The organism is Microcoleus sp. M2_D5 (assembly GCF_036701935.1).
In the GTDB taxonomy this organism is placed as follows: Bacteria; Cyanobacteriota; Cyanobacteriia; order Cyanobacteriales; family Microcoleaceae; genus Microcoleus.
Map to the genome: position 1 here is coordinate 1 of NZ_JAUBRP010000052.1, position 45,483 is coordinate 45,483.

The following is a 45,483-nucleotide window of genomic DNA, read 5'->3' on the forward strand; positions in this document are numbered from 1 at the left end:
CAACAAACTACATTGAAATTTAGTCGGATTTAACTGTAGCATATTTTGGGTTCCAGTTAAGATGCGTTTACCCTGCAGCGGTAACCACAATCCGAACAAACTTGGCTGGTTGGTTCCCATCTGCTGATGACAACAAACTCACGTCCAACTTTCTCCGACTTAGACTCACACATTGTTCTGAATTCCCGCCATCCAGCGGAGCAGATTGCTCTGGATAATTTGCGGTTCTTCAGGAGTCCGGAGACGTTTAAATCTTCTAGGGCGATAACTTGGTTCTCGTTTATCACCTTAGTCGATAGTTTATGCAGAAAGTCCTTGCGGATATCTCGCAGTTTTGCTTTGAGTTTCGCCACCTTCAATCGCATCCGTTCACGCCGCTTTGATGTTTTAGAGCGTCGTGATAACTTGCGTTGAGAGCGTCGAATTTTACGGTCTAACTTTGAGTAGCTGGGGCTTGCCACTCGCTCTCCCGTGCTGAGCGCCGCAAAAATTTTTATGCCCAAATCAATACCCACTGCTGGGTTAGAAGCTAGCTTGGTTTCGGGCTGCACCTCAACAACAAAACTAAGGAAGTAGCGCCCTGCGGTGTCTTTAATAACGGTGACTGAACTTGGTTCAGACGGCAGAGGTCGCGACCATTTAGTCTTAATACACCCAATTTTGGCTAAGAAAACCTTGGCAGCTTTGATGCTAAATCCCCCTTTTCGGAAACGGGCTGACTGTCTGTTTGTCCGCTGCTTAAATTTAGGGGGATTAACCTTTTTGCCTTTTCTTTTTCCCTTAATAGATGCGAAAAAGTTGTTCCAAGCTACACCTAAATCAGCAATAGATTGCTGTAATGGGATATTAGAAACCTCGCTCAACCACTCACGCTCTTGGGTCTTTTTGGCTTGAGTAATGCATATTTTTTGCAAATCTCCATTGCTAGGTAGTTTCTCCGATTTCTTACACAGTGCCAGAGCGTCGTTCCATACGACTCTCACACAACCAAAGAGCCTTGCCAGGTCTTTGCGTTGTTGCTCGGATGGATAAATTCGGTACTGGTAGCGTGATTTCATGCTAGTATTGTACACCATATATCCGTACAAACTCATGAAAAAACGATTAGATTTTAGGCTCGAAGACTTTGAATTAGAGATACTTGAAAAATATTGTGTGGCGGTTGGCAGAACTAAGTCTGATGTTCTTAGAGAGTTAATTAGGAATTTGAAAACCAAGAAAAAGCCGTCCTAGAAGGACGGGGCTTGAATCCCATTAATTTTGGTCAGACCGATCGCTCGCCGGAGTCCGGCAAAGGGCAGAATTTTATAGTGCGATCGAAAAAAACAGCAAAATTCTGGCATTCAAGCTTTTTCCTTCCTTCTACTTTCTAACGAATCCCTTCAGCAGAGCTGCCTTTCTTCAGTCTGTGCCGCCCTTTCCCTATATGATCGATTTAGAGAAACAACTCAATCAACCGCTAATCATGCCAAAAACAGTAGCCGATGTAATGAGCCGGGAGCCGATTTTGGCGCGACCCGAAATGCCCTTGAACGAAGCGATTAAAATTTTAGCCGATCGACGCATTAGCGGTCTTCCCGTCGTTGATGAGAATGGCTTGCTGGTAGGAGTCATCTCCGAAACCGACTTGATGTGGCGGGAAACCGGCGTAACTCCGCCCGCTTATATCATGGTGCTCGACAGCGTGATTTATTTGGAAAATCCATCTCGTTACGAGCGAGAACTCCACAAAGCTTTAGGACAAACAGTAGGAGAAGCGATGAGTACAGAGCCAGTTACCATCGGGCCCGACAAATCTCTCCAAGAAGCTGCCAAACTGATGCACGATCGCAGCATCCACCGATTGCCGGTGGTCGATTCGGCAGGCAAAGTAATCGGCATCCTCACTAGGGGAGATATTATCCGATCGATGGCTGCGGAGTCTTAAATTAGCTGTTGCAGTTCCAGGACTGTATCAGAAAATGAGTCGTGAAGCGAAGCTATCCCGTAGGGAATCGCTCCTTAAATCTCGCTCGCTTTTGGCAATTACCAATTACCAAATCTAAAATCTAAAATCTAAAATCTAAAATCGAATGAGCATTACCCCTGAGTCTGTCGAACAATTGCTGAATTCCGAGGATTTTGGCGAAAGACTGCGAGCCGTCAACCAACTGCGGCAACTAGAACCCGATATCGCCTATAAACTAATTCAAATTGCGATCGGCGACAAAAACGTCCGGGTTCGCTACGCAGCAGTCAGCCAGATATCAACCCTGGGCACGCAGAATCTGCCGAACGCTTTAGAGGTACTGCGAAACAGCCTGAACAACGACCCCGAACCCGACGTGCAAGCAGCCGCCGCCGATGCTTTGGGCGCATTGAAATTAACCGATGCTTTAGAAGATTTGCAGCAAGTTTATAGCAGTACCTCTGAATGGCTGGTGCAACTGAGCATCGTCGCAGCTTTGGGAGAAATGGGAGATCCAAAAGCCTTTCCGATGTTAGAAAATGCCCTGACTTCTGAAAACGAATTGATCCAAACCATTGCCATCAGCGCATTAGGTGAATTGGGAGATAAACGCGCGCTGCAGCTGCTGCTTCCCTACGCTTCCAATGCTGATTGGCAGATCCGTTACAGAGTAGCTCAAGCTTTGGGACGGTTGGGCGGTAAAGAAGCAGAGGCGGCTTTGGAAATTCTCGCCAAAGATGAGGTTGAGCAAGTTGCTCGGGAGGCTAAAGTCGGACAAGAAAATAGTGTGAAATCTTGAGATTGCTTTGGCGATCGCGAACAAGCCTGCCCGGTTGTGAATTTTGAATTAATTTAGAATTTTTTCTGATGATTCTACTAAAAACTCTGTTCGCGATCGCACACATATTTCAGAAACCCGGTTTCTTCTCACATCTTGCACCATTCTCAAGAACAGGCTTTCCGGCCTGTTCCACAAAGAGTGAATTTTTTTCTTGTGGAACAGGCATCTTGCGTGAATTTTTTTCTTGTGGAACAGGCCGGAAAGCCTGTTCCTAAACAAGTAATTGAGAATCGTGCAACATCTCGGTTTCTTCCTATATTTGTCGTTCCTCTCTGCAAAACTCGTAGAAACCGGGTTTCTAGCCGCCAGCCAGCAGGCTGGGTGCGCCGCATAAACCAGACTAATCAGGAAAAATCTAAAATCTAAAATCTAAAATCTAAAATTGTATTGATGTCACGGGCGATCGCGAATTTCCTGAAAACTCTCCTCAAAGTCGATCGCACTTTTCCCTGTCCCAACCAGAGCCCGTATCTTGACATCCGCACTTTGAGAACAGCTATAATCAAAATAGATAAAGCAGCGGCCGGAATTAATACAATTATTGAATTGTACCCAGCCAGCTAGCGATCGGGGAAAAAATCGTTAAGAGGGTAAGTCATCTACCAGCAAAAACAACTCTTAAAACTCTTGATCGTCCCCATGCTTGAACAACTACCCAATTCCGGTTATCAGTCCTCGGACATTTTAACAGGAGAGCGATCGGTCTCTCAAGTCGCACCAACCGCAACGAATCAAAACTTTATTAATAGAGTTTTAGAACTTACCAACATTGAACGCGGCAAATTGAGTTTGTCCCCGCTAACCTTAAATACTCAGTTACTAAATGCGGCGGAAAATCACAGCCAAAACATGGCACTGCAAGACTTCTTTTCGCATACCGGAAAAGATGGTTCGTCATTCACCAGTCGCATTACTGCAACGGGCTATAAGTTCTCAGCGGCTGCAGAAAATATTGCTGCGGGTTCTTCTACACCCGAACAAGTTGTATCCTCTTGGATGAACAGCAGCGGCCACCGGGCTAACATTCTCAACCCGAATCTCAAAGAAATTGGGATTGGTTACTATTTCTTAGCCGACGATACTGGCACAGAAAATTTCAATCACTATTGGACGCAAGTTTTTGCGACTTCTCTTGACGGTAGTGTCAATCCCGCACCGACTCCCACACCAACTCCCACACCAACTCCCACGCCTACTCCCACACCAACTCCCAACACATTGGTATCGATTACTTCGCCAATACCCAATGCTACAGGGGACGGTAGCCCGACACAATCACCCAAAAATACAGCCAGCGACGGCAATTATTTCCTATCAGATAGTGCCGACAGTCAAATACCGACAAATGCTGCGGGATTGCCAATTTTTGCCCTTTCCGGCAAAGATAATATCACGGGGGGAGAAGGTGCTGATAGCATTAATGGAATGCAAGGTGCGGATACACTTAATGGCGCAGGCGGCAATGACAGCTTATCCGGCGGCAAAGAATCCGATTCAATTGATGGCGGTGTTGGCAATGATTTTATCAGCGGCAATAACGAGAACGATCGACTAATCGGATCTGACGGTAACGATACTATTCGCGGCGGCAAAGAAGATGATGTCTTGATTGGCGGTAACGGATCTGATTTGTTGGCGGGCGATCGCGGGCAAGATATTCTGATCGGCGGCGCTGGAAATGATACGTTTATTCTGGCGGGAGGTTTGTCTGCTTCGGCTAGTTTAATTGGTGCTGATGTAATTGTCGATTTTGGGGCTGGGGATAAAATTGGTTTGACTGACGGTATCGGGTTTGCAAACTTGACTTTTGAAGCTGTGAGTTTGCAGTTGGATGGAGGCGCAAGTGTCGCTTCTTGGGCGATTAAGTCTGGCAGTAATTATTTGGGAATCGTGCAGGGTGTCAGTCAAAGTCAGCTTACATCTTCTGTTTTTGTCAACGCCTAAAAAACAGCATAAGCTGTTACGCATTTAAACGACTAACAAACCGGGTAAGGTGCGCCATTCGCGAACACGCTCCGCGCTTATGCGGGAAACGCTTGTACGCTCCGCACCCTACAATCGTCCTTTAAATGTCGAACAGCTTAGCCAGATTCCCGACTTATTGGAGAAGTCAGGAATCTAAAAACGAGAGCGCTTTACGTTTAACTTTGAGAGTACAATCCGGGCGGCTGTTTTGAGAGATTGGTTGTTATACAGTCCTGGACGGAAAAACACGGCGTTACGATCGCCCTCAAGTCAACCGCAGGCACGGGTACTGAGTTTTACGATCGCACTGCCAGTGAAAGCCAATGGTGCAGCTTAAAAGTGGGTGGCAAGAGCGATAGGTGCTGCATCAGACTGAAACGACTTGTTTAGCAGTGTGGCGATCGTGTCAGCGTTAGCAGGCCGACTGAAGTAAAACCCTTGACCTTCATGGCAGCCTCGCGCTTGCAGGTAGTCACGCTGCTCCTTGGTTTCAATGCCTTCTGCGGTGATCGTTAACCGCAGACTTTTTGCCAGAGCAATGATGGCATCAGTAATGGTGGCGCTGTCCGGGTTAGACAGTACATCGTTGACAAACGATCGATCGATCTTGAGCATATTAACCGGAAACCGTTGCAGGTAGTTGAGGGAAGAATAACCCGTGCCAAAGTCGTCTAGGGCGAGAGACACGCCAAGTTCTCGCAGTTGCATCAAGATTTTGACCGATCGCTCAATGTCAGTCATCAAGGCAGTTTCAGTCACTTCCAGTTCTAAATACGCAGCTTCGAGTTCCGTCTCGGCCAAAATTTGGCGAACCATATCAACCAGATTCGCCTGCTCAAATTGTCGAGCCGACAAATTCACCGAAATCCGCAGCGCTGGCAGCCCAGCCAGTTGCCAGCTACGGGTTTGAGCGCAAGCCGTTCGCAAGATCCATTCACCAATGGGCACGATCTCGCCATTGGCTTCGGCGATCGGAATAAATTTTGCCGGAGAGACCAAACCCTCTGTAGGATGCTGCCAGCGAACCAGCGCCTCCGTTGCTGTCACCTTTCCGCTGTCGAGGTCGATCAGCGGTTGATAGTAAACCAGTAGTTCGTTACGCTCCAGCGCGGAGCGCAGGCTATTTTCTAGGGCCAGTCGCTCCTGTAACTGAACGTTCATTTCGGGTGAATAAAACTGATAGTGACTGCGCCCTTGCTGGTTTTCCTGATGAAGTGCGAACTGAGCTTGCTGGAGAAGTTGCTCTGCTGAATTGGTATTTTCTAAATGCTTCAATGTAATGCCAAGACTGGCGGTGATGTGGATCTGGTTGCCCTCTACAGAGAAAGGTTTTGCCAGCGTACTCAGCAGCAGTTGGGATAGCTTGACCACACTCTCCAGCGAGGGGAGTTCGCGGAGAGCGATCGCAAACTCACCGTCGCCCAAACGCGCCAAGACATCTGACCGATCCATGCAGTTTACCACCCGTTGGGAAACGGCTCTAATTAGTAAGTCCCATATCCCAGGCTCCAACGCATGGCGCATCCCCGTGAAATCGTCGATACCCAATACCAACACTGCGACTAGGGGTGAGTGATCTTGAGATCGGGTTTGATTCAGGCGATCGCAGAATAAGTCACGATTGGGCAATCCAGTCACTTCATCGTAGTGGGTAATGTAATGAATCAATTCATCTAGTTTGTAAAGCGTTTGTGAGGAATTTGCCATCAGCGTACCGACTTCATCATCAAACTCTGTGGGTAAATTCGGCAATGTTCTTGTATCGAGGTAGTTTTGTAGAGCCTCCGAGGTTAAGATTACCGGAACCAGGAGGTAGCGTAGCGTAGAAAGCGTTGCTCCTGTTCCCGCTAATGTCGCCAGCAGAGCAATCAGCAGAACCCGGACTGATGTCTCTACAGAGTAAGCGTTTGAGGTAAGAAACCAGACCATTAAGGTTAGCAAAGGAACGTGCGTGCCTAAAAATGCAACCACCATAATTTTGGCAGTGTAGCTTTTTTTCAGCCAGGGGAGATGGCCCAGGAATGAGTATAGGTTAAGGTTAGGCTTTGGTTGCATAGGACTCGGTTTTAGAATTTAAACTGGGTCAAGTATCCAGCAGTCTGGTACTAGGTGCGTTGGCTTCAGAAACGGCTTTTTTAACTAAGGAGCGATCGCCTTAGATTTGACCGATATTTTACAAATCGATCGACAATACCGAGCCGAGGTCGCTTGTGTGATAAAATATCCAAGCGACCGCACAACAACAAATATATATACTGACCCTAATCGCCTTTTTCAAAAACGTCAGTGATCCGCGCCACAAATCACCAAATTTAATTTTTTGAAAGCTACAAATTAGATCCACCTTCAGCTTTTAGTCTGCTACTGATAACTAATGACTAATGACTAATAACTAAATTACTAAAAGGGTAACTATGAAAAAAGTAGCCGTGTTTGGCAATACTGGAGGCGGTAAATCAACTCTCAGCAAGAGATTATCGGAAATCACTGGTTTGCCACTTTACATCTTGGATAAGATTCAATATCAATCAGGGGGTGCTGAGGTTCCCTATGAAGAATATAAGCGTACCCACGATCACATTTTAGCTACTGACCGATGGATTATTGACGGGTTTGGTTGCATGGAAACCCTCTGGCCGCGACTCAACGAGGCGGATAGTCTGGTTTTTGTCGATTTACCGCTATACGTGCATTTCTGGTGGGTGACTAAACGGCTGATTTCAGGTAGCTTTATACCCCCAGAAGGCTGGCCTGAAAACAGTCCGATATTGAAGAGTTCAATTAATAGTTACCGCGTTCTTTGGTTGTGTCACAAGTATATGACTCCCAGATATCGCGAGTATGTCGATCGCGCTCAAAATACCAAAAGTGTTTATCACATCAGATCCACTGAAGAGATTTCACAATTTTTTGAATCGATAGCGCAAATGACAGTTGACAACTGAATGGGGAATGGGGAATGGGAATGGGGAATGGGGAATGGGGCATCATCGCCGAAAGGCATTGTGCTAACAAATCACCACTGACTGATGACTAATGACTAATGACTAACCCTCTTGAGTCACTTTCGGTAGAGATTATTATCCTACTCCTATTCTAATTAAAGTAGGGTGCGTCGCCGCCAGAATTCTGATTATTTACGACTATCAATGAGCGACGCACCATACCGCTATACTCTCGCCCGAAGTGACAAAAGAGAGCTAATGACTAATGACTAATGACTAATGACTAATGACTAATGACTAATGACTAATTGATGCTACAGCCGATCGCAAATTTCCTTGAAACTCGCCCAAAATTCGATCGCACTCTTCCTTCTCCAAATTAGTCCAGTGCATCATCAAAGCTAATTTAACCGACTTCCCGCTTTTTTCCAGCAAAAAACCCGCCTCATCCCGGTTCAAATCAGTCAAATCCTGCAACATCCGCACAGCCCGATCGCGCAATTTCTTATTAGTAACCGCCACATCAACCATCCGATTGCCGTAAACCTTCCCCAGCTTCACCATTACCCCAGTTGAAAGGATATTCAAAGCCATTTTTGTGACTGTACCCGCTTTCAAGCGCGTCGAACCCGCCACTACCTCCGGGCCAACCAACAACCGAATATCAACATCAGCCTCAAAACTCACTTGTTCGACAGGTACGCAGGCCATAAACACAGTCTTCGCCCCCCGCTGCCGCGCCGCCTGCAAAGCCCCCGCCACAAACGGCGTCGTACCTCCAGCCGTAATCCCGACAACTACATCTAAGTAGGTAATTTGACGGTGGGCGATCGCCTCAGCCCCATCCTCAGCCCGATCCTCCAAATCCTCCGAACTCCGCACCAAAGCCCCCGCACCCCCGGCAATTATGCCCTGTACGAGTTCTGGCGGCGTGCAGAAGGTGGGGGGACACTCGGCGGCATCGAGCACCCCCAAACGCCCGGAAGTACCCGCACCGACGTAAAACAGGCGGCCTCCTAGACGCAGAGACTCGGCTGCAATGTCGATCGCCCGGGCTAAATCTTCGCGGGCGCGGGCGATCGCGCTTAATGTTTGGGCGTCTTCGCGGTTGAACAAGTCCACTAATTCGATCGAACTGAGTTGGTCTAAATTCTCGCTGTTGGTATTCACCTGTTCAGTCAGCAGATGGCCTCGTTCTTCCAAATTCTTCATGTTTGTTTATTAGTCATTAGTCATTGGTCATTAGTCATTGGTCATTAGTCAACAGTCAACAGTCATTAGGTGTACACAATAGGGTACGCATTGCCGGCCCTCTGGTTAGCTGGGTGAAGTCGTGACTCAAAAGCTCGAAATTTGCGCTTGCGGGCGATCGGCTAAATCTACTTCCTTTGAGAGAGGCAATTACCCATTATCCATTACCAACAACTGCTGACTAATGACTAATGGCTATTACAAAAGTCCTTCGAGTCGGCGGCGAATAGAATCCAGTTCGTTTTGGGAAACCTCAGAATCCGCAGCGGAATCGGGTTCGGACTCCGGCTGCCACTGAGTCTGTGTTACATTGTTTTCTGGCGGAATCTCCAGCGCCCCCGCCGGTATCAGTTCCCAATCATAATCAACACTGTTGCAGAACTCCTTAATTTCCTCATCGTCGATCGCCTCGACAGTGGGCTCGGGGAAATCCTGAGCTTCCAACATCACGCCAAAGCGGGTGGCGTCGTCTTCTGACTCAAACATCAGAACTTTATTGCGATCGCCGAGTTGAATGGTATGAATTCCCTCGTTCTCGGTGCGGGCATTGAAGAGTAAGACGAACACTCGCATAAGTTTTAAAGACCTTCTTAACCACCGTTTTTTTATCTTAGGAGCGATCGGGCGATTTTAGATTTTAGATTTTAGATTTTAGATTTTAGATTTTAGATTTGACCCCCGATCTTGCACGCGCGGGGATCGAGAGGATTTAGGGGAGTTGGAGGACTTGGTATTAGGTCTTGTTGCGTGTTTTGATTAAGTTTGGTAAAGGTTCTTGGACTCTGCCCCGCAGTGGGGGGCGTGAATCTTGAAATTCGATCCTGTGCGTTGGCGCAGCCCCCGTAGGGGCGGGCCACGCTAACGCCCGATCGGCACTTCCTACCTCACTTGTGAGTCTACCAAAGGCAGAAGCCACCCAGGCGGATCGCAGAAATTATACCTGTCTAAAATCGGCTGATTCCCTTAATTCCTGAATTCTCTGATTTCTGAGAAACACCCATGACTAACTCGGATGACGACAAAAATCAACTCGCACCCCGCCCCCACCGCCGCTGGTGGCGTCTGCTGCTGCTTAGCGGTACGGGATTGGGCATTATCGCCTTGGTTGGGGTGGCCGTAGCACAGGCGTGGGTGCGGGAAAAGTTAGCTCCTTTGGTGGAAACTGAAGTCAGTCAGTTGCTGGAGCGGCCTGTGCAACTCGGACGTTTGGAGAGATTTTCTCTAACAAGTTTGCGGTTTGGCCGATCGACTTTACCTGCAACTCCTACCGATCCCGATTACGCTTCTACAGAAGCAGTCGAAGTACAATTTTCAATCTTGCCGCTGCTGTTAGACCGCACTCTCAAATTAGATATTACTTTAGTTCAACCCAAGGCTTATATCGAACAGGATGCTCAGGGCCGCTGGGTTAATATTCCAACTAGGGAGAAGAAATCTCCGGGTTTATTTAAAACTGAAGTTGAGGCAATTCGAGCTGAAAATGTCGCTGCAGTTTTGCTACCGAGTCCCGCAGTCGGACAAAAAACTTCGGCTCCGATTTCTGTAAGCTTAAAAAATGGCAGCGCTCTATTTCGCGACCAAAATCAGCGCGTTCTATACGAACTAAACGGTCAGTTTACTAACAGCGATAATTTTATAGTAAAAGCTGATTCTCTCTTACCTGTGGCTCAAACTAACGTGCAGTTGCAAGGTCAAAACTTGCCTTTGCCAGACCTCGCTCGCTTGCTGAAAATTCCCGGAATTTATTTACAAAAAGGTCTGGGTAATGGCAATTTGACCGTGCAACTGCGAGACAATAAAGTATCGGAAATTACCGGAGCAGCTAGTTTTGGAGGAGTGCAAGCGAGTATTTCTCCGCTGAAACAGATAGTACAAAATAGCAGCGGTCAGTTGCGGTTCCAGGGAACTAATTTGATTGTCGATAGTCTGGCGGCTAATTACGGTTTAATTCCGCTGAAAATAGCAGGAACAGTTGCAACTGGAACTAATTTTAATCTCCAACAAGCTAGCTTCAATCTAACCACGAACGTGCAACCAGTCGCTGTTGCAAATGTTGTCAGTGCGGTGGAAACAGAGTTAGGGCAAAAAGTAGTATTACCCGTGGCTGTGGCGGGAGAAGTGAAGGCGGATGCCAAGCTGACTGGAACACTTGCAATGCCAGTGCTGACAGGTACGATCGCCTCGACAAAACCTGCTACAGTCGATCGACTGCAATTCAACAATATTAGCACTAATTTCAAATTGGAACGCGGGAGAATGGCTCAAACCCCAACTCCCAATTCTCAATCTTCTATTCCCCCGTTTTCCTCTTTAGCATTGACTTTGAGCGATATTTTGGTAGTGCCGGCGGCGGGCGGTAAAATTGGCGGGAAAGGTGAAGTCGATCTAGCTTTGGGAAGTGAGAATTCGCGATCTGGTTTGGTGTTTGACTTCCAAGTTGAAAACGTCCCTGCAGATAATCTCGCCCAAATTTACGCTCTCCCGATTCCTGCTACTGTTACACTTGGTACTGTCTCCGCCAACGCTCAAATTTTCGGCCCGTTAGACAACATTCAAGCGAGAGTTCAATGGCAAGCACCGCAAGCAACTTTCCCCGCTGCGGGCGAAATTCGAGCCGCAAGGAATTTGGCGGATTTGCAAAATACAGTTGTGAAGATTGGCGACGCTTCTGTTAACGTGGATGCTGCGCTAAAAGACCGTCAGTGGCAAGCTATCATCGAGGGCAATGGCGTTGCCCTCAACCGTTTGCAGCAAGTCCTGCCGGGGCTTAATTTGCCTCCTGAACGGGTTGGTTTCTTCAGCGGAACCGTTGAAGCTGCGGGAACTCTGGACGATTTGAGTTTAAATGCGATCGCAGCGGCGGGCAAAGGAACGCTGAATATTGCTGACAGTATTGTTGATGTTAATGGCGAACTAGAATCGGGGAACTGGCAAGTTTTTGGCAATACTGAAAAAGTAGCAATCAATCAATTGATTGATATTGGTTTGCCGTTTTTAGCACGGGAAACGACCGCAGATATAGACAATCTAAAATCCAAAATCCAAAATCTAAAATCGCTGGGCGGACAGCTAGCAGGTGAATTTCAAATCGCGGGAAATGTTGACAATTTGACTGCCGGCGGCATCAATATTAACGGCAACGGCAGGCTCAATTTTGCCGATAGCAATGTCAATTTAAATGGAGAAATAGTAGCGGGAAACTGGCAAGCAACAGCAGAAACAGATCGCACTTCCATCAGCCGCTTAGTAGATTTAGGATTGCCGCTGTTAGATGTGGCTTCAGCATTCAATCCCGAAAATCAGCAAGCGGCCAATCTAAAATCCAAAATCCAAAATCTAAAATCGATCGGCGGACTGCTATCGAGTCAATTTACAGCATCGGGAAGTCTTGACAATTTGACTGCTAGCAGCATCAATGCCAGCGGCAGCGGCAGACTCAATCTTGCCGACAGCAATGTTAATTTTAAAGGAGAATTGGCAGCGGGAAATTGGCAAGGAATTGCAGAAACCGATCGCACTTCCATCAGCCGTTTGGTAGATTTAGGATTGCCACTGTTAGATGTTGGCTTGGCTTTCACTGCCGACAATCCCCAAACAGTCGCCAATATCAACAATCTAAAATCCAAAATCCAAAATCTAAAATCGCTAGACGGACAAATATCGAATCAAATTCAAGCCAGCGGCAATCTTGATAATTCAACCGCCGCCGATATTTCTGTCAACAGCAGCGGCAAACTCAATATTGCTGACGGTGCTGTCGCTTTTAGAGGTAAATTAGAAGACAGACGCTGGCAAGCTTTCGCCGATGCCGATCGAGTTATTCTCAGCCGCTTAGAACAAACTGTTCGCAATCTCCAACTGTTTCCGCTGACAGCGACTTTGCCTAAAGGATTTGACGGCAGAGTTAACGGCGAATTCCAAGCAGCGGGCAGTTTGGATAACTTGACAGCCAAGGGAATTAGTGCTAGCGGAGAAGGACGGATTTTGGTCGATCGACTAGGGGCGATCGATACTACGGCAAAATTGGACAACGGCAACTTGCAAGCATTGCTAGAAACAAACGGAATTGCCGTCAGCAATTTAGAACAAACCCTCAAACAAACAGGTTTGCTGACAGCGGATTTACCGCCAGAAATTAACGGAACCCTCGACGGCAAAGTCCGCATTTTAGGAACAGTAGATAATCTAACCGCCAACGGCATCACCGCCAACGGCGACGGACAAATTCGACTCGCCAACGGCGGAGGAATTGTCAATGCTAAAGGCAGCGCCGCATCGGGGAATTGGCGCGCGTCTATCGAGGGCGAGCAAATTGCTCTAAGTCGCTTCCAGCAAGCCTTTGAAGCCCAGCGCCAAAGCTTGCAAGGCCAAGGTTTAGTCTCTGATGTCCCAAATCTCCCCCAGCTTCGAGGACTGTTTAACGGCAATATCAATTTATCCGGCCCGATTGCCGCTTCCCTACAAAATGTTCGCGCCGGCGGCAGTTTCCGCATCTCGGAATTGCCGTTTTTGAAACAACCTTTTGAGACAGTATTTAATTGGGACGGCAAGCGGGTAGAAATTGAGAACGCCACAACTCCGGGTTTGACGGCAAATGGCTTTGTTAACGTCGAAATCGAAGGTAAAGGATTGCCCTCAATTTCCAACTTAGATTTAGATATCAAACTCGCCAACTTTAATCTGGAAGCCTTACCTGCAGAACAACTAGCATTTTTGTCCACCGTGGCGGGCAAAAATTCCTCACAGCAAAACCCACCCCTGCGCGGCAATGTCGATTTTACCGGCAGCCTCACCGGAACCCTCGCCGCCCTCAGCTTGGTTGGCGACGTGGAAGTGCGGAATTTAGCAGTAAATCAAATCGCTTTTGACCCGGTACTGGCGGGGACTGTGAATGCGGATGCGGGGAAAAGTGTAGATTTGCGTTTGGCCGGCGCCAGCGACAAAATTGAAGTAGCTTTAAATCAATCTTTTCTGCCGACATCTTTCTTAATTCAACGCGGGGAATCTGTCGCTAGGGGGCAAACCGAAGGAGAAACTTTGCGAGTTAATTTAAGCGATTTTCCCCTCGCTGCTTTGAATCTATCACCGGGTAAAGATGCTGGTTTGGGGCCGATTACCGGTACGGTTTCGGGACAAGTCAACGTGCCCGGTTGGAAGCTGCCGTTAAATCCGGCGACTTTGCAAGCAACCGGACAAATTGCGATCGCCCAACCGGCGATCGGCTACATTAAAGGTGACAGTTTCCAAGCCGAATTCAGCTACGCTAACGGCAGCGCCACTCTCACCAACGGCATATTACGTCAAGGCAGCGGTCAATACTTAATTTCCGGCAATGTTCAAACAGGCGCTAACCCGAAATTTGCCGGGAAAGTTAACGTACAGCAGGGCAATTTGCAGCAGGTTTTAGCAGCTTTGCAATATTTCAATTTAGGCGACTTAGCTAGAGGCCTAAAACCTCCCGTTTACGGTGACAGCGGCGACGTGCAAACTGTGGCAGTCGGAGAACCAGAAGCCCCGCTAATCGAACAGTTGCGCCGTTTGGCAGAAATTGAAATACTTTTGCAGCAGCAACAAGCAGTGGAAGCATCAGAAACATTGCCTCCCTTATCTCAATTGCAAGGCACTTTTGGTGCGGAAATTGCTGTCGCCGGTTCTTTGCAGACGGGTGTACAAGCTCAATTTAACGTGAAAGGCGATAATTGGCAGTGGGGAGAATATGTCGCCGAAAAGTTCAGCATTGAAGGCAGTTTTCAGGACGGAATCTTAACTGTTTTGCCTCTGGAAATTCGATCTGGCAAAAGTGCGATCGGCTTTTCGGGACAACTCGGACAAAAAGCTCAATCCGGGCAGTTGCGGGTAGAAAATGTACCCGTCGAAGAGTTGGCAAAACTGGTGGAATTGCCTTTTGTGGATGTCACCGGAAATTTGAATTTGCGGGCGAACTTGGCCGGCAGTTTGGAAAACCCGCAAGCCACCGGGGAATTGAGTTTGCTTGACGGTACGCTAAACGGAGAACCGATTAAACAAGCCGACGGCAGTTTCAGTTACAGCAACGCCCGCCTGAATTTTGGCGGCAGCGCTTTGGTAACTCAAACCGAACCGATTGAGGTAGCCGGAAGTTTGCCTTTTGAGTTGCCGTTTGCCGCCGTGAAAGCCGACAGCAATCAAATTGATGTAAGGGCGAATTTGCAAAATGAAGGTTTGGCAATTATTAATGTATTGACTCCCCAAGTTGCCTGGGTCAGCGGTCAGGGACAGGTGCAAATTCGCGTGGGAGGAACGCTGGAAGACCCTGTAGCGCAAGGAATTGCGAATTTTGAAAATGCAACCGTCCGCGCGCAAGCCTTCCCAGAACCGCTGACAGGGCTAACTGGGACGGTGCGCTTTGAGGGCGATCGTATTCGGGTAGAAGGAATTCGGGGACAGTTGAGTCAGGGAGAAGTGGTCGCCGCTGGCGTGATTCCGCTGTCTGTGCCCTTAGCGGAGGGCGATGTCGATGCGGATAATCCTTTGGCTGTAAATTTAGACAAGTTGGCAGTGAATCTCAGAGGATTGTACAGCGGCGGCGTTGTCGGTCAGGTGCAAGCAAGGGGCACGGCTAGGCGCCCGCAGTTGAGCGGTAATATTGAACTGTACAACGGCGAAGTATTTCTGCGGAGTCCCGGCGGCGGCACAACTGAGTTAGCTTCTTCCTCTTCTGCTTCTGATTCTGCTTCTGATTCCACATCTTCTGCTTCCCCTGCGACTGAGGTTTCTGCTTCCCCTACAACTGAGGTTTCTGCTTCTCCTGCGACTCCGACTACCCCTTCCTTTGAAGTTGGATTGAACGATTTGCGGCTGAATTTGGGCCGGGGAATTCGGGTAACAAGTGCGCCGATATTGAGTTTTCAGGCGACTGGGGGTTTGACGGTGAATGGAACTTTAGATGACCTTCGCCCGGAGGGTACGATTCGGTTGACTTCTGGGTCGGTGAATTTGTTTACCACAGAGTTTAGACTCGATCGAGGATACCCCCAGACTGCTACCTTTATACCAACACAAGGACTAGATCCGACGCTGGATGTGAGATTAGCAACTTCGGTTCAGGAAGTAACGCGGTTCCGCACTCCCGGCACATCTGTAGCCTCTGAAATAGCAGACGAACCGACAACTTTCGGCAATGTGCGGAGTGTCAGAATTCAAGCGTTAGTGCAGGGAAGGGCTTCTCAATTGGCCGAAAGTCTGGAGTTGAGGAGTTCTCCGAGTCGATCGGAAATAGAGATTGTAGCGCTATTGGGCGGCAGTTTCGTGCAGACTTTGGGACAGGGAGACAGTACATTGGCGATCGCAAATTTAGCCGGCGCGGGTTTATTGAACAACATTCAATCTGCGATTACTAACGCCACAGGATTGAGCGAATTTCGCTTATTTCCCACTCGAATTAGAGGCAACGAAGCACAAAGTGCTAGTTCCAGTTCTGGTGCGGGTTCTCTCGGTTTAGGTTTAGAAGTTGGGTTTGACATCACGCGCAATATTTCAGCATCAATCATTCGAGTTTTGTCAGCAAATCAACCGACCGAATTTACTGTGCGCTATCGATTGAGCGATAAACTTTTACTCAGAAGTTCCAGTAATTTTCAAGGAGACAACCGCGTCACTGCGGAATATGAATTGAGGTTTTAGGCATCAGCCAACAGCCAACAGCCAGCAGTTACCAATTTCTAAATAATTTGCTATAATAGTAACAGCAGCAAATTGGTACTGCCAACCCCGCACACAAGGTTATAGGAGTTAAGTCAAATGGCAAACAAACTCCAAGTTAAAACAGAGTCGATCGGCTACAGCGACTTTTACTGGAACCGCTTTAGTCCGAGAGTTGCGACTATCAGCAGCGTCCGCAACGCCAATCACTGGGACGGCGGATTTATCACCTATATTGCATTTCCCACAAAAGTAGAAGCCACAGCAGCAATGAAACATTTGCTCTTGCATCAAAAAGCTGCTGATGTCGATATGCGGAAAGCCAAGCGAATGAAAGCAAAAGGCATTCGGTGGGAACTCAAAATTCGGGGTTTAGCTTTCAATGAAGTGCTGAAGCTAGCAACAATGGATATAACTGGAAAGCTAGTTATGTCACCTGCAACTACTACTGAAGCCACAGGCTGATAAAAGCATTCAGATAACAGGTTGGGTTGAGACAACAAAACCCAACCCTTCCAATATTAGCCAATATCCATCTTCCTCTCTTTTCTCCTCCTCTGTGTCCTCAGCGCCCTCTGCGGTTAATAAAAAAAACTCCTATAAAATATATGCGTTTCATTAGCCCCAAAACAGACTTTGCATTCAAAAAAATATTCGCTTCTTCCGAACATCCAGAAATTCTCATCAGCTTCCTAAATGCAATGCTGTATAACGGAGAACCAACCATCCAAGAAATAGAAATCATTGACCCTTATTCAGCCGGAAGCGTTACAGGATTGAAAGACTCTTACCTGGATGTCAAAGCAAAGATTACCGGCAACAAAACCGTGATTGTGGAAATGCAGGTACTCAACGTCGCTGCCTTTGAAAAACGGGTAGTGTACAATGCAGCCAAAACCTATTCTACTCAACTCAAAGCCGGAGAAGGTTATTTAAAGTTAAATCCGGTCATTGCTTTAACCATCACCGACTTTATCTTATTTGAAAACACCGAAAAACTAATTTCTAATTTTGAGTTCACAGAAACCGAAGAGAAATTCGTCTATCCCAACTGCGAGTTAAAGTTAGTGTTTGTCGAGTTGCCGAAATTCAAAAAAGAATTGAATGAACTAGAAAATCTGCCGGAAAAATGGATTTACTTTATGAAAAACGCGCCCTCTTTAGAAGCAGTACCAGATAAATTGGGGTCTGTTGAAGAGATTAATACCGCGCTGGAAATTGCCAACAGAGCAAATTTGACACTAGACGAATTGAATGATGTAGACAAGCGAGAAATGTTTATCCAAGACCAAATTGGGTCTGTGATGAAAGGGATAGAAATTGGTCTACAACAGGGGCTCGAACAGGGAATACAACAAGGAATCGAACAGGGAATTGAACAGGGAATCGAAAGGGGTAAAATTGAAGGGGAAATAGGATTAATTATGCGTCTACTGTTACGGCGGGTGGGTGAGGTAACACAGGAAGTTCAAACTCGCATCCAGGGGTTATCTGGGGAACAGTTAGATGATTTGGGAGAAGCTTTGTTGGATTTTAGGAGTCAAGAGGATTTGATTGGGTGGTTGGATTCGGCGGCGGGATGAATTCTCGTAGGGGCGAGTTTTACAAACAATCTGTGCCTTTGACCCATAATCTCATAAACCCGCTCCCACCCAACGGCAAATCTCGCTCTACCTCTATCAAACCTGCTTTAAATCACAGGAGAATTGCCTTAATTGCTGATGATCGCACTTACGGATATAATTACATCGGGAAACGCGATCGGGTTAACTGTTCCACCTGTTAGCGTAAATTTGGAAGCGTAATCTCCGTCTTGGGGGTCTCGAAATACGACCAACTGTCTGTTTTTGAGGTTAACTACCCAGTATTCGGGGATTCCGACTTCAGCATAGATTTTCGTTTTCGTCTCCAAGTCTTTGATGAGAGTGGAATCAGAGTATTCAATCAGCCAAAAAATATTTTCTGGATAGGGGTGATGTTCGAGGTATGTGCGGCCCAAGGGCTGTACGATCGCAATATCTGGTTCTGGTTCCGAGTTGTTGGGAAGGGTAATTGGTTTTGCCGGTCGGATTGTAGCGCGATCGCCTAACAGCCGGATCAGATATGCTCCTGCTTCGCTGCTAAAATAGGCGTGGGCTTCTCCTTCCGGCGACATTTCTACAATTTCTCCTTTTAGCAACTCTACGCGCCGATGTTCCAAGATGCCTGCAGATATCATTTGGTGGTATTGGGCGATCGTCCATTTGGCTGCAATTACGCTCATGGCGATGTTTTTTGATTGCTTTTTAATTTTTTATTGTAGCTGATTTTTGATTTTAGGCGATCGGCGATTGAAATTGTTTCTTGTCAAACGAAGTCCTAGCAGAGGGGGACTGAAGAATCAACCCGATATTAAAGCAGGATTTGCTGTGATATCGAATGTCGCTTAAATGCCTCCTCGATTTAGCTTGTCTGCGGAGGCAAACTTTGTTTGTGCGTGATCGACGATCGATTTCAACCGCCGGGTGCAATCTATGCAAATACGGCTGCTACGGCTTTCGGCAATGCGATCGGCACAAAATACGCTACTGGATACAAATAATCTTCGCCTGATTCATCAATAACTCGGATAAATTGATGTTCCGCAGCGCGATTATCTGGTATTATTTGGTAGATTTTTCGTACTTCTAAAGATGCTTGATAGTCTTGATTGTTAATGCAAACTACAAATTGTGTTTCTAAGTTAAACTTCAACATATTTGCATAAAGTAGTCAGTTCAGAAGCAGTTAACTCTGTCAACAAAATCGTCCCCTCAGTTGTCAATTCCCATCTGTCGCGAGGCGAATTAGTTTCTAAATATCGTTTAACCAAGCCATCAGCAGCGAGTTTTTTTAAGACAACCATCATGTCAGGTTCTCGCGGTACATCTCGACGGGAAAGTGCATTCGCAAGTTCGTACCAACTCCACTTTCCTTGACCTTTAGCTACTAATTCCAGCAGCACTAATTCAAGCTGGGTTAATTGAGTTAGGTTTTTCATTGGTTTTATCGTATAACTTATCCAACTCGAAAAGATTGCCCCATCGCTTGAAATTCTTGAGTCTCTTCTCGCTGCAATTGCTGTCTAATTTTGGCAAACTTCCTAACTGTTTCCACAGAGTACAACCGTTCTCCACAGCTTAGGCAAACTTCAGCGGATACTTTTAAGATAGCAGTATGCTTGCCGCCCCGTAAAAGTTTATCGACTTCTTTGATAACTATTTCACCGCCGCAAATTGGGCATTTTTCTACAGAGTTCATTCGGAATTTATCCTATGCAAATACTGCTTCTACGGCTTTCGGCAATGCGATCGGCACGAAATACGCGACTGGATACAAATAATCTTCGCCTGATTCATCAATAACTCGGATAAATTGATGTTCCGCAGCGCGATTATCGGGTATGATTCGATAGATTTTTCGCACTTCCAAGGATGCTTGATAGTCTTGATTGTTAATGCAAACTACAAATTGTGTTTCTAAGTTATGGGGATTCATGACTCCTCCTATAAAATGTATTTGATTTTGATTTCTTTTTTTCCAATGCCGTGTGCTTCGTACCAATGTAGCTCAGCTTCGCAGGCTGTACCATCAGTAAGGATAATTGTTGCAATTCCTTTGAGTTTTCTCCAACGTCCATTACCATAATTTTTCTGCAAACGTTCCACTTCCCGAATTGAGTTGCCAACTGCTATTGTTTCAATATTAGTAATGTTTCCGATAATTTGAAAGTTCATTCGATATCAAATATTAAACTTTACTAACTGTTTTCGACGCTAGAGAAGAGACACTCACTCCAACCAACAAAACCACCAACACAACTCACTACACCAGAAAAACCGCCAATACTCTATACTACTAAATATATTTCCGCCCAGAACAGACACAGGAAGATGTCCTGGCGCTGTATTCTTCTCTGAGAAAGTGAGGTCGTCGTAGTACAGCCATTTGCCGTTTTTTCGCCAGCCCACCGTATCGCCAAACGTCTCCCATATTGCCTCATCATGTTGAGTGGTTCCCCCTAGACTTTGATAAATGCGTTTCTGCACGCTAAAGCCGAAGTTACCGTTAGAATACTTTACCCAAAGTTGGTCAATGGTACTTAATTCATCGCAGGGAAATTTTTCAATACTTTTTGTGTCCAGCAATCCTTCTTCCTCCCTACCCGCCGCCTTCAAAATCAGTCTCAGCGTTTCCCTATCCGCTTCTTTCCACCTTCGGGCAGCGAGTAAATCGCGCAGATTTGTGTAGTCTAGTCCCCGCTCAGATTTGAGAGGAATATCAGCCTCAGTACGAGTAGTGTTTGCTACAGGTATAGATTTTGAAGACAATGGAGATTGCGCTCCCTTTTCAAGGCTGCCACTAACAGAATTATCTTGAGACGATACCTCATTTTCTCTCCTTAACACAACAATTCTTTTAATTCCCTTAATAGCATCTATATCGCCCGGAGATGCTGCTAATACGCGAATCCACCACTGTTCTGCCAGCTCAAAATTTTGGTTTACTTCCGCATAATAAGCATCAACTTTCATTTTAGCAACATCATATAAAGTTGCATATTGTGGGCAAATAATTAAGTGCGACTTCGCGATAGGCTCTGCAATAACGTAAGGTGTTTGTCGCACTTTTTGGCTTTTGTATTGCCGGATCAGTTCAGGAACTCGTGAGTTCAAATAATGATCCAATCGCTCAACAGTTGCACATTTACCTTGAACGCCCAACCCCTCAATCAGTGCTTTTGTGAAAATACCCTGCTGTAAATCTTCGATTTCATAGGACAATTCATTAGGACTGCAAGAAAAAAAGGTAATAACTCCCTTTTGTCGCGCAACTTCAGTGGCTTGATTGCCGATTCCTTCTCCCGATTTACTCCCTTGATCTCGACACGCATCCAGAATCAAAATAACATTATCAGCACCGCAGCGGCGCAGGCGTTCAGTCACAAAATTAATCGGAATTGCGGTATTCTCAATATCTCCCGGATCGCCATCGCACGGCATCAAATAATCAGAGCCGTTATGGGGCATTCCGTGACCGCTGAAGAAAAACCAAAAGTTATCTCCATCCCCCATAAAAGGTTTTTCAAACATCGTCCTCAAAAGTCGTTTCAGATTGATAAAAGAAGGACGAGTTGGTTTACCTTTAATATCAGGCGAGTCATCTGAGAATAAAAAAACTTTCTCAAACCCCCCCCGAACGCGAAAAAAATCACGCATTAACTCTGCATCCCGCTTGGCATATTTCAGCGGAGTTAGGAAATCATAGGCATTGATGCCAATTGATATGGCTAAATTTTTTCCCATCTCACCTTAAGACTTCCGTTTAAATCTCAACAATACAGTTCTGGTATCTGCAACTTTAGCTCCCAGGCCGACTAAACTGAAAGAACCCTCGGCGTTAATTGCAACGGATAACTCAATTTCAGATAACTCGATCGCTTTCATGTCAGCTTCCGCATCCGCACGGCTGAACATTTGATCTACCGTTTGCATGAAGTCAACCAATTCTTTTTCTAATTTCTTGATACTGACATTGTGAAGTCGCAAGCTATCAACCGCTTTTGCGGCCTGCTTTGGGGTCGTCTGATTTGGCTGCGCGTCCCAAGCATCACTCCAGTCCAAGCCTATATGTCCCCCATTCTTCGCACCCTCATCATCAGGTGCATCAGGCGACTCGTCCGAAGTATCGGCAGTCACAATCCAAATCGTTTCATCTGGCATAAGTGTTTAAGACTCCAAACTATTTAGATAATTTTGCTTGTCGGCGATCGCCCACAATAATTTTAAATTGTACCTAAAATTTCTCAACCGTTAAACAAGCCCCCGGATTCATCTGTGGAATGGGCATCTTGCCCGCCCGGAATGTTAAATTTTAAGACTAAAAAATCGATCGCGCGATCGCCCAAAACTACATAATGTGAGTTACAAGTTCGATCGTACTTCTATCCCAAATCCTAAATCCCAAAACCTCATTGTCCAAATAGACCCTTTCTATGGCAACCTGAAAAATAGGAAACAGAATTTTATAGAGCTTGGTAACAGAACACCAGCAATCACTTATGCAAACTCTACCAAATCCAACTAAAACCCCCACCACCGAACCGATTTTCGACACCACCATCAAACGCCGCAAAACTCGGCCCGTCAAAGTCGGTAGCGTGACGATCGGCGGCGGCAACCCCGTCGTCGTACAATCGATGATTAACGAAGACACCCTCGACATCGACGGTTCAGTCGCAGGAATACGGCGCTTGCACGAGATTGGCTGCGAAATCGTCCGCGTCACCGTGCCCAGCATGGCCCACGCCAAAGCATTAGCCGAAATCAAGCAAAAACTGCACGCCACCTACCAACCCGTGCCCCTCGTCGCCGATGTCCACCACAACGGCATGAAAATTGCCCTCGAAGTGGCGAAACACGTAGACAAAGTGAGAATCAATCCCGGACTGTACGTGTTCGAGAAGCCGAAAGCCGACAGAAGCGAATACACAGACGCCGAATTCGCCGAAATTGGCGAAAAAATCCGCGAAACCCTGGAACCTTTGGTGATTTCCCTGCGCGACCAAGGCAAAGCTTTGCGAATCGGCGTCAATCACGGTTCCCTCGCCGAACGGATGCTGTTTACCTACGGCGACACGCCCGAAGGCATGGTGGAATCGGCCCTGGAATTCATCAAAATTTGCGAATCCCTAGACTTCCGAAATATTGTAATTTCCCTGAAAGCCTCCCGCGCGCCCGTGATGGTGGCTGCTTACCGCTTGATGGTGCACCGGATGGACGAACTCGGCATGGATTACCCGCTGCATTTGGGCGTCACGGAAGCAGGAGACGGCGAATACGGCCGCATCAAATCCACCGCAGGCCTAGCACCTTTGTTAGCTGACGGCATCGGCGACACCATCCGCGTCTCGCTGACAGAGGCCCCAGAAAAGGAGATTCCCGTCTGCTACAGCATTCTGCAAGCCTTGGGACTGCGGAAAACGATGGTTGAGTATGTCGCTTGTCCTTCCTGCGGTCGCACTTTGTTTAATTTAGAGGAAGTGTTACACAAAGTGAGAGAGGCGACCAAGCATCTCACCGGTTTGGACATAGCAGTAATGGGCTGTATTGTCAATGGCCCGGGAGAAATGGCTGATGCTGATTACGGCTACGTCGGGAAGCAACCGGGTTATATTTCGCTGTACCGGGGCCGGGAAGAAATTAAGAAAGTGCCGGAAGACCGAGGCGTGGCAGAATTGATTGATTTGATTAAATCGGACGATCGCTGGGTCGATCCTTAATTGCTCTCGATCGCCCCTAATGCGTGTTTTTAAACCCGGAGATCCCCCCTAACCCCCCTTAGCAAGGGGGGGACAAGAGCGCTCAAAGTCCTTGTTAAGGGGGGACAATAACGCTCAAAGTCCCCCTTCTTAAGGGGGATTTAGGGGGATCGAGACTTTGATACAAACGAGAGAGATAGAGGGTTTCAGTCTTAAGTTGACACCGCAGAACTCGGCAAAGTGGAATAATATCTGTACGCCAAACGCGAGCCGGCCTTGCCTGTGTTAGATTGAGCGTAATTATTCTGAACTCTTTTCCTCCCGCGCGTCACACAAATGGTTATAACAAAACGAGGGCTTGTTCTAAGTGCAGCAGCGGTTGTACTCACGGCCGTAACTCTTGCGAACACTGGTTGCAGTTCTAAATCTCTGGCTTCTTTTAGGGGAAGCCCTAAAGAGTTAGTTGATGAAGTTTGGCAGATTATTGACAAAAGTTATGTAGATGGCACTTTTAACCAGGTTGACTGGAAAGCGGTGCGGAATGATTATTTGAACCGGACTTATACCAGCGACGACGAAGCTTACAAAGCAATTCGGGAAATGCTAAAGAAGCTGGATGATCCTTATACGCGGTTTATGGACCCTCAAGAGTTCAGAAATATGCAGGTTGAAACTTCTGGGGAACTGACAGGGGTTGGGATTCAGTTGACTCAAGATGAGGAAACTAAGAAGTTGGTGGTGATTTCGCCGATCGAAGATACCCCTGCTTTTAGTGCTGGTATTCTGGCAAAAGATATCATTACTAAGATTGACGGCAAGAGTACCGAAGGCATGGATACGAATCAAGCAGTAAGTTTGATTCGCGGTCAGGTGAATACTGAAGTGACGCTGACTATTTTGCGGGGAAGCAAGGAATTAGAATTTAAGCTGAAACGCGCTAAAATAGAAATTCATCCCGTGCGGAAGTCAGTGCAGAAAACTCCCATCGGAGAAGTCGGCTATATTCGCTTAAATCAGTTCAGTGCGAATGCTGCATCGGAAATGCGATCGGCAATTAAGGATTTGGAACAGAAAAAAGTGACGGGCTATATTTTAGACTTGCGTTCCAATCCCGGCGGGTTGCTGTACGGAAGTATTGAAATTGCTCGGATGTGGCTCAAAGAAGGTACGATCGTCTCGACGGTCGATCGAGTCGGTGAGGCCGATAAACAAACGGCAAATAAGGGAGCGATCACAGACAAACCGTTAGTTATACTGGTAGACGGCGGTTCAGCAAGTGCTAGCGAGATTCTATCCGGTGCTTTGCAAGACAACAAACGCGCGGTTTTGGTGGGAACAAAGACATTTGGTAAAGGTTTAGTTCAGTCAGTACGAGGCGTGGGAAATGGTGCCGGTTTGGCGGTGACAATTGCCAAGTATTTTACTCCCAACGGCACTGATATCAACAAAGCCGGGATTGAACCGGATTTTAAGGTAGAACTCACCGAGGCTCAAAAACAGGAATTGAGGCGCGATCGCGATAAAATTGCTACGACGGCAGATCCGCAATACGCGAAAGCTATGGAAGTTTTGACAAAGCAAGTTACTGGTAAAACAGGGAACAATAAGGCTGAGGCGAAACCCAATGCTGCGCCACCTAAGTCGGCTGCGGCGCAGGCAAAACCGAGTGCGGCACCGGCTAAATCCAAGTAGTTTTTAGTCACAAAAACTTCAGTAAAGAAGGACTAAAGTCCTCACTACGAACCAGGTTTGTAGTGAGGACTTTAGTCCTTCTTATCTTCAATCTAAAATCTAAAATCTAAAATCTAAAATTTGGTTGGTTGGCATTTGCCGGCGCGAATTAATCCGATGCGGCGGGCGATGGCATCTTCCGGCGAATCGTAAGGGCCCCACTTTTCAATAATACTGGGGTTTTGTTGTTCTAGTTGCGCCAACGGCAAAATTTCGCAATTACCGGCAGGACGTTTGACAATATAAAATTGTGGTGTTTCTGTCATAGCTAAATTCGTCAAATAAAAGCTGGATACTAACTAGGCAATTGGCTCATTATATCAAATATGGAAACGGCAATGCCGTGTCCCAAGCGTGTTTTAGCATTAAAGCCGCATTCCAGTAGTGGCTGAAAACCCCGCATGAATAAGGATTTAACCGCCTGGAACTAATAAGAATTAAAAAAAACTAACACTTTGGGAAGATGCCACCAAATTTATCTATGATAAAAATATAGACATTTGTCTCAACACTGCATTAAACACTTTCAGAACTACCCAAATATTCTAATCAATACCAAAAAAAACCATGCAATTTTTCCCCAAAACAATCCCTGAAATTCAACCAGAAATCCTACCAGTTAACGAATCACCGCCTGAACTTGTTACTTTCGATGTCGGCGGGATGAAATGTGCCGGCTGCGCTAAAGCGGTGGAACGCCAACTCATGCAGTATTCAGGCGTAATTTCCGCTTGCGTTAACTTGGCCGTAGAAGTCGCGACGGTTGAGTGTCAACCGGGGGCTGTCGATGCAGAAGCTTTAGCGAAAAAGTTGACTGATAATGGATTTCCCTCTCAGTTTCGTTTAGGTGAAAATCAGCGGGAAGCAGAAGCGGCAACAATTGAACGGCGACAGCAAGAAATTCGACAGCAAATCAAGCAATTGACGATCGCCCTAATCTTAATTATTCTATCCGGTTTAGGTCACGTACTCGGCACAAAAGCCCCAATTCTCACCAATATCTGGTTTCACTGGGGACTCGCCACCCTAGCTTTGCTGCTACCGGGCCGCCCGATTATCGTTGACGGGTGCCGCAGTTTGTGGCGAAATGCACCCAACATGAATACTTTGGTAGCTTTAGGCGCTGTGACAGCTTACACCGCTAGCAACGCGGCGCTGCTGTTTCCACGGATGGGATGGGAGTGCTTTTTTGACGAACCGGTGATGCTGCTGGGCTTTATTTTGTTGGGCAAAACTCTAGAACAGCAAGCCAGACGGCGCGCTGCATCAGCTTTGCAAGCTTTAATGGCATTGCAGCCGGCGAAAGCCCGCTTAGTAGATTTTAAACTTTCGAGTTTAGATTTGGACTCTCAAGAATTGCCTTTAAACTCGACATCAGAAGTCTACAATCCACAATACATTGAAATTCCAGCCGATCGCGTCCGAGTGGGAGAATGGCTGCAAGTTTTGCCGGGGGAAAAAATTCCGGTAGACGGTGAAGTCTGCCAAGGCAAAACAACCGTAGATGAGTCGATGCTGACTGGCGAATCGATGCCGGTTTTGAAGCAACCAGGAGATACTGTTGCGGCGGGAACTATCAATAAATCCGGGGCAGTTGTGATGCGCGCAACTCGCACCGGTAAGGAAACAACTGTAGCTCAAATGGTGGCTTTGGTGCAGGCAGCCCAAACTCGCAAAGCGCCGATTCAAAATTTAGCTGATACTGTGGCGGGATATTTTGTGTATGGGGTGATGGGGATATCGATTTTAACTTTCCTATTTTGGTATTTTGCCGGCACTCATATTTGGCCTTCTGTGCTTTTAGGACACGGGGCAATGGATATGGGACACGGAGTAATGAATATGGGAAATGAATTGCCTATTATCCATTATCAATCGCCTTTGCTGTTAAGTTTGAAATTGGCGATCGCAGTTTTAGTTATTGCTTGTCCTTGCGCTTTGGGATTGGCTACCCCAACTGCAATTTTAGTCGGTTCTGGCATCGGGGCGGAGCGCGGACTTTTAATTCGCGGTGGTGATGTTTTAGAACGGGTGCATCAATTAGATACGGTGGTTTTTGACAAGACTGGTACTCTGACAACCGGAAATCTCACACTCACAGATTATTTGCCGATTTTCCAGAATTCTGAGTGGGATTTGAAGTCAGATATTAATGTTGGAAACAGGCAAGATGCCTGTTCCACAATTGATGGGGTTTCTGGGAACAGGCAAGATGCCTGTTCCACAATTGATGGGGTTTCTGGCAACAGGCAAGATGCCTGTTCCACAATTGATGGGGTTTCTGGTAACAGGCAAGATGCCTGTTCCACAATTGATGGGGTTTCTGGGAACAGGCAAGATGTTTGTTCCACAATTGATGGGGTTTCTGGGAACAGGCAAGATGCCTGTTCCACAATTGATGGGGTTTCTGGTAACAGGCAAGATGCCTGTTCCACAATTGATGGGGTTTCTGGTAACAGGCAAGATGCCTGTTCCACAATTGACTCAAAACTGCTGCAAATTGCGGCGGCGGTGGAAAGGGGCGCTTGTCATCCCATCGCCGCAGCGATTTTGCTGGAAGCTCAACAGCAAGGTTTGCCGCTGCTAGCTGCTGAGGATTTCTGCACGGAACCGGGCTTCGGGGTTTCTGCTTTGGTGGAGGGCCGGCGGGTGTTCGCGGGGAATGTCGAGTGGATGAAGGAGCAGGGGGTCGCTGTGGCGGCGCAATTGTCGGGGTCTTTGCAAGGCAAAACGGCGGTTTACGTGGCTTCTGGGGGCGTTTTGCTGGGGGTAATCGGGCTAAAAGATAGTCTGAGGCCGGATGCTAAGGCGACGGTGGAACGTTTGCGGGGCATGGGATTGCGGGTGATGATGCTGACGGGGGATACGCCGTCGGCGGCGGCGGTGACGGCGCAGCAGCTAGGTTTGCCGGCGGCTGATGTTTTGGCCGGGGTGCGGCCGGAGGGGAAGGCTCGGGCGATCGCACTTTTGCAAGCCCGAGGCTGTAAAGTGGCTGTGGTGGGGGATGGTATCAATGATGCGCCGGCTTTGGCTCAAGCTGATGTCGGTATCGGTTTGCACTGCGGCACTGATGTGGCAGTTGAAACTGCTCAAATTGTGCTGATGCGAAATGCTTTGATGGATGTTGTTGAGTCGATAGAGCTGGGGCGCGCTACTTTCAACAAGATTCGCCAAAATTTATTTTGGGCTTTTGGTTACAATACTCTGGGAATTCCGGTAGCCGCGGGTATCTTGCTGCCTGCAACCGGAATTCTACTCAGTCCTGCGGCGGCTGGAGCATTTATGGCGTTTAGTTCTGTTAGCGTGGTGACAAATTCTTTGTTTTTGCGCCGGGGATTTCGAGCTTAAGTTTAGGGATTGCATATAAAAGTCGGAGGCCATCAGTCATTAGCTAGAAACTAATGACTGATGACCTCATCCCAAGAGGGTGACAAACCCCTCACACCAGGAGTCGAAAGCCAAGAAGTTTCGACGTTAGTTGGAAGCCCCTGATTCATCTGTAGAGTCAATCGAAAATCTCACACCTCAAATTGACTGACTGATGGCTAGAGTGCCATACTTTCCAAAAGTCGCCAGTTATTGTTGTTCATAATTGAACGACTCACTAGCTCGAACATTTGACGGCAGTGGTTGTTGGTTTGCAGGGGCAGTTCTTCGTTTTTAATCACGAAGTTCATGCGAACCTCTGAGTCGCTGGCCGTGTTTTTCTCAATTAGGACTTCTGCGGTGACAAGTTTGGCAATGGAAACTTGACCGGGAAGCTCGCGAGCCATGACGGAATCTCCTGTATTGTAGATAATATCAAGATTGCATGACTCTAAAATTTCAATCAGGGATTGACGGAGACGGTCGATCGGAACGGCAACGATAAAAAAACCAGTATAGCGAGCCATAGACAACTCCAGCCGTGAGGCATTTAGACTTTATTATCATACCGAACCTAGAACAGATGCACAGAACAATATGGATTTATTTTATTCAGGTGGAAAGTTAGGGCAATGAAAGGCAAACTTATCGTGTTTGAGGGGGTTGAAGGTGCGGGTAAAACTACGCAAATGCAGCGGTTGATACAGTTTCTGCAAGCAAGTTGCTTTCTGAGAGTCCCGTTGGTGGCTACTCGCGAACCGGGGGGTACTGAGCTGGGAAGGGGACTGCGACATTTGCTGCTGAAACAAGATGGGGGCGAATCTGTATCCGATCGAGCAGAATTGCTCATGTACGCGGCCGATCGCGCTCAACACGTTGAAACTTTTCTCAAACCCGAGTTATCTAAGGGAACTATTGTTTTATGCGATCGTTTTACTGATTCTACGATCGCTTATCAGGGCTACGGCCGCGGTCTTAATTTAAATTTAATTAAGCAGTTGAATGAGATTGCCACCTGCGGCTTGGAAAGCGATCTGACTTTGTGGCTGGATATTGATGTGGAGGAGGGTTTGGCGAGGGTAAGGGCTCGCGGAGGGTGCGATCGGATCGAGCAAGCTGATTTGAAGTTTCACCGCCTTGTACAGCAAGGTTTTGCGGAGTTAGCGGAGGCAAATAAATCTCGAATTGTTCGCATAAATGCCGATCGGCCTGAATATGAAGTCGCTCAGGAAATTCAAGCTATTGTAACTCGTCGTTTAGAAGGTTGGGGATATTTAAATAATACCAATTCTGAAAAGTAAGCTTACATAGATAGCCAGAAACCGGGTTTTTTACGAAATATTTGCTAAAAATCCTCAAGGTAGAGGAAAAACCCGGTTTCTTCGTTGTAACTGACATCTTGCAGCAATGTCAATTGGGGCTTTTGGGTGGGGTGGGGGCGGGTTTTTTAACCTGTCTGCTACTTTCCGAGGCTCAAGAGTGAACCCGCCCCTACAGCTTGTTGAGAATGGTGCAAGATTTCAGTTGTAACTAACTAACCATAGGGTAGCGGGGCAAAATTATTGAAGAGGTAGTCATTACATTCAGCGCCCCTGACGCACCCTACCATAACTTCCTTCTGTCAACTTCCTTCTGTCAACTTCCTTCTGTCAACTGTCAACTGTCAACTGTCACATGAATTATTTTACATCATTAATCGGACAAGAGCGAGCAGTAGAATTGCTAACTCAAGCAGTCGAGCGAAACCGAATTGCTCCTGGTTATTTATTTGTCGGTTCTAACGGCATCGGCAAAAGTTTAGCTGCTCAGTGTTTCATCGAGCTTTTATTCTCAGCCAATATTCCCGAAACCAGACTAATAGCCTCCGTGCAAAATCGCGTGCGACAGCGAAATCATCCAGACTTACTTTGGGTGGAACCAACTTATATGAACCAAGGCAAACGGCTTACGCCAAAGGAAGCAGAGGAAGCCGGTTTAAAGCGGAAAGCACCACCACAAATTCGCTTAGAACAAGTTAGAGAAATCGGTGAATTTCTCAGCAGACAGCCGCTAGAAGCTGCGCGTTCAGTTGTAGTTTTGGAACAAGCAGAAACAATGGGTGAGGGAGCAGCTAACGGCTTGTTGAAGACATTGGAAGAACCGGGAAAATCAGCTCTAATCTTAATTGCTCCGACTGTGGAAGCTTTGCTGCCCACTTTAATTTCGCGTTGTCAAAAAATTTCGTTTTCTCGACTGAATCCCGAAGCAATGGCACAAGTTTTGCAGCAAGCCGGATTCGCGCAGATTTTGGATCGTTCCGAGGTACTGGGGATGGCTCAGGGCAGTCCTGGGGAGGCAATTGCTATTTGGCAGCAACTGCAATCAATACCCGATGATTTGCTGCAAAAGGTGACGCAGTTGCCTCAAAATCTGCGGTCTGCTTTGGAATTGGCAAAGGAAATTGATAAAACTTTAGATACTGAATCTCAGTTGTGGTTGATCGATTATTTACAACACTGTTACTGGCAGCAATTTTTGGCAGGGGGAATTAGTCGATCGCCCTTAGAACCCTTGGAAAAAGCGCGGCAATATTTGCTAAACTACGTACAGCCGCGATTAGTTTGGGAATGCACACTTATGGGAATATGTCAACCATAATTTATTGGCAAGTTTGAACCCAATACGATGAGTAACACGATGGAAAAAGCCACATTTGCCGCCGGTTGTTTTTGGGGAGTTGAACACAAGTTTCGCGCCGTTGCGGGTGTCGTCTCGACGGCTGCGGGCTATACAGGAGGTCACTGGTCGAATCCTTGCTACCTGGATGTTTGCGCCAGAGTGACCGGTCACGCTGAAGCTGTGCTGGTAGAGTACGATCGATCGCAGGTGAGTTACGAAACACTGCTAGATGTATTCTGGAACTGTCACGATCCTACCCAAATCAATCGTCAAGGCCCCGACAGAGGCGAACAGTACAGGTCGGTGATTTTTTATCACAATTGGGAACAAGAAAAAGCCGCGCGCCTCTCCAAACAAAAATTGCAAATTTCCGGTAAATACGACAAAGATATTGCCACCGAAATCAAACCTGCTGCTGAATTTTATATGGCAGAGGATTACCACCAGCAATATATTGAGAAGAAGCGGCATTCGTCAAAAGTGATTAGTTAAAAAGTAGGCAGACTCGACAAAAAATAAAAAATATTAGGGGCGGGTAAGGCAATGATCTATACTAGCCGCCAGTTTATTATTAATGCAAAACTCTGCCTCCCCTACGCCATGTTTATTTCCATTTACTTAGGAATGAGAATTAAATAACTTCTACTCTTGAAAGTGGGATGGGCGTCCCGCACATCCTTTTTGGACGGGCTTTCAGGCCCATCCCACAATAACAATTAAAATTATAAGTTATTTAATTCGGGATCCTTAGTAATAAATCATTAGTGATGAGATAGTGTTTGGTAGGGGCAATCCCCGCGTGGTAAGCCGATGCGATGGGGATTTCGCTTGTCATTTTTTGATAAAAATGCTGTAGTAGTTGGGGGCGTAAAACCCAAACAATTTTGCAATAAAGCCTAACTGAAGATTGGATATTTCTGTTTCCATTCTCTTGAGTAAATCCGACTTTTTGCGTCCCGGACTGTAGTAATTAGTCAGAGAACAGAAGGAAAAGGGAAGAATATCTAGTTTTGCAGTCTTGCTTATTTATTTGCTAAGCTATAGGTGGCGCTCTGTCATCAATAAACTTTAGATTTATGCACAGGTTATTAACTGGGAAACTGCGAGTAGAGCATTTAACAATACCGATAGCCAATCTTCCAGTAAATCTATCTGGTACTAAAATTGTACAGCTTACTGACTTTCACTATGACGGGGTGCGACTGTCGGAATGGTTGCTAGAAAAGGCGATTGCTGCGGCAAATGAAGCTGAACCAGACATGATTTTTTTAACCGGTGACTTTATTAGCTACGATCCCGCACCTATTTACGACTTAGTGCAGCGATTGAAAAACTTGCAAAGTCGGGTGGGAATTTACGCGGTTTTGGGCAATCACGACCACTATTGGCCGGGGGCAAAAACAGAGGTTGCTAATGCTTTAAATAGCGTCGGGATTCGGGTTTTGTACAACGAAGCAATCTATCCTTTGGGGTCAGAATTGGCTTTAGTTGGGTTGGCTGATTTTTGGTCGGGGGATTTTGCGCCTAAACCTGTCATGGCATCCATAAATCCCGCGATTTCTCGGATTGTCTTGTCTCACAATCCTGATACTGCTGAAAATCTGCAAAATTGGCGGATTGATTTGCAGTTTTCTGGGCACACTCACGGCGGTCAAATCGTTATTCCCGGTATCGGCCCTTTGTACGCTTGGGTCAGAAAAATTGGGTATTTGATTCCTAAACGAATCCGAAAGTTCATTCCTTTTGTGTCGGCTTGCGATCGAGTAGTTACTCACTGGGAATGGGCTAGCGGTTTGCATCAGGTTGGGAGTAATTTGCTGTACGTGAATCGGGGTTTGGGAACATATTCGCCGGGAAGGCTATTTTGTCCCCCGGAGGTGACAGTAATTACTTTAGTTTGTCAAGATATGTAAGGGCGGTTTAGGGTGCACACTTTCCCGATAATAGATAATATAGCAGAAGGAAGTTCGGCAACGAGCAATGTACGGGATGTAACGGATGGAAGAAGGGGCGTTGCTTAATCAGGGTATAAAAATGGACAACTTCAAAATTCAAAAGATTGACTGACTCGCTTGTTTCATTATTTGGCAGATTAAGTCGTTCATACTGTAAATTAGCAACGTCGAAGAAGGAATTTTGTACAATTTCTATTATTTTTAATTTGCTTCTCCAAAGCGATAGCCTCTGCCGTAGACTGTGTGAATTAGTACAGATTCGCCGGGGGCTTCTATTTTGCGCCGCAGCAGGCGAATTTGAGCGGCTAATACATTGCTGCTGGGTTTTTCTGCTTCACTCCACAAAAATTGGTGGATTTGTTCGTGTGTTAGCAATTGACCGGGATGGCGCATTAAGTATTCTAATAACTGACATTCTTTTTCTGATAAGTCAATTGTACGATCGCCCCGATAAGCTAATTGATTGTCGTAGTCTAGCTGTAAATCTGCAACTTGCAGCCGCCCGACAGCAACCTCCGCATCAAAAGTAGGAGGCCGCCGCAGCAAGGCGCGGACTCTGGCTAGCAGTTCTCGCAGTTCAAAAGGTTTGACTAAATAGTCGTCTGCACCGGCGTCGAGTCCTTGTACGCGATCGTCTACGGTATCTTTGGCGGTGAGAAATAGCACTGGCGTGTTCCGTCCTTGCGATCGCAATTTCTGGCAAATTGCCAGTCCAGTTTGTCTCGGTAGCATCCAATCCAAAATTAGCAAATCGTAATTGCCCTGCATGGCTAAATTGCTGCCAGTTTCTCCGTCAAATGCCACATCAACTGTATAACCTTCGCGGCTTAAAACTCGACTTAAAGGGTCAGTTAACTCAACTTCATCATCAACTAAAAGAATCCGCATCCTGATTTCAAATTTCAAATTTGAGATTTGAGTTTAAGTAAACTGATTTTTCCTAGATTTTCATGTGTGGAATACTTTCCGTTTCGCTGTAAGCTGCTGCTACCCATTCTTGGATGGCAGGCAAGGCAAAAATCGCATCCGCATAAGCTTTTGCTACTGAATCTAATTTGACTCCGTAGGTGACAAAACGCATGACGACGGGGGCAAACATAGCGTCAACAACTGTGAATTTGCCGAACAGCATATTGCCGCCTGTTCCGAATTTTTGACGGCATTCGCGCCAAATGGCAAAGATGCGATCGATCTCTGCTTCTACACCGGCAGTCATCCCTTCTCCCGGATAGCGGTTGCGGCAGTCCATCGGCATATTGTCGCGCAAATTTTGGAAACCCGCGTGCATTTCGGCGCAGATGGAACGGGCGATCGCCCGTTGGGCTACATCTGTCGGCCACAAATCATTTGCAAAGCGTTCTGCAACGTATTCGCAAATTGCTAAAGATTCCCACACTTTCAAGTCGCCGTCGATTAAAACTGGCACTTTTCCCGATGGAGAATAGCGCCGAATTTCCTCATGGGTTGTCGGCCAGTCTAAGGGGATTCTCACCTCGGCAAATTCCAGTCCAGCTTGTTTCATCGCCAGCCAAGCGCGCAGCGACCAAGAGGAATAATTTTTGTTGCCGATTACCAGAGTCAATTTGGTCATAATGTAGCTGTCAGCTATTTCAGATCGTCCGTGCAATTTTAAGTTTTAGAGTTGAATATACAAAGCCGTGAGACACAATGGCGATCGGGCGATCGGCCCGTTTTCTGCACCAGCCTCTGCAAGCATTTTACATTAACAGCCTCCCAGCGTTCCGCGTTTTTCTGCAAACTTCGATCGGGGGGCGCGATCGAACACACTTGATTTGGCATCTAACGATCGGTCTCGGTGGATTTTGGCATCGTTAGCGGTAGGTAGGGTCACTGTATATTGCATTTCCTCTGCTTCTACACCACCGCCTGAGAGGATTTCATCTACTGTAATTTTTTTTAGGGAATCCGGGTCTACACTGTGAAATTTTCCGTCAATTTGTTGACTCTCAAACTCTTGATTGTTTTCCATACTGACCGCCATTGAAAAACGCGACTCAATCAAAACTTACTAAATATAATATATACCCAAACAAAGGAGCGAGCAATACCCGAAATTTATTTTTCGCTGTGAGCTCTATGTGTTATTCTGAGTTTGGTAAAAGCTGTTTCTGCTTAGACCGCGATCGGCCCTTTCCCAAATCGAGCAATTTACACTCTAAAAATTGACATGATTACTGTTGCACTTCCCAAAGGCGGACTTTTAGGAGATAGCATTCGGCTGTTTAAATCGGTTGGATTAGACTTCAGTGCTTTTCTCGATTCCTCTAACCGACAACTTCAAATTTATGACCCGACCGGCACTGCCAAAGCTTTGCTAGTAAGGACTCACGACGTGCCAGTTTATGTGGAATACGGTCAAGCGGATTTGGGGATTGCTGGCTATGATGTTTTGCGGGAAAAAAAACCGAAAGTTGCCAATTTAATTGATTTAAAATTTGGCAAGTGTCGGCTGTCGGTGGCGGTGAAAGAATCTAGTTCTTATCGACGAACTGTGGATTTGCCTCCTCACGGTAGAGTTGCTTCTAAGTTCGTACACTGTGCGAGGGAATATTTTCACAATTTGAATTTGCCGGTGGAAATTGTGCCGCTTTACGGTTCTGTGGAATTGGGGCCGATTACGGGTATGTCGGAGGCAATTGTGGATTTGGTTTCGACTGGCAAAACTTTGCGAGAAAATGGTTTGGTGGAAATTGATGTTTTGTTTGAAAGTTCGGCTTATTTAATCGGTCATCCTCTGAGTTACCGTTTGAATACGGGGGGGGTGAATGAGTTGATCGGAAAGTTGAGAGAGCAAGTTTTGACCGCTGTTTGATGGTCTAAAATTAGAGTAGACTTATGGCATAAATCTTTCAGTAATAGGGAAATCACAGACGCAACGCAGATACAATTCACGATAGTTAGGAATGAGAATTAAATAACTTCCACTCTTGAAAGTGGGATGGGCTCTTATAGCCCGTCCTTTTTGGATGGGCTATAAGAGCCCATCCCACAATAACAATTAAATTTGTAAGTTATTTAATTCACGATAGTTAGCGACTTTTTCCAGAGTTCTAAACTCTTGTGGGAAGTAGGGTTTTGGCTTCTCGCCCGCCCTAAAAGTTAAATCTTTATGAGCTAGTATTTGCCGTAAGAAATAGGACTGAAATCCTCAGTACGAACTGGTTCTATTTAGTTGATTTCTGAGCGCTTACTTACAGGTATAAAACCTAGTTTTTCCTGGCAGCGATTGATATAAAAACTGACGACTGTATCAGCAGGGTTTTGTTCGATTAGTTGCTGAAAATATCCCAAGGCTGCGACAAATCTTTCGGATTGCCATCCTTGAATTCCTTTGTCAAATAAACCCTGGGTAAGCTGCTTTGCCTCAGAGTCGGGACAAGAGGCTGCCCAGATTTCGTAGATTTCAATAGCTTGCTGTTTGCCGCGCGGCGTTACTCGATCGATCCAGCGATAGTAATAATTGTTGCTGGGCAAATGGCTGTCAGCAGCAGTCGCCCCAGAAGTAGAAATAATACTCTCCTGTGTTTCCATTTCTAAGTCGCACTTTAATAATAGACTTTCTTTTGAGTGGGAGTTGGAACTTATGCCATTTAGAAATTCTCTCGCATGAACAATGGCATTTTCGCTAACAATAATTTGGCAGCCGTATATTTTAGTTAAATTTTCTAACCGAGAAGCTGTATTTACCACATCGCCGATGACTGTAGAGTCCATGCGGCGATCGGAACCTAAAGTGCCGATCATGCCGATACCTGTGTTAATTCCCGTACCAATATTGACGGGAGATTCTAAATTGTATTGGTGGCGACTGGCATTAAATTCTTGCAAGGTTTCTTGCATTGCTACTGCGGCTTCGATCGCATTCATGGCGTGAGAATTGGGCTGGTCAAATACTGCCATGATTGCATCGCCTAGGTATTTGTCAATAAACCCGCCGTGAGACGTTATGCACTCGTTCATTTTAGTAAAAAAAGCGTTCAACCATTCAAAAGTCTTTCGAGCTTGTTGAGATTCGGCGATCGCAGTAAACCCGCGAATGTCGCAAAATAAAACAGTCAGCTCTTCTTCTGTGGCATTGCCCAACTGAATAGATTCTATTCCTTGCGGCGCAATTCGTTCGAGAAGTTGCTCTGGCACAAATAGCTGAAATTTTTCTGACAGATATTCGTTGGCTTCCCAAGCTGCGGCGATTTGGCGTTTGCTTTGCTCTTTTACCTGCTGGTGGAATTGGGAAGATACTGCTTGCGATCGCATTTGACTCAACTGCAAAATATTTTCCACTTTCGCCAGCAACAAGCGACTGTTAAAAGGCTTTGTCAAATAATCATCTGCCATCATTTCTAACCCTTTGATGCGAGATATATCGTCATCGAGGGCAGTTAAAAAAATCACCGGTACAGTTTGCAATTCCGTATCCTTCCGTAGGATATCGCACACATCAAAACCGTCCATCTCCGGCATCATAATATCTAGTAAAATTAAATCGGGTCGAGAGGCGCGGGCAAGCGAGAGCGCTTCATGGCCAGATAGCGCTGATACTGTAGCGTATCCTTTTAGGTGCAATAACTCTTCCAGTAAAATAAGATTAGCTGGCTCGTCATCAACCAACATGATGCAGGGCGACTTGTTTGACATGGAATATGATAGGTAAAGTTTGGCCACCGATCGGCAAGGACAAAGGATTGAGGTATTTAGCTAGGATTGACGCACGATCGCCTAGAAATCGGATTTTTGCCGAAAATACTGCATGCAGACTTTTAATCGGGGTAAACAACCCGGTTTCTTTAGTCTAATAGCGTCCAGAACTGATTGTGCTGTATTCTTTAGTCTTTCCCCTCGTGTCTCAAAAGAGATGTCCCCGATGGCTCGCCGAGATAGTTGAGTTAGGTTAATATAAGTTGATTTTACATTCAATCTAAAATTTCTCTACTATTGAGTTTAGCGTTTCGCATCATGAAATGTAATAAATTACACCTCTGTGGCAGTCAACCCAGCATTAGTGGCAGTTGGAAAAGTAGCAGGCCCAGCAGTGGCACATACAATAGTGCGATCGAAGACAGCCTCACGCAGGGCTGTTTTCTGTTTCACTAATAGTCCTGGACGCACGGGTGACCAGAAACCGGGTTTTTTTACGAAAATCCTCTGCTGCAGTCCGCAGATTAGGTAAAAAACCCGGTTTCTTTGTCGGCCCTGGCGTAAGTTCTGCCTAAAAAACCGATTCCTGCGATCCGTTATCGGCCCAGAGGTGTCAAATCAGTGCGATCGGGCAAAGCAAACACAACTTTCACTCGGATGTCGGGGACTCGCTGGCGGCACAACAGAAGATGTCCGTCAGCGTCCGATCGATTGCGGTATCGCCCGACAATCGCCCACTGCAAATTGGGAAGCAAACGGGCAACCGCCCAAGGCTTCAGGCACTCTTTATAGGTCATAATGGGTTTTGTCTCCATTGCATAAGGGAGCAATAGCCAGCGCGGACACTTGGTAGGTAGAGGCGCTGGCTTTTGATTTATTACTCATGTTATGACGCTAGCGTGTATATTTCAATATGTAACTTGCTATATGTATATGCGAGAGTTATAGTTCTGACACTGAAATACTCATAAGCTAATGAGTATGTACAGAGTAAAAATCAAAGTAAAAGAGCTTAGCGAGGAGCGGAACTGGAGCCTGAGCGAACTAAGCAGGCGTTCAGGCGTCCCATACAATACCGTTCGCCGTTATGCTATGCAGCCAATGGCAAAAATAGAAATAGACCCAGTTAGCCGTATTAAGGAAACTTTTGGTTGTTCTTGGGATGAGTTGTTGGAATTGCTTGGGGATGATTCTTTTGAGGAGTGAGTGCGATCGCTTGTTCGTTTTTATAGGAGGGATGAGCGGTGCGATCGCTATCTGGACGATTGCTTTGAGCGTGGAAATGAAATTAATGTTAATTTTTTCAGCTTCTTGCTGAAATTGTGATCTCTACTAAGCGTCAATTTGTGCCTTATCTGATGAGTCCGCTGTAATGCTTGCACAAATAAGAAAATAGCTAACCCTATTATGAGGTGTGTGATATCATACTTGTATGAGAGAAACAGAGCTAGCGTCTAACTATTAGCTCCATGGCTGAAATTAGAGTTAAATATTCATAGTTAAAACAGAGATATTATGAGCATTACTCCAAAAGGTATAAGTGTATTAGAGTTGTACCGACTTTATAGAACAAAAAAGTTAATCGTCAACCGTAGATATCAACGCAAGCTTGTATGGACAAAAGCGGAAAAGGCTTGTCTCATAGAGAGTTTATTACTGAATTATCCAATTCCATTGATTTTACTTGGAGAATTCAAAAGTAGTGAAGGAGAAGATATATATGAAATAATTGATGGAATGCAAAGACTTAATGCAATATTCAGTTTTATTGAAAATCAGTTTACCGTTCACGAAAAATATTTTGATTTAACTAAACATCCCTTTGCCAATCAGTTATGTCAGGAAGGTGTATTTAAACCTACATATCCTGAAAACAAGCCACCAAGTTTTTTGGATTCTGATGAGTGTGCTAAGTTTTTAGAATATTCCCTAGCGGTCACAATTTATAGAGCAAATTCGATTACAGAAATTGAAGATATCTTTAACAGAATTAACTCCAATGGTAAACATTTATCAGCTCAAGAAGTAAGACAAGCAGGAGTGACAACAGAATTTTCAGGATTAGTGAGACAACTTGCTTCTGAAATTCGTGGTGATGTCTCCAAAGAAGAACTGCCACTCACAGATATGCCCGAAATTAGTATTGATGCTAAATCCATCGATCTAGGCTATGGAGTGCTTGCGGAAGATACATTTTGGTGTCGTCAAGGGGTTTTACGTGTTTCTGGTTTACGGGACAGCGAAGATGAGCAGCTAATAGCAGACATAATACTTTCTGTAGCATTGGGAAAGCCTTTTGCAGCTAGTAAAGAAAACTTCGACTCTTACTATGGAAAAGGCGAAGATAATAAGTTAGATGAAATCCAACTAGGAATTGCTAGATATGGATCAGACAATCTGAAACTAGATATTAAAACGGTTCTATCCCATATCAAAAATGCAATTAAAGCCTCAGCAGTCGATAACGAAAAAAATTTTTTAAGAAATATATTGAGCCGTCGTCCAGGAGTAGGAAATCCAGTAAAAGAACCTTTTTATACGTTGTTTATGACTTTTTACGATCTTATTATAAAAAACTCACAAGAGCCATTTGACTATGAGCAAATTTTTAAGGCTGTATCGGGCTTGATTGACAAGATTAAAATGAGTCCAACTACCACAACAGCAAATAGAACTCAGAACCTAAATCTTACTAAAGGCTTGGTGCAAAATTATTTTAAACCATCAAATAGTTCGACTCGTAGTAGTGGGTCATATGCTGTAGATTTTGAAGTTTACTTGAGACGCTCAAAAACTGAGGCTCCTAATTATGATTTTAAACAAGGGCTTTATAGTTTAGACGAAAAGAAGAGAAAATTTGATGATGAAAATTTTGATAAAATTCTCCAAAATATTGCTGCAATGGCAAATTTAGGCAAAGGACAGAAAGGGTACATATTTATCGGCGTGTCTGACAAAGAAAAAGATACTCAACGCATTGAAAGTTTAGACAATATTGTAGCCCCTCGGTTTTACTCATTTGGTATCGTGGGTTTAGAGAGAGAAGCATCTCTTAAAGGAACTGACATTGATGATTACGGTCTTTTCATTACTAGAAAAATTCGTGATTCAAAATTACCTGAATGGTTAAAAACAGCGGTTAATACAAAGGTAACTCCCATCACATATATGGATCGCACAGTATTAATGATTGAGGTAAGGGCTGGTGATCAGCCAGTATGGTATGGAGATAAGCTGTATATCCGTGATGGACATGAAAAGAAATCGCAAGATGTACCGCAAGAAGTAGCTGGTGAGCAGATAGCAGCAGTTTACAATCTCTTCAAGTAAATAGACGCGATCGCCCCCACCCTCATCAAATCAATCCACTTGGATGCGATCGCCCTCCGAGACATTACAGAGTGCGATCGCTCAATTGAACAAAAACAACCCCGGATCGACGTGAAAAAACCTCCCCAAAGCCTCAGCTTGTTTCTTGCTGATTTCTAGCCGATCGTTAATTACCTCAACTACCGCCTCACTCGAACCCATAATTTCTACTAAATCCTCTGCTTCTAGACTCCGAGCATCCATCAAATGCAGCAGCCTTGACTTTGGCGTTGATGTATTAAGTTGATAGTGCCGCTCTTCAAAATCCTCAATCAGTTTTACCAGCAGTTCCAACAGCGCATCTTCTTCTGGAGTCAGATTTGGACGAGAGAGTAATCCTTCAACAATCTCCAAAAATATCTCGTTTTCCTCTTCAGTTTTGATAATTCGAGGCTGATATTGAGAGAGCAAGCTACTGTAAATTTTTAGATCAAAAGTAACAGTCATTTTTCCAGGTTTCCTTATCATACTCGGCATGAGTGAAAACGTATTTTATATAAATAATTTGCTTCTCATAGTTAATACTCGCGATTAAGCGATATTTATTTCCTTTGATATTAAAAACTGTAAAATTTCCAACTGCTTCAGCTTTGAGATAAACAGCTTGAACTTCAACAAGATTAGTCCAGGCTGCTTTACTGGCAATTTTATACCAGTCATCGAGCGCTTCGCAGGAATCAGCGTGACTTTGGCAGTAGTCTCTTAATTTTTTCCGACTGATAACGTGCATTTAGCTATCATTATGATATTTTCTAGATGTCTGAATCGCGTCATCATCTATTATATAGCGCGTCTAAATCATTTTAAGCAAATTTTTATTGGCACTTTGATGGACAAGCTTTTCTCATCCCGCGCCAGCTAAGAGTTACTTTGACAAGCTTTGTATAAATGCTGTTTAAGTGAGAAAAGAACGGACAGTAGCGATCGTCAAATTCAAATCCAGCGGTTTGCTCAAATAACCAGAAGCGCCAGCTTCCAAACATCGCTCACTGTCACCGGGCATCGCCATCGCCGTCACCGCAATCATCGGTACCGACTCCCAGACAGGATCTGCTTTAACTCGGCGCATCAACTCAAAGCCGTCAACATCCGGCAACTGAATGTCCATCAAAATCAAATCCGGCAGCAACTCCGGGGCTGCAGAGGCGGCGAGAATACGATCGGCCATTGCCGAACCATTCGCGAGTATCTCTACCCCGTACCCCTCCAATTCCATCACCTCAGAAATTAACATTTGGTTATAAGGCTGGTCTTCGACAACCAAAATCCGTTTGCTGCCAATTGGTAAAGCAATCGCAGAAGCAGGGACTAACTTGGAATTCAAAGCACAAGAAGCAAAGTTTCCCAACTGTTGACGCATCTCCGTCAAAGGCAGCCAAACGCGGAAAAGACTTCCCCGATCGCAAACAGATTGAAAAGAAACAGTTCCCCCGTGCAATTCTGCCAAACGCTTAGTCAAAGCCAAACCCAAACCTGTACCTTCGTGCCTCCGAGTCAAGGAAGAATCCACCTGTTGAAAAGGTCGAAATAGCAAGTGCCAGCGGTCTTGAGGAATGCCGATGCCGGAGTCTTCTACCTCAAAACAAAAATAAGGAGTGCTGGCATTTACAGGAGAACAATCCGGTCGGTAGTCGCCGTCTATTTCGCTGCCGTAGGCCAGACGCCCGCTGAGTTTAACTTGTCCCTGTTCGGGGGTAAATTTGATGGCATTGGAAAGTAAATTAATCACAATTTGTCGCACTCGCCTTTCGTCGAGCCAAACTTTAGTAATACGGTAGTCTAGTTCTAAAGACAAACCGATTCGCTTTTTGTCAGCCCGCGGCTGCATCATTTTCATACAGTCTGTCGCCAGTTCTTGAACGCGAACAGGCTGTAAGTTTAGTTCTACTTTCCCGGCTTCAATTTTAGAAAGATCGAGAATATCGTTGATTAACTGCAACAAGTGCTGGCCGCTTTTTTCGATAAGTTCTACATAGTTGATTTGTCGATCGCTCAACTGTCCTGCCGTTTGCCGCAGCAGCAAGTCTGAAAAGCCTAGAATGCTGTTGAGAGGCGTCCGCAATTCGTGGGACATCGAGGCTAAAAACTCGGATTTCAACTGAGAAGAATACTCTAATTCTTCATTAACTTGGCGCAGGTGCTCTTGTGTCTGAGCCCGCTCGATCGCCGCTCCCAGAGTCCGGCAAGCAGCCTCGAGCACTTCTTGGTTGAGGGCGGTTTGCAGTTTTTTGACGTTGCGGGACTCCAGCGTCAGTACGCCAATAATGGTACCGTCGGTGGCTGCGATCGGAAAAATACCCAGTTGTCCGATTCCCGGATGCCGAAATTCCGGCACGGCATTGGGATGTTGGGCATAATCCTCTACGAACAAAGGTTTACCAGTTTTCACCACTTCCCACAGCAAACCGATGCCGTAGGGAATGCCTTTGTCGAGCAATTCTTGCATTGCTGCGGCAACTGGTTCCCCGTAAGTAGCCAAAAATTGACTAGAAACTTGGTTGGAAATCGCCGCCGCTTGTCGATCGTTTCCCTTGCCGCTAATCACCTTGACATCTCCGAAAGCTGCATTCATTGCCCCTACCAGATAGGTGAGGGCAAACTTACCTATTTCTTGCAAACTGTGAGAGTTTTGCAGGCGTTCGGTTAAACCCAAAAGAAATCTCAGCCGCCTGACTTCTGCGTTCAAGCTAGCTTGGGAGTTTTGGTATACCGTAACGTCTCGAAAGGTAAACAGCCGTCCGCCGCTGTTGGTAATCGTGGCGCACACCTCCAAACAAACCGCATTGGATTGCTCGAAATAAAATGATAAACTTTCATCCTGAGATTTTTCGAGTGCTTGCTGAAACTCTTGCCACTGCTGAAGGGACAAGTAACCCCGATCGACAATTTCCGCAAACAGCAAGTGGCACTTCGGCTTTGTTTCCAGCCATTCTGGGGACAGTTCCCAGATTCCCGCCAATTTTTTGTTAAACAAAACTAAGCAATCAGACGAGTCGAACAGAGCGATCGCATTGTCTACTTGATTGAGAATCAGTTCTTGGTCTGCCCTCAACTGGTGCAAGTCTCTCTCCATTTTCTCTGTGTGTGTAGCTCTTAGTTTCGTTGTCATAACTTTCTAGGGATATGGCAAGAGTTATTGTATAACCCCTTACTTAATCTGACATAACTTTACGTTTTTTGGCAGTGAGGGCGATCGATCTGCCTTGTGATCTGAGACACTTGCTAGTTTCGGAGGGCGATCGGAGCCACATTTGAACTGCGCCGGCTGCATTGCTTAATCATGAGGCAATAAGGAGGGAAAGCATGATTACAGAAGCAGAATTTTTTAATAATAATGCTGTCGAAGTTGATGGCATCTGACTTGAAAATATTGTGTCCAACCCTCTGCTAAATTAACCCATAATAAAAACTAATTCCGGTGATAAGAAATAAACATATAGCAATCATAAATCATTTATGAATTTTTTACGGACTCCCAGCGGGTTCGGGGAGGGTTGGGGTGGGGTAAAAAAATTACGACTTTTGCAAGAATTGCTATATGTCAAAATGCAATCATGACTTTACCCTTAAATTTTATTAGCAATAACTTGATTATTTGGATTAACTGGTCAAGCAAGTGTTGGATTCAAAAACATTGGCATAAGGCTCGCTCTAAGCACCAGGAGAAAGTGATAAGCTGTTGCGCGTTTAAATTGCATATTCTGGACTGGCTCGCGTGCCCCTCCCACAATAATTTGAGTAATTTTTGACACACAATTTAAATGCAGGGTAAACGCATCTTAACTGGAACCCAAAATATGCTACAGTTAAATCCGACTAAATTTCAATGTAGTTTGTTG

Annotated in this window: 40 protein-coding genes; 18 read left to right on the top strand and 22 right to left on the bottom strand. The window is 45.8% G+C overall.

The features are described 5' to 3' along the window. Positions 1-56: 56 nt before the first annotated feature. Positions 57-1,058, bottom strand: a complete 1,002-nt coding sequence (locus tag QUA50_RS20205) for an RNA-guided endonuclease TnpB family protein (RefSeq protein WP_333266262.1) — start codon at positions 1,056-1,058, stop codon at positions 57-59. Positions 1,059-1,465: 407 nt separating this feature from the next. Between QUA50_RS20205 and QUA50_RS20210 the strand changes: the two genes are divergently transcribed. The 4 genes from QUA50_RS20210 to QUA50_RS20225 all read left to right on the top strand — a co-directional run bounded on the left by QUA50_RS20210 (position 1,466) and on the right by QUA50_RS20225 (position 4,733). Next, positions 1,466-1,927: a CBS domain-containing protein gene (locus QUA50_RS20210; RefSeq protein WP_333298826.1), complete on the top strand. Its 462-nt coding sequence runs from the start codon at positions 1,466-1,468 to the stop codon at positions 1,925-1,927. A 145-nt stretch (positions 1,928-2,072) separates the two neighbouring features. Further along, on the top strand, positions 2,073-2,747 hold the full coding sequence (gene nblB / locus QUA50_RS20215; RefSeq protein ID WP_333266266.1) for a phycobilisome degradation protein NblB: 675 nt from the start codon (positions 2,073-2,075) through the stop codon (positions 2,745-2,747). A gap of 432 nt (positions 2,748-3,179) precedes the next feature. Further along, complete coding sequence (locus tag QUA50_RS20220) at positions 3,180-3,353, top strand: hypothetical protein (RefSeq protein WP_333266268.1); 174 nt, start codon at positions 3,180-3,182, stop codon at positions 3,351-3,353. Positions 3,354-3,428: 75 nt separating this feature from the next. Beyond that, the gene (locus QUA50_RS20225; RefSeq protein WP_333266270.1) at positions 3,429-4,733 is read left to right on the top strand and encodes a CAP domain-containing protein; all 1,305 of its coding nucleotides are present in this window, start codon (positions 3,429-3,431) and stop codon (positions 4,731-4,733) included. Between the two features lie 354 nt (positions 4,734-5,087). Here QUA50_RS20225 and QUA50_RS20230 read toward each other — a convergent pair whose 3' ends face one another. Beyond that, a complete protein-coding gene (locus QUA50_RS20230) occupies positions 5,088-6,728 on the bottom strand; it encodes a bifunctional diguanylate cyclase/phosphodiesterase (protein ID WP_333266272.1) in 1,641 nt (546 codons plus the stop codon). Between the two features lie 440 nt (positions 6,729-7,168). On the opposite strand from QUA50_RS20230, the gene QUA50_RS20235 reads away from it, so the two are divergent. Beyond that, entirely contained in the window at positions 7,169-7,699 is a 531-nt protein-coding gene (locus QUA50_RS20235) for an adenylate kinase (RefSeq protein ID WP_333266274.1), read from the top strand. Positions 7,700-7,996: 297 nt separating this feature from the next. Here the strand turns inward: QUA50_RS20235 and murQ are convergent, their stop codons facing one another. Further along, complete coding sequence (gene murQ, locus QUA50_RS20240; protein WP_333266276.1) at positions 7,997-8,911, bottom strand: N-acetylmuramic acid 6-phosphate etherase; 915 nt, start codon at positions 8,909-8,911, stop codon at positions 7,997-7,999. 237 nt (positions 8,912-9,148) lie between these two features. Then, entirely contained in the window at positions 9,149-9,523 is a 375-nt protein-coding gene (locus QUA50_RS20245) for a DUF3110 domain-containing protein (RefSeq protein ID WP_333266278.1), read from the bottom strand. Between the two features lie 426 nt (positions 9,524-9,949). Here QUA50_RS20245 and QUA50_RS20250 point away from each other — a divergent pair, with 426 nt between their 5' ends. The 3 genes from QUA50_RS20250 (at position 9,950) to QUA50_RS20260 (ending at position 18,213) form a co-directional block, all read left to right on the top strand. Further along, positions 9,950-16,612, top strand: coding sequence for a translocation/assembly module TamB domain-containing protein (locus QUA50_RS20250; RefSeq protein WP_333266280.1), 6,663 nt, complete (start codon positions 9,950-9,952; stop codon positions 16,610-16,612). A 117-nt stretch (positions 16,613-16,729) separates the two neighbouring features. Further along, positions 16,730-17,095: a hypothetical protein gene (locus tag QUA50_RS20255; RefSeq protein ID WP_333266281.1), complete on the top strand. Its 366-nt coding sequence runs from the start codon at positions 16,730-16,732 to the stop codon at positions 17,093-17,095. Between the two features lie 143 nt (positions 17,096-17,238). Beyond that, the gene (locus QUA50_RS20260; RefSeq protein ID WP_333266283.1) at positions 17,239-18,213 is read left to right on the top strand and encodes an Rpn family recombination-promoting nuclease/putative transposase; all 975 of its coding nucleotides are present in this window, start codon (positions 17,239-17,241) and stop codon (positions 18,211-18,213) included. Positions 18,214-18,341: 128 nt separating this feature from the next. Here the strand turns inward: QUA50_RS20260 and QUA50_RS20265 are convergent, their stop codons facing one another. The 8 genes from QUA50_RS20265 to QUA50_RS20300 all read right to left on the bottom strand — a co-directional run bounded on the left by QUA50_RS20265 (position 18,342) and on the right by QUA50_RS20300 (position 22,371). Then, the gene (locus tag QUA50_RS20265; RefSeq protein WP_333266285.1) at positions 18,342-18,893 is read right to left on the bottom strand and encodes a Uma2 family endonuclease; all 552 of its coding nucleotides are present in this window, start codon (positions 18,891-18,893) and stop codon (positions 18,342-18,344) included. Between the two features lie 248 nt (positions 18,894-19,141). Further along, the gene (locus QUA50_RS20270) at positions 19,142-19,366 is read right to left on the bottom strand and encodes a hypothetical protein (RefSeq protein WP_333266287.1); all 225 of its coding nucleotides are present in this window, start codon (positions 19,364-19,366) and stop codon (positions 19,142-19,144) included. Continuing rightward, on the bottom strand, positions 19,353-19,649 hold the full coding sequence (locus QUA50_RS20275) for a hypothetical protein (protein WP_333266289.1): 297 nt from the start codon (positions 19,647-19,649) through the stop codon (positions 19,353-19,355). Before QUA50_RS20275 ends, QUA50_RS20270 begins: the two co-directional genes overlap by 14 nt. 17 nt (positions 19,650-19,666) lie before the next feature. After that, positions 19,667-19,909, bottom strand: coding sequence for a YgiT-type zinc finger protein (locus QUA50_RS20280; protein ID WP_333266291.1), 243 nt, complete (start codon positions 19,907-19,909; stop codon positions 19,667-19,669). 12 nt (positions 19,910-19,921) lie between these two features. Beyond that, entirely contained in the window at positions 19,922-20,146 is a 225-nt protein-coding gene (locus QUA50_RS20285) for a hypothetical protein (RefSeq protein WP_293157603.1), read from the bottom strand. Between the two features lie 8 nt (positions 20,147-20,154). Beyond that, positions 20,155-20,385 carry a hypothetical protein gene (locus QUA50_RS20290; protein ID WP_333266294.1) on the bottom strand — a complete coding sequence of 77 codons (231 nt, stop codon included), beginning with the start codon at positions 20,383-20,385 and terminating at the stop codon, positions 20,155-20,157. Positions 20,386-20,439: 54 nt separating this feature from the next. Beyond that, positions 20,440-21,954: a GUN4 domain-containing protein gene (locus tag QUA50_RS20295; RefSeq protein ID WP_333266296.1), complete on the bottom strand. Its 1,515-nt coding sequence runs from the start codon at positions 21,952-21,954 to the stop codon at positions 20,440-20,442. Between the two features lie 6 nt (positions 21,955-21,960). Next, complete coding sequence (locus QUA50_RS20300; RefSeq protein WP_333266298.1) at positions 21,961-22,371, bottom strand: Pepco domain-containing protein; 411 nt, start codon at positions 22,369-22,371, stop codon at positions 21,961-21,963. A 338-nt stretch (positions 22,372-22,709) separates the two neighbouring features. On the opposite strand from QUA50_RS20300, the gene ispG reads away from it, so the two are divergent. Both ispG and ctpC read left to right on the top strand, forming a co-directional pair. After that, positions 22,710-23,930 carry a (E)-4-hydroxy-3-methylbut-2-enyl-diphosphate synthase gene (gene ispG, locus QUA50_RS20305; protein ID WP_333266300.1) on the top strand — a complete coding sequence of 407 codons (1,221 nt, stop codon included), beginning with the start codon at positions 22,710-22,712 and terminating at the stop codon, positions 23,928-23,930. Between the two features lie 315 nt (positions 23,931-24,245). After that, a complete protein-coding gene (gene ctpC, locus QUA50_RS20310) occupies positions 24,246-25,601 on the top strand; it encodes a carboxyl-terminal processing protease CtpC (RefSeq protein WP_333266302.1) in 1,356 nt (451 codons plus the stop codon). A gap of 113 nt (positions 25,602-25,714) precedes the next feature. Here ctpC and QUA50_RS20315 read toward each other — a convergent pair whose 3' ends face one another. Further along, positions 25,715-25,906: a DDE transposase family protein gene (locus QUA50_RS20315; protein WP_333266304.1), complete on the bottom strand. Its 192-nt coding sequence runs from the start codon at positions 25,904-25,906 to the stop codon at positions 25,715-25,717. Positions 25,907-26,207: 301 nt separating this feature from the next. On the opposite strand from QUA50_RS20315, the gene QUA50_RS20320 reads away from it, so the two are divergent. Further along, positions 26,208-28,988, top strand: coding sequence for a heavy metal translocating P-type ATPase (locus QUA50_RS20320; protein ID WP_333392319.1), 2,781 nt, complete (start codon positions 26,208-26,210; stop codon positions 28,986-28,988). 197 nt (positions 28,989-29,185) lie between these two features. Here QUA50_RS20320 and QUA50_RS20325 read toward each other — a convergent pair whose 3' ends face one another. Continuing rightward, on the bottom strand, positions 29,186-29,533 hold the full coding sequence (locus QUA50_RS20325; RefSeq protein ID WP_190659999.1) for a hypothetical protein: 348 nt from the start codon (positions 29,531-29,533) through the stop codon (positions 29,186-29,188). 105 nt (positions 29,534-29,638) lie between these two features. Between QUA50_RS20325 and tmk the strand changes: the two genes are divergently transcribed. From tmk to QUA50_RS20345, 4 genes are all read left to right on the top strand, one after another. After that, positions 29,639-30,307, top strand: coding sequence for a dTMP kinase (tmk, locus tag QUA50_RS20330; protein WP_333266310.1), 669 nt, complete (start codon positions 29,639-29,641; stop codon positions 30,305-30,307). 373 nt (positions 30,308-30,680) lie between these two features. Next, positions 30,681-31,643, top strand: a complete 963-nt coding sequence (locus tag QUA50_RS20335) for a DNA polymerase III subunit delta' (RefSeq protein ID WP_333266312.1) — start codon at positions 30,681-30,683, stop codon at positions 31,641-31,643. A gap of 27 nt (positions 31,644-31,670) precedes the next feature. Further along, entirely contained in the window at positions 31,671-32,156 is a 486-nt protein-coding gene (gene msrA / locus QUA50_RS20340) for a peptide-methionine (S)-S-oxide reductase MsrA (RefSeq protein WP_445243181.1), read from the top strand. Between the two features lie 584 nt (positions 32,157-32,740). Further along, positions 32,741-33,577 carry a metallophosphoesterase gene (locus QUA50_RS20345; protein WP_333266314.1) on the top strand — a complete coding sequence of 279 codons (837 nt, stop codon included), beginning with the start codon at positions 32,741-32,743 and terminating at the stop codon, positions 33,575-33,577. A gap of 243 nt (positions 33,578-33,820) precedes the next feature. On the opposite strand, the gene rppA is transcribed toward QUA50_RS20345, so the two are convergent. The 3 genes from rppA to QUA50_RS20360 all read right to left on the bottom strand — a co-directional run bounded on the left by rppA (position 33,821) and on the right by QUA50_RS20360 (position 35,609). Beyond that, positions 33,821-34,507, bottom strand: a complete 687-nt coding sequence (gene rppA / locus QUA50_RS20350; protein ID WP_333266316.1) for a two-component system response regulator RppA — start codon at positions 34,505-34,507, stop codon at positions 33,821-33,823. A gap of 52 nt (positions 34,508-34,559) precedes the next feature. Then, a complete protein-coding gene (locus QUA50_RS20355) occupies positions 34,560-35,246 on the bottom strand; it encodes a glutathione S-transferase family protein (protein ID WP_333299488.1) in 687 nt (228 codons plus the stop codon). 96 nt (positions 35,247-35,342) lie between these two features. Beyond that, positions 35,343-35,609 carry a hypothetical protein gene (locus QUA50_RS20360; RefSeq protein ID WP_333266319.1) on the bottom strand — a complete coding sequence of 89 codons (267 nt, stop codon included), beginning with the start codon at positions 35,607-35,609 and terminating at the stop codon, positions 35,343-35,345. 198 nt (positions 35,610-35,807) lie between these two features. Here QUA50_RS20360 and hisG point away from each other — a divergent pair, with 198 nt between their 5' ends. Further along, on the top strand, positions 35,808-36,452 hold the full coding sequence (gene hisG, locus QUA50_RS20365) for an ATP phosphoribosyltransferase (RefSeq protein ID WP_333266321.1): 645 nt from the start codon (positions 35,808-35,810) through the stop codon (positions 36,450-36,452). Positions 36,453-36,808: 356 nt separating this feature from the next. Here the strand turns inward: hisG and QUA50_RS20370 are convergent, their stop codons facing one another. Continuing rightward, positions 36,809-38,275 (bottom strand): response regulator, encoded by a 1,467-nt coding sequence (locus QUA50_RS20370; protein ID WP_333053119.1) that lies wholly within the window; start codon positions 38,273-38,275, stop codon positions 36,809-36,811. A gap of 596 nt (positions 38,276-38,871) precedes the next feature. Next, positions 38,872-39,072 carry a hypothetical protein gene (locus tag QUA50_RS20375; RefSeq protein ID WP_333266323.1) on the bottom strand — a complete coding sequence of 67 codons (201 nt, stop codon included), beginning with the start codon at positions 39,070-39,072 and terminating at the stop codon, positions 38,872-38,874. Positions 39,073-39,250: 178 nt separating this feature from the next. Here QUA50_RS20375 and QUA50_RS20380 point away from each other — a divergent pair, with 178 nt between their 5' ends. Together QUA50_RS20380 and QUA50_RS20385 are read left to right on the top strand one after the other, a co-directional pair. Next, positions 39,251-39,481 (top strand): helix-turn-helix transcriptional regulator, encoded by a 231-nt coding sequence (locus QUA50_RS20380; protein ID WP_333266326.1) that lies wholly within the window; start codon positions 39,251-39,253, stop codon positions 39,479-39,481. Between the two features lie 309 nt (positions 39,482-39,790). Further along, positions 39,791-41,605, top strand: a complete 1,815-nt coding sequence (locus QUA50_RS20385; protein WP_333266328.1) for a GmrSD restriction endonuclease domain-containing protein — start codon at positions 39,791-39,793, stop codon at positions 41,603-41,605. Positions 41,606-41,686: 81 nt separating this feature from the next. On the opposite strand, the gene QUA50_RS20390 is transcribed toward QUA50_RS20385, so the two are convergent. From QUA50_RS20390 to QUA50_RS20400, 3 genes are all read right to left on the bottom strand, one after another. Next, positions 41,687-42,091, bottom strand: a complete 405-nt coding sequence (locus QUA50_RS20390; protein WP_333260178.1) for a transcriptional regulator — start codon at positions 42,089-42,091, stop codon at positions 41,687-41,689. Beyond that, positions 42,075-42,374: a type II toxin-antitoxin system HigB family toxin gene (locus QUA50_RS20395; RefSeq protein WP_333260176.1), complete on the bottom strand. Its 300-nt coding sequence runs from the start codon at positions 42,372-42,374 to the stop codon at positions 42,075-42,077. Before QUA50_RS20395 ends, QUA50_RS20390 begins: the two co-directional genes overlap by 17 nt. A gap of 165 nt (positions 42,375-42,539) precedes the next feature. Then, positions 42,540-44,753, bottom strand: a complete 2,214-nt coding sequence (locus QUA50_RS20400) for an ATP-binding protein (protein ID WP_333266330.1) — start codon at positions 44,751-44,753, stop codon at positions 42,540-42,542. Positions 44,754-45,483 lie beyond the last annotated feature (730 nt).

What these genes read in the sequence shown, in the direction of transcription:
- murQ (WP_333266276.1), bottom strand. Translation starts at nt 8,911, where the DNA reads ATGAAGAATTTGGAAGAACGAGGCCATCTGCTGACTGAACAGGTGAAT.
- QUA50_RS20370 (WP_333053119.1), bottom strand. Translation starts at nt 38,275, where the DNA reads ATGTCAAACAAGTCGCCCTGCATCATGTTGGTTGATGACGAGCCAGCT.
- QUA50_RS20295 (WP_333266296.1), bottom strand. Translation starts at nt 21,954, where the DNA reads ATGGGAAAAAATTTAGCCATATCAATTGGCATCAATGCCTATGATTTC.
- QUA50_RS20210 (WP_333298826.1), top strand. Translation starts at nt 1,466, where the DNA reads ATGCCAAAAACAGTAGCCGATGTAATGAGCCGGGAGCCGATTTTGGCG.
- QUA50_RS20320 (WP_333392319.1), top strand. Translation starts at nt 26,208, where the DNA reads ATGCAATTTTTCCCCAAAACAATCCCTGAAATTCAACCAGAAATCCTA.
- QUA50_RS20285 (WP_293157603.1), bottom strand. Translation starts at nt 20,146, where the DNA reads ATGAATCCCCATAACTTAGAAACACAATTTGTAGTTTGCATTAACAAT.
- QUA50_RS20375 (WP_333266323.1), bottom strand. Translation starts at nt 39,072, where the DNA reads ATGACCTATAAAGAGTGCCTGAAGCCTTGGGCGGTTGCCCGTTTGCTT.
- ispG (WP_333266300.1), top strand. Translation starts at nt 22,710, where the DNA reads ATGCAAACTCTACCAAATCCAACTAAAACCCCCACCACCGAACCGATT.
- QUA50_RS20380 (WP_333266326.1), top strand. Translation starts at nt 39,251, where the DNA reads ATGAGTATGTACAGAGTAAAAATCAAAGTAAAAGAGCTTAGCGAGGAG.
- QUA50_RS20395 (WP_333260176.1), bottom strand. Translation starts at nt 42,374, where the DNA reads ATGCACGTTATCAGTCGGAAAAAATTAAGAGACTACTGCCAAAGTCAC.
- QUA50_RS20280 (WP_333266291.1), bottom strand. Translation starts at nt 19,909, where the DNA reads ATGAACTCTGTAGAAAAATGCCCAATTTGCGGCGGTGAAATAGTTATC.
- QUA50_RS20250 (WP_333266280.1), top strand. Translation starts at nt 9,950, where the DNA reads ATGACTAACTCGGATGACGACAAAAATCAACTCGCACCCCGCCCCCAC.
- QUA50_RS20315 (WP_333266304.1), bottom strand. Translation starts at nt 25,906, where the DNA reads ATGACAGAAACACCACAATTTTATATTGTCAAACGTCCTGCCGGTAAT.
- QUA50_RS20400 (WP_333266330.1), bottom strand. Translation starts at nt 44,753, where the DNA reads ATGACAACGAAACTAAGAGCTACACACACAGAGAAAATGGAGAGAGAC.
- QUA50_RS20270 (WP_333266287.1), bottom strand. Translation starts at nt 19,366, where the DNA reads ATGTTGAAGTTTAACTTAGAAACACAATTTGTAGTTTGCATTAACAAT.
- QUA50_RS20255 (WP_333266281.1), top strand. Translation starts at nt 16,730, where the DNA reads ATGGCAAACAAACTCCAAGTTAAAACAGAGTCGATCGGCTACAGCGAC.
- QUA50_RS20345 (WP_333266314.1), top strand. Translation starts at nt 32,741, where the DNA reads ATGCACAGGTTATTAACTGGGAAACTGCGAGTAGAGCATTTAACAATA.
- QUA50_RS20360 (WP_333266319.1), bottom strand. Translation starts at nt 35,609, where the DNA reads ATGGAAAACAATCAAGAGTTTGAGAGTCAACAAATTGACGGAAAATTT.
- QUA50_RS20260 (WP_333266283.1), top strand. Translation starts at nt 17,239, where the DNA reads ATGCGTTTCATTAGCCCCAAAACAGACTTTGCATTCAAAAAAATATTC.
- nblB (WP_333266266.1), top strand. Translation starts at nt 2,073, where the DNA reads ATGAGCATTACCCCTGAGTCTGTCGAACAATTGCTGAATTCCGAGGAT.
- QUA50_RS20205 (WP_333266262.1), bottom strand. Translation starts at nt 1,058, where the DNA reads ATGAAATCACGCTACCAGTACCGAATTTATCCATCCGAGCAACAACGC.
- QUA50_RS20275 (WP_333266289.1), bottom strand. Translation starts at nt 19,649, where the DNA reads ATGAAAAACCTAACTCAATTAACCCAGCTTGAATTAGTGCTGCTGGAA.
- QUA50_RS20265 (WP_333266285.1), bottom strand. Translation starts at nt 18,893, where the DNA reads ATGAGCGTAATTGCAGCCAAATGGACGATCGCCCAATACCACCAAATG.
- QUA50_RS20230 (WP_333266272.1), bottom strand. Translation starts at nt 6,728, where the DNA reads ATGGTGGTTGCATTTTTAGGCACGCACGTTCCTTTGCTAACCTTAATG.
- msrA (WP_445243181.1), top strand. Translation starts at nt 31,671, where the DNA reads ATGAGTAACACGATGGAAAAAGCCACATTTGCCGCCGGTTGTTTTTGG.
- QUA50_RS20335 (WP_333266312.1), top strand. Translation starts at nt 30,681, where the DNA reads ATGAATTATTTTACATCATTAATCGGACAAGAGCGAGCAGTAGAATTG.
- QUA50_RS20220 (WP_333266268.1), top strand. Translation starts at nt 3,180, where the DNA reads ATGTCACGGGCGATCGCGAATTTCCTGAAAACTCTCCTCAAAGTCGAT.
- QUA50_RS20290 (WP_333266294.1), bottom strand. Translation starts at nt 20,385, where the DNA reads ATGAACTTTCAAATTATCGGAAACATTACTAATATTGAAACAATAGCA.
- rppA (WP_333266316.1), bottom strand. Translation starts at nt 34,507, where the DNA reads ATGCGGATTCTTTTAGTTGATGATGAAGTTGAGTTAACTGACCCTTTA.
- QUA50_RS20235 (WP_333266274.1), top strand. Translation starts at nt 7,169, where the DNA reads ATGAAAAAAGTAGCCGTGTTTGGCAATACTGGAGGCGGTAAATCAACT.
- hisG (WP_333266321.1), top strand. Translation starts at nt 35,808, where the DNA reads ATGATTACTGTTGCACTTCCCAAAGGCGGACTTTTAGGAGATAGCATT.
- QUA50_RS20225 (WP_333266270.1), top strand. Translation starts at nt 3,429, where the DNA reads ATGCTTGAACAACTACCCAATTCCGGTTATCAGTCCTCGGACATTTTA.
- QUA50_RS20385 (WP_333266328.1), top strand. Translation starts at nt 39,791, where the DNA reads ATGAGCATTACTCCAAAAGGTATAAGTGTATTAGAGTTGTACCGACTT.
- QUA50_RS20325 (WP_190659999.1), bottom strand. Translation starts at nt 29,533, where the DNA reads ATGGCTCGCTATACTGGTTTTTTTATCGTTGCCGTTCCGATCGACCGT.
- QUA50_RS20300 (WP_333266298.1), bottom strand. Translation starts at nt 22,371, where the DNA reads ATGCCAGATGAAACGATTTGGATTGTGACTGCCGATACTTCGGACGAG.
- QUA50_RS20245 (WP_333266278.1), bottom strand. Translation starts at nt 9,523, where the DNA reads ATGCGAGTGTTCGTCTTACTCTTCAATGCCCGCACCGAGAACGAGGGA.
- QUA50_RS20390 (WP_333260178.1), bottom strand. Translation starts at nt 42,091, where the DNA reads ATGACTGTTACTTTTGATCTAAAAATTTACAGTAGCTTGCTCTCTCAA.
- tmk (WP_333266310.1), top strand. Translation starts at nt 29,639, where the DNA reads ATGAAAGGCAAACTTATCGTGTTTGAGGGGGTTGAAGGTGCGGGTAAA.
- ctpC (WP_333266302.1), top strand. Translation starts at nt 24,246, where the DNA reads ATGGTTATAACAAAACGAGGGCTTGTTCTAAGTGCAGCAGCGGTTGTA.